General features: G+C 70.8%; 46 protein-coding genes and 1 pseudogene (1 of these 47 running past the window's edge). 42 read left to right on the plus strand and 5 right to left on the minus strand.

All coding sequences use genetic code 11. The features are described from left to right. Positions 1-118: 118 nt before the first annotated feature. The 12 genes from ACYVLP_RS18300 to ACYVLP_RS18355 all read left to right on the plus strand — a co-directional run bounded on the left by ACYVLP_RS18300 (position 119) and on the right by ACYVLP_RS18355 (position 13,954). Positions 119-1,348 carry an HAD-IIA family hydrolase gene (locus ACYVLP_RS18300; RefSeq protein ID WP_460628769.1) on the plus strand — a complete coding sequence of 410 codons (1,230 nt, stop codon included), beginning with the start codon at positions 119-121 and terminating at the stop codon, positions 1,346-1,348. A gap of 47 nt (positions 1,349-1,395) precedes the next feature. After that, positions 1,396-1,836, plus strand: coding sequence for a hypothetical protein (locus tag ACYVLP_RS18305; RefSeq protein ID WP_460628770.1), 441 nt, complete (start codon positions 1,396-1,398; stop codon positions 1,834-1,836). Then, a complete protein-coding gene (locus ACYVLP_RS18310) occupies positions 1,833-2,636 on the plus strand; it encodes a TlyA family RNA methyltransferase (RefSeq protein ID WP_460628771.1) in 804 nt (267 codons plus the stop codon). Before ACYVLP_RS18305 ends, ACYVLP_RS18310 begins: the two co-directional genes overlap by 4 nt. Continuing rightward, complete coding sequence (locus tag ACYVLP_RS18315) at positions 2,633-3,550, plus strand: NAD kinase (protein WP_460628772.1); 918 nt, start codon at positions 2,633-2,635, stop codon at positions 3,548-3,550. The genes ACYVLP_RS18310 and ACYVLP_RS18315 overlap by 4 nt, the downstream gene beginning before the upstream one ends. A gap of 9 nt (positions 3,551-3,559) precedes the next feature. Continuing rightward, positions 3,560-5,407 (plus strand): DNA repair protein RecN, encoded by a 1,848-nt coding sequence (recN, locus tag ACYVLP_RS18320; RefSeq protein WP_460628773.1) that lies wholly within the window; start codon positions 3,560-3,562, stop codon positions 5,405-5,407. Between the two features lie 82 nt (positions 5,408-5,489). Beyond that, the gene (steA, locus tag ACYVLP_RS18325) at positions 5,490-6,671 is read left to right on the plus strand and encodes a putative cytokinetic ring protein SteA (RefSeq protein ID WP_460628774.1); all 1,182 of its coding nucleotides are present in this window, start codon (positions 5,490-5,492) and stop codon (positions 6,669-6,671) included. Continuing rightward, positions 6,668-7,612 (plus strand): copper transporter, encoded by a 945-nt coding sequence (locus tag ACYVLP_RS18330; RefSeq protein ID WP_460628775.1) that lies wholly within the window; start codon positions 6,668-6,670, stop codon positions 7,610-7,612. The genes steA and ACYVLP_RS18330 overlap by 4 nt, the downstream gene beginning before the upstream one ends. Positions 7,613-7,671: 59 nt before the next feature. Continuing rightward, on the plus strand, positions 7,672-8,622 hold the full coding sequence (locus ACYVLP_RS18335) for a hypothetical protein (protein ID WP_460628776.1): 951 nt from the start codon (positions 7,672-7,674) through the stop codon (positions 8,620-8,622). Continuing rightward, the gene (murJ, locus tag ACYVLP_RS18340; protein ID WP_460628777.1) at positions 8,619-10,313 is read left to right on the plus strand and encodes a murein biosynthesis integral membrane protein MurJ; all 1,695 of its coding nucleotides are present in this window, start codon (positions 8,619-8,621) and stop codon (positions 10,311-10,313) included. Before ACYVLP_RS18335 ends, murJ begins: the two co-directional genes overlap by 4 nt. After that, complete coding sequence (locus ACYVLP_RS18345) at positions 10,310-11,491, plus strand: glycosyltransferase family 4 protein (protein ID WP_460628778.1); 1,182 nt, start codon at positions 10,310-10,312, stop codon at positions 11,489-11,491. The genes murJ and ACYVLP_RS18345 overlap by 4 nt, the downstream gene beginning before the upstream one ends. 16 nt (positions 11,492-11,507) lie before the next feature. Continuing rightward, on the plus strand, positions 11,508-13,271 hold the full coding sequence (locus ACYVLP_RS18350) for a CTP synthase (RefSeq protein WP_460628779.1): 1,764 nt from the start codon (positions 11,508-11,510) through the stop codon (positions 13,269-13,271). Positions 13,272-13,495: 224 nt separating this feature from the next. Next, complete coding sequence (locus ACYVLP_RS18355; protein WP_460629052.1) at positions 13,496-13,954, plus strand: NUDIX domain-containing protein; 459 nt, start codon at positions 13,496-13,498, stop codon at positions 13,952-13,954. Between the two features lie 26 nt (positions 13,955-13,980). Here ACYVLP_RS18355 and ACYVLP_RS18360 read toward each other — a convergent pair. Beyond that, a pseudogene (locus ACYVLP_RS18360) lies at positions 13,981-14,860 on the minus strand (EamA family transporter); the annotation flags it as partial. 73 nt (positions 14,861-14,933) lie between these two features. Here ACYVLP_RS18360 and ACYVLP_RS18365 point away from each other — a divergent pair. From ACYVLP_RS18365 to aspS, 3 genes are all read left to right on the plus strand, one after another. Continuing rightward, positions 14,934-15,842, plus strand: coding sequence for a LysR family transcriptional regulator (locus ACYVLP_RS18365; RefSeq protein WP_460628780.1), 909 nt, complete (start codon positions 14,934-14,936; stop codon positions 15,840-15,842). Positions 15,843-16,033: 191 nt separating this feature from the next. Continuing rightward, the gene (locus ACYVLP_RS18370; protein ID WP_460628781.1) at positions 16,034-18,829 is read left to right on the plus strand and encodes a PQQ-dependent sugar dehydrogenase; all 2,796 of its coding nucleotides are present in this window, start codon (positions 16,034-16,036) and stop codon (positions 18,827-18,829) included. A 202-nt stretch (positions 18,830-19,031) separates the two neighbouring features. Continuing rightward, entirely contained in the window at positions 19,032-20,867 is a 1,836-nt protein-coding gene (aspS, locus tag ACYVLP_RS18375) for an aspartate--tRNA ligase (protein ID WP_460628782.1), read from the plus strand. A 104-nt stretch (positions 20,868-20,971) separates the two neighbouring features. Here the strand turns inward: aspS and ACYVLP_RS18380 are convergent, their stop codons facing one another. Next, positions 20,972-21,655: a DUF427 domain-containing protein gene (locus ACYVLP_RS18380; protein ID WP_460628783.1), complete on the minus strand. Its 684-nt coding sequence runs from the start codon at positions 21,653-21,655 to the stop codon at positions 20,972-20,974. 78 nt (positions 21,656-21,733) lie between these two features. Here ACYVLP_RS18380 and ACYVLP_RS18385 point away from each other — a divergent pair, with 78 nt between their 5' ends. From ACYVLP_RS18385 to ACYVLP_RS18400, 4 genes are all read left to right on the plus strand, one after another. After that, positions 21,734-23,350 carry a helix-turn-helix transcriptional regulator gene (locus ACYVLP_RS18385; RefSeq protein ID WP_460628784.1) on the plus strand — a complete coding sequence of 539 codons (1,617 nt, stop codon included), beginning with the start codon at positions 21,734-21,736 and terminating at the stop codon, positions 23,348-23,350. A gap of 135 nt (positions 23,351-23,485) precedes the next feature. Continuing rightward, positions 23,486-24,631, plus strand: coding sequence for a flavin-containing monooxygenase (locus tag ACYVLP_RS18390; RefSeq protein WP_460628785.1), 1,146 nt, complete (start codon positions 23,486-23,488; stop codon positions 24,629-24,631). A 57-nt stretch (positions 24,632-24,688) separates the two neighbouring features. Then, entirely contained in the window at positions 24,689-25,168 is a 480-nt protein-coding gene (locus tag ACYVLP_RS18395) for a helix-turn-helix domain-containing protein (protein ID WP_460628786.1), read from the plus strand. A gap of 10 nt (positions 25,169-25,178) precedes the next feature. Continuing rightward, positions 25,179-25,613, plus strand: a complete 435-nt coding sequence (locus ACYVLP_RS18400) for a VOC family protein (RefSeq protein WP_460628787.1) — start codon at positions 25,179-25,181, stop codon at positions 25,611-25,613. 89 nt (positions 25,614-25,702) lie between these two features. On the opposite strand, the gene ACYVLP_RS18405 is transcribed toward ACYVLP_RS18400, so the two are convergent. After that, positions 25,703-26,560 carry a GNAT family N-acetyltransferase gene (locus tag ACYVLP_RS18405; protein WP_460628788.1) on the minus strand — a complete coding sequence of 286 codons (858 nt, stop codon included), beginning with the start codon at positions 26,558-26,560 and terminating at the stop codon, positions 25,703-25,705. Then, a complete protein-coding gene (locus ACYVLP_RS18410; protein ID WP_460628789.1) occupies positions 26,557-28,782 on the minus strand; it encodes an MMPL family transporter in 2,226 nt (741 codons plus the stop codon). The genes ACYVLP_RS18405 and ACYVLP_RS18410 overlap by 4 nt, the downstream gene beginning before the upstream one ends. A gap of 17 nt (positions 28,783-28,799) precedes the next feature. Between ACYVLP_RS18410 and ACYVLP_RS18415 the strand changes: the two genes are divergently transcribed. The 16 genes from ACYVLP_RS18415 (at position 28,800) to ACYVLP_RS18490 (ending at position 47,357) form a co-directional block, all read left to right on the plus strand. Continuing rightward, positions 28,800-30,203 (plus strand): replication-associated recombination protein A, encoded by a 1,404-nt coding sequence (locus ACYVLP_RS18415; RefSeq protein WP_460628790.1) that lies wholly within the window; start codon positions 28,800-28,802, stop codon positions 30,201-30,203. A gap of 306 nt (positions 30,204-30,509) precedes the next feature. After that, positions 30,510-31,541: an ABC transporter permease gene (locus ACYVLP_RS18420; RefSeq protein WP_452271503.1), complete on the plus strand. Its 1,032-nt coding sequence runs from the start codon at positions 30,510-30,512 to the stop codon at positions 31,539-31,541. Positions 31,542-31,612: 71 nt separating this feature from the next. Beyond that, complete coding sequence (locus tag ACYVLP_RS18425) at positions 31,613-33,388, plus strand: ABC transporter substrate-binding protein (protein WP_460628791.1); 1,776 nt, start codon at positions 31,613-31,615, stop codon at positions 33,386-33,388. A gap of 122 nt (positions 33,389-33,510) precedes the next feature. Next, complete coding sequence (locus ACYVLP_RS18430; protein ID WP_460628792.1) at positions 33,511-34,497, plus strand: ABC transporter permease; 987 nt, start codon at positions 33,511-33,513, stop codon at positions 34,495-34,497. Beyond that, positions 34,494-35,564 carry an ABC transporter ATP-binding protein gene (locus ACYVLP_RS18435; RefSeq protein ID WP_460628793.1) on the plus strand — a complete coding sequence of 357 codons (1,071 nt, stop codon included), beginning with the start codon at positions 34,494-34,496 and terminating at the stop codon, positions 35,562-35,564. The genes ACYVLP_RS18430 and ACYVLP_RS18435 overlap by 4 nt, the downstream gene beginning before the upstream one ends. Next, entirely contained in the window at positions 35,561-36,655 is a 1,095-nt protein-coding gene (locus tag ACYVLP_RS18440) for an ABC transporter ATP-binding protein (protein WP_460628794.1), read from the plus strand. Before ACYVLP_RS18435 ends, ACYVLP_RS18440 begins: the two co-directional genes overlap by 4 nt. Before the next feature lie 351 nt (positions 36,656-37,006). Continuing rightward, positions 37,007-39,679: an alanine--tRNA ligase gene (gene alaS, locus ACYVLP_RS18445; protein ID WP_460628795.1), complete on the plus strand. Its 2,673-nt coding sequence runs from the start codon at positions 37,007-37,009 to the stop codon at positions 39,677-39,679. 3 nt (positions 39,680-39,682) lie between these two features. Further along, positions 39,683-40,189: a Holliday junction resolvase RuvX gene (ruvX, locus tag ACYVLP_RS18450; RefSeq protein ID WP_460628796.1), complete on the plus strand. Its 507-nt coding sequence runs from the start codon at positions 39,683-39,685 to the stop codon at positions 40,187-40,189. Then, positions 40,186-41,376 carry an endolytic transglycosylase MltG gene (gene mltG / locus ACYVLP_RS18455; RefSeq protein ID WP_460628797.1) on the plus strand — a complete coding sequence of 397 codons (1,191 nt, stop codon included), beginning with the start codon at positions 40,186-40,188 and terminating at the stop codon, positions 41,374-41,376. The genes ruvX and mltG overlap by 4 nt, the downstream gene beginning before the upstream one ends. Next, positions 41,370-42,236, plus strand: coding sequence for a shikimate dehydrogenase (locus ACYVLP_RS18460; RefSeq protein ID WP_460628798.1), 867 nt, complete (start codon positions 41,370-41,372; stop codon positions 42,234-42,236). Before mltG ends, ACYVLP_RS18460 begins: the two co-directional genes overlap by 7 nt. Then, entirely contained in the window at positions 42,233-42,931 is a 699-nt protein-coding gene (locus ACYVLP_RS18465; protein WP_460628799.1) for a prepilin peptidase, read from the plus strand. The genes ACYVLP_RS18460 and ACYVLP_RS18465 overlap by 4 nt, the downstream gene beginning before the upstream one ends. A gap of 63 nt (positions 42,932-42,994) precedes the next feature. Next, complete coding sequence (gene aroC, locus ACYVLP_RS18470) at positions 42,995-44,215, plus strand: chorismate synthase (protein WP_460628800.1); 1,221 nt, start codon at positions 42,995-42,997, stop codon at positions 44,213-44,215. After that, the gene (locus ACYVLP_RS18475; RefSeq protein WP_460628801.1) at positions 44,209-44,739 is read left to right on the plus strand and encodes a shikimate kinase; all 531 of its coding nucleotides are present in this window, start codon (positions 44,209-44,211) and stop codon (positions 44,737-44,739) included. The genes aroC and ACYVLP_RS18475 overlap by 7 nt, the downstream gene beginning before the upstream one ends. After that, positions 44,736-45,878, plus strand: a complete 1,143-nt coding sequence (gene aroB, locus ACYVLP_RS18480) for a 3-dehydroquinate synthase (RefSeq protein WP_460628802.1) — start codon at positions 44,736-44,738, stop codon at positions 45,876-45,878. The genes ACYVLP_RS18475 and aroB overlap by 4 nt, the downstream gene beginning before the upstream one ends. Before the next feature lie 10 nt (positions 45,879-45,888). Beyond that, complete coding sequence (gene aroQ / locus ACYVLP_RS18485) at positions 45,889-46,326, plus strand: type II 3-dehydroquinate dehydratase (RefSeq protein WP_460628803.1); 438 nt, start codon at positions 45,889-45,891, stop codon at positions 46,324-46,326. Between the two features lie 137 nt (positions 46,327-46,463). Continuing rightward, positions 46,464-47,357, plus strand: coding sequence for an intradiol ring-cleavage dioxygenase (locus ACYVLP_RS18490; protein WP_460628804.1), 894 nt, complete (start codon positions 46,464-46,466; stop codon positions 47,355-47,357). On the opposite strand, the gene ACYVLP_RS18495 is transcribed toward ACYVLP_RS18490, so the two are convergent. Further along, a complete protein-coding gene (locus ACYVLP_RS18495) occupies positions 47,327-49,393 on the minus strand; it encodes a HelD family protein (RefSeq protein WP_460629053.1) in 2,067 nt (688 codons plus the stop codon). The two genes, ACYVLP_RS18490 and ACYVLP_RS18495, sit on opposite strands and share 31 nt — an antisense overlap. 222 nt (positions 49,394-49,615) lie before the next feature. On the opposite strand from ACYVLP_RS18495, the gene efp reads away from it, so the two are divergent. The 7 genes from efp to carB form a co-directional block, all read left to right on the plus strand. After that, positions 49,616-50,179 carry an elongation factor P gene (gene efp, locus ACYVLP_RS18500; protein WP_452271460.1) on the plus strand — a complete coding sequence of 188 codons (564 nt, stop codon included), beginning with the start codon at positions 49,616-49,618 and terminating at the stop codon, positions 50,177-50,179. A gap of 46 nt (positions 50,180-50,225) precedes the next feature. Further along, a complete protein-coding gene (gene nusB, locus ACYVLP_RS18505; protein ID WP_460628805.1) occupies positions 50,226-50,639 on the plus strand; it encodes a transcription antitermination factor NusB in 414 nt (137 codons plus the stop codon). 226 nt (positions 50,640-50,865) lie between these two features. After that, complete coding sequence (pyrR, locus tag ACYVLP_RS18510; RefSeq protein WP_460629054.1) at positions 50,866-51,447, plus strand: bifunctional pyr operon transcriptional regulator/uracil phosphoribosyltransferase PyrR; 582 nt, start codon at positions 50,866-50,868, stop codon at positions 51,445-51,447. Beyond that, entirely contained in the window at positions 51,444-52,448 is a 1,005-nt protein-coding gene (locus ACYVLP_RS18515) for an aspartate carbamoyltransferase catalytic subunit (protein WP_460628806.1), read from the plus strand. Before pyrR ends, ACYVLP_RS18515 begins: the two co-directional genes overlap by 4 nt. Continuing rightward, complete coding sequence (locus tag ACYVLP_RS18520; protein ID WP_460628807.1) at positions 52,445-53,791, plus strand: dihydroorotase; 1,347 nt, start codon at positions 52,445-52,447, stop codon at positions 53,789-53,791. The genes ACYVLP_RS18515 and ACYVLP_RS18520 overlap by 4 nt, the downstream gene beginning before the upstream one ends. Then, complete coding sequence (gene carA / locus ACYVLP_RS18525) at positions 53,788-54,981, plus strand: glutamine-hydrolyzing carbamoyl-phosphate synthase small subunit (protein ID WP_460628808.1); 1,194 nt, start codon at positions 53,788-53,790, stop codon at positions 54,979-54,981. Before ACYVLP_RS18520 ends, carA begins: the two co-directional genes overlap by 4 nt. Next, positions 54,981-57,671, plus strand: partial view of a carbamoyl-phosphate synthase large subunit gene (gene carB / locus ACYVLP_RS18530; protein WP_460628809.1) — the 5' portion only. 639 nt of this gene lie beyond the right edge of the window; 2,691 of the gene's 3,330 nt are visible here — the first part of the coding sequence; the start codon lies at positions 54,981-54,983; the stop codon falls past the right edge of the window. The genes carA and carB overlap by 1 nt, the downstream gene beginning before the upstream one ends.

The following is a 57,671-nucleotide window of genomic DNA, read 5'->3' on the forward strand; positions in this document are numbered from 1 at the left end:
CGACGACGACGTGGACGACGACGACGTGGACGACGACGACGTGGACGACGACGACGTGGACGACGACGACGTGGACGACGACGCGCCAGGTCCTGAGCGGTCGTGAGGTAGCAGGCCCATGGCTGCGCAGCACCCGCCGGACAACGACTCCCGGGGATCCCGCGACGCGGGACCCGGGTCGCCCGACCAGCCCGTCCTTGCGGCATACGACGGGGTGATCTGTGACCTGGACGGGGTCGTCTACCGAGGCGAGGACGCTGTGCCCGGCGCGCCAAAAGCCTTGCAGGACATGGTCACCCGCGGCACGCGAGTGGTCTATGCGACGAACAACGCGTCACGTGTCCCGAGCGAGGTGGCGGCTCACGTCGCCGAGCTGGGAGCGCCGGCGACAGAGGCGGATATCGTCACGAGCGCCCAGGCGGGTGCTGAGCTGCTGCAGTCAGATCTTCCGGCCGGTGCCGGCGTCCTCGCGCTCGGTGGGGCGGGAGTCACCGAGGCACTGAGCCGCGCCGGTCTGCGACCGCTGACCCCGGCTCAGGCGTCGGAGGCTGCGCCCGGTGAGGACCGCCAGGCAGACGGCCCACCACCCCAGCCCGGCGCACCGGACGCCCCGCGCGCCTCCGACGCCTCCGACCCCTCCGACCCGTCCGCGCGACTCCGTGTGTCGGCCGTGCTCCAGGGCCTCGGGCCTGACCTGACGGTTCGGGACTTCCAAGCGGCCACGCGACACGTCGCGGACGGGGTGCGGTGGGTCGCCACCAACACCGACTCGACCCTGCCACTCCCGTGGGGCCTGGCCCCGGGCAACGGAGCCTACGTCGACCTGCTCACCACCGCGACCGGTCGGCATCCGGAGGTTGTCGGCAAGCCCTTCGCCCCGCTCTACGAGCTCGCCATGGAACGTCTCGGCAGCGACCACGAGCGGACCCTCGCGGTCGGCGACCGCCTGGGCACCGACATCGCCGGCGCCGACGCGGCCGGAATCGACTCGGCCTGGGTGCTCACCGGAGTCGACCGCCCGAGCGACCTCCTGCGCACGACGCTGGCCCCGAGGTATGTCATCGGGACGCTGTCCGACCTCCTCGAACCGTATGCCGCGCCGGTCCGTACCGAGGACGGCTGGGTCTGTGGCGGTGTCCGGGCCCGCCTCAACGCCGACACCCTCGACGTGGCCGGACTTGACCAGCGCGACGCGCCCGGCGGGTCGGACTCAACAGCGACCGAACCTATGCACGCAGTCCGAGCCGGCCTGGCGGCGCTGCTCGAAGCGCGGGACGACGGTGAGCAGCCGGACCGGTTGGCGCAGCTCGCCCGCCCGCTGGACGAGCTGCTCGACGATGCGCGCTGACCTGCTCGGGTAGCGTGACTCAGGCACGACGAGGTCTGGAGGCAGGAATGAACGCTGGCGCGAACGAGTCGGGCGACGAGCACGTCGTCGACTCCGCCGACGACGTGCTCGACATGGATGTCGCGGATGCCGCCGACCCTGACGACCTGGGTGACCTCGACGGCCTCGACAGCTTCGACGGCCTCGACAACGTCGACAACATCGACCGCGCCGATGACCTGGTTGACGCCGGCATCGACCACGCCGTCGGGGCAGTGGACGATCCGATGGACGCCGGCGAGACAGCGGCTGAAGTGCCCTTCGAGCCCGTCGACCTCACGCCAGAGGTGCCCGTCCCGACCCCGCCGGTCACCGGCGACGCCGCCATCGACGAGGCGATGGCCGAGCTCGCCGAGGCCCAGGCGGGGTCCAACGCCGAGCGCATCGACGCCGGCGAGCGGGCGCACCGGAAGCTGCAGGGGCGGCTGGCCGACCTCGGTGGAGCGTGACCCGACGCCGGCTCGACATCGAGCTCGTGCAGCGCGGCCTCGCGAGGTCGCGCACCCAGGCGCGTGAGCTCGTCACCGCCGGCGCGGTCCTCGTCGACGGCCGCGCCGCGACCAAAGCGGCGCTTCCCGTCCGGGCTGACACGGACATCACGCTCGTCCGCGAGCCGGACCACTGGGTAGGCCGGGCGGCATACAAGCTCCTCCACGCACTCGACACGTGGCCCATCGAGGTCGCCGGTCGACGCTGCCTCGACGTGGGCGCGAGCACGGGCGGCTTCACCCAGGTCCTGCTCGAGCGTGGAGCGGGCCACGTCACCGCACTCGACGTCGGCCACGACCAGCTCGTCGAGTCCATCGCCACCGACCCGCGCGTGATGGAACGGTCCGGCACCAACATCCGGGATGTCGACCCTGAGGCGCTCGGCGGCCGGTTCGACCTCGTCGTCAGCGATCTCAGCTTCATCTCGCTCACCCTCGCGCTGCCGGCGATGCGCCCACTCGTGACCGACGACGGCGACCTGGTGGTGCTCGTCAAGCCCCAGTTCGAGGTCGGGCGCGAACGCCTCGGCCGACGTGGCGTCGTGACCTCGCCCCACGAGCACCGGCGGGTCCTGCGCGAGGTGGCGGGCGTGGCGGCCGAGCAGGGCCTGCACCTGCTGGGCGCGACGGCCAGCCCGATCACCGGGGCCGACGGCAACCGCGAGTTCCTCTTCTGGCTGACGCCGCGCCCGGTCCCTGGCGCTGGGCCGACGGCGACGAATGACATGCTGGAGGCCATCGACCTGGAGGGAGACCTGTGACGCGTCGCATCCTGCTCGTGGCCCATCCCCGGCGGGCCGAGGCGCTCACGGTCGCCAAGGGTGTCGTGGAGCGCCTGACCAGGCTCGGCATCGAGGTGTCGCTGCAGGCGGACGAGGCCAAGGCCCTCGACCTGACCGACAGCGCGCGCGTGCACATCGCGACCGCCGAGGAGCAGGTCGCCACCGGTTGCGACCTCGTGGTCGTCCTCGGCGGCGACGGCACGATCCTGCGCGGGGCGGAGTTCGCCCGGCGGGTCGACGTCCCGCTGCTCGGGGTGAACCTTGGTCACGTCGGGTTCCTCGCCGAGGCCGAGCGCGACGACCTGGACGCCACGGTCGAGCACATCGCCAGCGAGGACTACGCCGTCGAGGAGCGGATGACGCTCCATGTCGACGCGAAGCTGCACGGCGACCTCATCGCGAGCAGCTGGGCGCTCAACGAGGTCTCGGTGGAGAAGGCCTCCCGCGAGCGGATGCTCGAGATCACCCTGGAGGTCGACGGCCGCCCGTTGTCGAGCTGGGGCTGCGACGGGGTCATCGTCTCGACGCCTACGGGCTCGACGGCATACGCCTTCTCGGCGGGCGGACCGGTGATCTGGCCGCAGGTCGAGGCGATGCTGCTCGTCCCGAGCGCCGCGCACGCGCTCTTCGCACGGCCCCTGGTCCTCGGCCCGGACACTCGGGTCGCGATCGAGATCAAGGCTGCGACCGAGGGCTCGGGCGTCATGTGGTGCGACGGCCGGCGGCATGTCGCGCTGCCGCCCGGCGCACGCATCGAGGTGCGACGTGGGCTCCGGCCGATTCGACTCGCCCGCCTGTCGAGTGCGCCGTTCACCGACCGTCTCGTCGCGAAGTTCGATCTCTCCGTCGAAGGGTGGCGCGGCAACGGCAACCCTGCCGGTGGGCGGCCCTAAGGTGGTCCCGTGTTCAGCCAGATGAGGATCCGCAGTGTCGGGGTCATCGACGACGCGGTCCTCGAGCTGAGTCCCGGACTCAACGTGCTGACGGGTGAGACCGGAGCCGGCAAGACGATGGTCGTGTCGGGACTGGGGCTGCTCCTGGGCGAGCGCGCGGACAGCGCGTTGGTCCGCTCGGGCGCCGAGTCGGCCTTCGTCGAGGGCGTCGTACAGCTGCCACCCGGCCACCCGGCGTTGGAGCGCGCGAGCGACGCCGGTGCGGAGCACGACGAGGGTGAGCTAGTGATCGCCCGCACGATCGCCGCCGCCGGTCGCTCACGTGCGCACGTGGGTGGCCGCACCGCGCCGGTCGGCGTGCTCGCGGAGCTCGGCGAGCTCCTCGTGGCTGTGCATGGTCAGGCCGACCAGTGGCGGCTCAAGCAGGGCGACGCGCATCGGGCGGTCGTCGACGACTTCGGCGGATCCGCCCTCGTCGCGCTGCGCGAGAAGGTGGCTGACCTCTACGACCGCTGGCGGGCCGCCTCGCGCGAGCACGACCGGCTCGTGTCGGAGGCTCGCGAGCGCGCGCGAGACATCGACTCGCTGACCTCCTCGCTCGAGGAGATCGAGCGCGTCGACCCCCAGCCCGGCGAGGATGTCGCGCTCAGGGCGGAGGACGAGCGGCTGGCGCACGTCGACACGCTGCGCCTGGCGGCGGCGTCGGCGCTCACCGAGCTGAGCGGCGACGAGTATGCCGGCGAGCCCGTTCCGAACGTCCGGGACCTTCTCGGGTCGGCGCGGTCGGCACTCGCCCACGCCACGAGCCACGACGACGCGCTCCGCGGTCTCGACGAGCGGCTGCACGAGGTGGGCACCTTGGTCACCGACCTTGCAGCGGACCTGACGGCATACCTCGACGACATCGAGCTCGACCCGGAGCGCCTCGAGTTCGTGCAGGGCCGCCGCGCCGCGCTCGGGGCACTGACCCGCAAGTACGGCGAGACCGTCGATGAGGTGCTCGACTGGTCGCGCACGTCCGCGGTGCGGCTCAACGAGCTCGTCAGCGCCGACGACCGGCTCGAGGGGCTCGGCGCGGAGCTCAAAGACCTTCAGGAGCGGCTCGTCGAGGCGTCGGTCGAGCTCTCGGAGGCCCGCAACGGCGCAGGCGAGGAGTTCGGCAGGAGGGTCTCCGACGAGCTCGAGCATCTGGCCATGGGCAAGGCCGTCATCACGGTGGATGTGCGCCACCGCACCGACCCGGATGGCGTCGAGCTGCCGACCGGCGAGCGGGTCCGCCTCTCTCGCAACGGGATCGACGATGTCGAGATCCTGCTCGCGGCCAACCCGGGCGCGACGCCGCGGAGCGTCGCGAAGGCCGCGTCCGGTGGCGAGCTCTCGCGCGTGATGCTCGCCCTCGAGGTCGTCGGCTCACGGCACCACGCTGATGGCGCCCCGAGCGGCCCGCCCACGTTCGTCTTCGACGAGGTCGACGCCGGGGTCGGCGGTCGGGCTGCGCTCGACGTGGGTGCGAGACTCGCGGCGCTCGCCGAGCAGGCCCAGGTCATCGTCGTCACCCACCTGGCGCAGGTCGCGGCGTTCGCGGACCAGCACCTCGTGGTGCACAAGGCCGACGACGGCCGCGTCACCTCGAGCAGCGTCACCGTGGTCCAGGGAGACGCACGGCTGCGCGAGCTCTCCCGGATGATGGGCGGCGACCCGGACTCGGAGGCAGGGCTCGCCCACGCGGGTGACCTGCTCGAGCAGACCGGCTCGACGCGGCGCAGCACCCCGGGATCGGCCGGCGGCGCAGCGGGATCGGCCGGCGGTGCACAGCGGTCAGGCCGCGCCGCCAGGCGGGCGAGCGCCGCCTCCTGAGCGACCCTCGCGTCTCATACCGTGTCACGGGCTGTTGCCGGTGGCAGGCGTGCCGGCCTCGCGTGGCACGATTGAAGCCATCATGGCCATCTCCCTCCGCCGTCGCTCTCACGCTGCCGAGACCGGGCCCGGCTTGGCGGGGCCCGCGCGCGTCGACCCCCGCACGAAGGACCTCACGAAGCGCCTCCAGGCCGGCGACATCGCCGTGATCAGCCACACCGACCTGGACAAGGTCAGCGCGGACGCCCTGGTCGCCGCACGCCCCGTCGCCGTCGTCAACGCCGACCCGTCGATCTCGGGGCGCTACCCCAATCTCGGGCCGCAGATTCTCGTCGAGGCGGGGATCGTCCTACTCGACGCGGCGGGCTCCGATGTCATGGCTCTGACCGACGGCCAGCCGCTGCGCATCCAGGGTCCCGACCTCTGGTCCGGTGAGACGAAGGTCGCCAGCGGCACGCTCCTCGACGCCGACATCGTGCAGACCAAGATGCACGACGCGCGGGCGGGGCTCGCGGTGCAGATCGAGGCTTTCGCGACGAACACGATGGAGTACATCCGCAAGGAGCGCGACCTGCTCCTCGACGGGATCGGCACTCCGCCGATCCACACCGTGCTCGAGGGCCGGCACTGCCTCGTCGTGGTGCGCGGGTATCACTACCGCGAGGATCTCGAGATGCTTCGGCCATACATCCGGGAGTTCCGGCCGGTGCTCATCGGGGTCGACGGGGGAGCCGACGCCATCCTGGAGGCGGGTCATCGGCCCGACCTCATCGTCGGTGACATGGACTCCGTGTCCGACGGCGCCCTGCGCTGCGGAGCCGAGGTCGTGGTGCACGCCTACCGTGACGGACGGGCCCCTGGCCTGGCCCGGGTCGAGGCGCTGGGAGTCAAGGCGGTGGTCTTCCCCGCTGCGGGCACGAGCGAGGATGTCGCCATGCTCCTGGCCGATGACGCCGGTGCCGAGCTCATCGTCGCCGTCGGCACCCATGTAACCCTGGTGGAGTTCCTCGACAAGGGCCGCGACGGGCAGGCTTCCACGTTCCTCACGCGGCTGCGCGTCGGCAGCAAGCTCGTCGACGCCAAGGGGGTCAGCCAGCTCTACCGGGCCCGCATCCCCGGCCTGCTTCTGGTGACCATGCTCGTCGTCGGCGTGGTCGCCTTCGTCGCGGCAGTCGCCTCGACCCCAGCCGGTCAGGCCTGGATCCAGGTGCTCGCCGCGCGCTGGGACGACCTCTGGACCGCCATCGTTGGGATCTTCTCGTGATCGACTTCCGCTACCACCTCGTCTCGATCATCTCGATCTTCCTCGCGCTCGCAGTCGGGATCGTGCTCGGCGCCGGACCGCTCCAGTCATCCCTCGGGGACCAGCTGAGTGACCAGGTGGCCGCGCTGCGCACCGAGAAGCAGACCCTCAACGACCAGCTCACGTCGACCGAGAAGCTCGTCGACGCGTCCGACGACTACAGCCGCGCGGTCCAGGAGCGGGTCGTCGAGGGACGGCTCAGCGGTCACCGCGCCGTCGTGGTGGCGCTGCCCTCCTCGGACGGCTCGATCGCCAAGAGCGTCGAAGAGGTGCTCTCGCAGAGCGGCGCGAGCTATGCCGGCACCGTGACCCTCAGCTCGGACTGGTTCGACCCGTCCCAGGCCGCTGACCGCGACCGGGCGGCCCACGACGCCGCCACCGCGCTCGGCATCGAGTCCGGCGCCACGGGCGACACCCTCCTCGGGGAGGTGCTCGTGGCCCTCACCGTGACTCAGGGCAGCCCGGCCGCGTCCGCGCAGCATGCGGCCGCCCTCAAGGTCCTCGGCGACGCGGGCTTGCTCGACAGCTCGGTCCCCGAGCTCGTCCCGGGTGACCTGGCCGTAGTGATCTCGGGCGACTACGCCGGGTCGCAGGCCCAGGTCGACACTCAGTCCGACGCGATCCGGGCCCTGGTGACCGACCTGGCGCACGGGTCGCACTCCACGGCCGTCGTGGGGGGTGAGCCGGTCGCCGCAGCCGGACAGCCGGCGTCGTCCGACGCGGTCGCAGCCGTGCGCGAGAAGTCCGACACGGCTGGGCTCGTCCCGACCGTCGACCATGCCCGCTCGGGCCATGGCCCCGGAAACGTCGTCCTGGCGATCGAGGCCGCGCTCGACGAGCACGTCGGGCACTACGGCATCTCCACAGGTGCGACTGCGACGGTCCCGCGGGTCCACCCGTGAGAGGACGCGACGATCGAGGCTCACAGGCCCCGTCACTGCACGCTGCCTCCTCAAGCAGATTGAGCGCCGCGGCCTCGACCAGGCCGTCGGGTCTGGCCTCGGGTCTGGCCTCGGGTCTGGCCTCGGGTCTGGCATCGGGTCTGGCATCGGGTCTGGCATCGGGTCTGGTGTCGGGTCTGGTGTCGCGCGGCCTGCTCCGCCTCGGGCGACGGCTGCCGCCACAGGTGGCGCAGCCGTGGTCGCGGACGAACCATGCCGGCCGGACCGTGACTCTTCTCGAAGGGCCGGCCTGGGTCGCCGGCGCGGTCGCCGGCGCACTGGCCGGCGCAGCCGTGAACGGCGCGACGCCACGCACCCACGGGAGCGGCCGGGCCGCCTCGTCCGCCAACACAGCTGCGTTCGCGACGACGTTCGTCGCTGCCGCAAGCGGGAGCCTCGGCGCCCTCGACGACCTGGCCGGAGGCGCGACGAACAAGGGGCTCAAGGGTCACCTCGGCGCCCTGTCGCGCGGCGAGGTGACGACCGGGGCCGTCAAGATCGTCGGTCTCGGACTGACGGGGCTCGCCGGGGCCATGATCGTGGACCGCTCGCGCGGCACGCGTGGGGCGACCGGCCTGCTGTCGACCCTGGTCGGTGGCGCCGTGGTCGCTGCGGCGGCCAACGCGGTGAACCTCTTCGACCTGCGTCCCGGGCGCGCCCTCAAGGTGACGGTCGCCGCAGGACTGCCGCTCATGGCCAGCACCCCCGCGTCAGCTGCTGTCGGTTCGTCGCTCGGCGTCGCTCAGGACGACCTGGCGGCGACCTCGATGCTCGGCGACACCGGGGCGAACGCCGCCGGTGCCCTCGTCGGGCTCGCCATCGTCGAGCGGTTCGGCCTCGCAGGACGCACCGCGGCGCTCGTCGGCCTCAGCGCGCTGACCCTCGCCTCCGAGCGCGTCAGCTTCACCAAGGTCATCGAGGGCAACGCCGCGCTCCGGCGTATCGACGAGTGGGGTCGGGCCCGGTCATGAGCACGACCGACCCGACCACTCCGTCCCGCGAAGGATCTCGTCCCTCACCCCGGCAGGGCATGTTCGCGGCCGCCGGGACCATCGCGGTGATCACACTCGTCGCACGGACCGTCGGCTTCGCCCGCTGGTTCGTCTTCTCGCACGAGGTCGGGGCCACCTGTGTCGGGACGGTGTACCAGTCGGTCAACGCGGTGCCGAACGTCCTGTTCGAGATCGCGGCCGGAGGCGTGCTCGCCGCGGTGGTCGTGCCCCTCGTCGCTGGAGCTCTGGCCCGCGGGCGCGCCGACGAGGCCGATGCGACCGCGTCCGCGCTGCTCACCTGGACGCTCCTGCTCCTCGTGCCGCTGGGTGCGCTCGTGGCCGCCGCGGCCCGGCCCATCGCCGAGGCGCTGCTCGGCACGGGCTGCCGGGGCGAGGTGGACCTCGGCGCCGAGCTCCTGCTGGTGTTCGCGGTGCAGATCCCGCTCTACGGCGTGGCCATCGTGCTGGGCGGAGTGCTGCAGTCCCATCGGCGCTTCGTCGGGGCCGCCCTGGCGCCCCTGCTGTCGAGCCTGGTGGTCATCGGGACCTACCTGGCCTACCGCTCGCTGGTGGAGGACCCGGCAGCCGAGATCCCGGACATCCCGTCGAACGCGGTGGCCGTCCTCGGCATCGGGACCACGCTCGGGGTCCTGGCGCTGAGCCTGCCGCTGCTCGTGCCGGTCCGGCGGGCGAGGATCCGGCTGCGTCCTCGGTTGACCTTCCCGGAGCACGTCGGCGCACGGGTGCGCGCGCTCGCGACGGCGGGCCTGGTCGCCGTGGCCGGTCAGCAGGTTGCGACGCTCGTCGTGATCCGCCTCGCCAACGACCGTGGCGGCGCCGGCACCCTCAACGTCTACACCTACGCCCAGGCCGTCATGCTCCTGCCGTATGCCGTCCTCGCCGTTCCGCTCGCGACGGCGGCGTTCCCGTCGATCGCCGGAGCGCATGCCGCGGAGCCGGAGCAGGCCGATGGTGGGCGGGCGACGCAGACGCTGCGTCGCGCGTGGCTCGCGACGCTGGTCCTGGCACTCTTCGGCGCGGCTGGGCTCATCGCCGTTGCTGTTCCCGTCGGCTCGTTCTTCCTGGCGCTCGACGCCGGGGCGGCCGACACGGCGTCGTCCGAGACGCTTGCCGCGATGACCGATGCGGTCATGCTGCTCGCCCCATCGGTCGTCGCGCTCGCGGTCGTCGGCCTGCTCACCCGCGCCTCGTACGTGCGGGGCGCCGCGGTCCTCGCGGGCTGCCTCGCAGGGGTCGGTTGGCTCGCCACCACAGCTGTTCCGCTGCTCACGCTCGACCCGAGCGGCGCTGGCGGTCCCACCACCCTGCGCACGCTCAGCGCCGGCACGACGGCGGGCCTGTGTGCCGGGGCCGTGATGCTCCTCGCGCTGGTCGGTCGGACCTGGGGATGGCGTGCGCTGTCGGTTCCGGTACGACCCCTCGCGGGAGCGGCGCTCGGTGCCGTCCTTGCGGCAGTGCTCGGCCACGCCGTTGGATCGTGGGTGTCAGTGCGGTACGCCACCGCTCATTCTCTCGGCGGCAGCCTGGCCCTTGGGATCGCCGTCGGCGCGGCCGCGCTCGCCGTCATGGTCGGCGTCGCCCTCGCCGTCGACCCGACGCTCATGGGCCGGGTGCGGCGCGTGCGCCGGACCAGCGAGGCGGGCTCATGAAGGTCCTGATGCTGCTGGGACGCTCGACCGGCGGGATCGGCCAGCACGTCGGGTCTCTCGTGGCCGCCCTCCGGTCCGAGGGCCACGAGGTCACGGTGGTGACCGACGCCTCGACGGCCACGAGGTTCGGCTGGCCGGATGCGCGACTGCTGTGGCCCGTCCACCCAGGCCTGCGGGCTCCTTCGGGCCTCATCGACTGGCACCGGATCATGCAGCTCGCACGCACCGTGGACGTCGTGCACGCCCATGGCCACCAGGCGGCGCTCGTCGCGGCGGTGGCCGTCGCCCGCGCGCGACCGCGCCCGCGCCTGGTCATCACCCTGCACAACGACCTCCCCGCGCCCGGGCGGTCGCCGGATCCTCACGCTGGTTCGGGAGGCCCGACCGCCGGCAGGCAGCAAGGGCTGGCCACCCGCCGCGATGCGATGCTGGCCAAGGGCGTCGGCTGGGCCCTGCGCCGGGCCGACTTGGTGACGGTCGCGAGCCCGGATCTGGTCGACCTGGCACGCAGGCTGGGAGCCCGCTCGCCGGCCGTCGTCGACGTCGCCGCCCCGAGCGTCGCGGCGCTGCTGGCGACGGAGCCGATGCCCCAGGCAGAGCGTGCGGCCCTCCTCGCCGGGGCAGGTGTCGACCCTGGTCTGCCACTCGTGCTCGCCGTGTCCCGGATCGCGCCACAGAAGGACCTCGGCGTCCTGGTCGACGCCGCCCGCCGGTCGCGCTGCCCCGCCACGTGGGTGGTCATCGGGGACGGTGACGGCGCCCTGCGCGCCGAGCTCGAGAAGGAGGCTGACGGCATACGGTCTCGGCCCGGCGCGCCCAGCGTCAGGCTGGTCGGAGCGCGCGACGACGTCGCACTCTGGCTGCGTTCGGCCGCCGTTTTCGTGCTCACCAGCCGCTGGGAGGCCCGCGCCCTGGTCGTCCAGGAGGCCATGGCGGCCGGGCTCCCTGTCGTCGCGACCCGCGCGGGCGGCCTTTCCGGGCTCGTCCGCGACGCGGGCTGCCTTGTCTCCGTGGGGGACTCGATCGCGATAGCTGCCGAGGTGGACCGTCTGCTCGGCGACCCGGCCGAGCGGCACCGCCTCGGCCAGACCGCCCGCACGATCGCATCGAGCTGGCCGACGGCGGCAGCGGAGGCACGCCGGTGGTCCGAGCGGTACCAGGAGCTCATCGGTTCATGACGTAGACTTAAAGCCCGTGGTGGAAACGACGAAGCACATCTTTGTGACCGGGGGCGTTGCCTCCTCGCTCGGCAAGGGCCTCACGGCATCCAGTCTCGGACGCCTTCTGCGCTCCCGTGGCCTCAAGGTCACCATGCAGAAGCTCGACCCGTACATCAATGTCGACCCCGGGACGATGAACCCGTTCCAGCACGGCGAGGTCTTCGTCACCGACGACGGCGCCGAGACCGACCTGGACATCGGGCACTATGAGCGGTTCCTCGACGTCAACCTCGTCGGCTCGGCGAACGTGACGACCGGCCAGGTCTACAACAACGTCATCGCCAAGGAGCGACGCGGCGAGTACCTCGGCGACACCGTGCAGGTCATCCCGCACATCACCAACGAGATCGTCTCGCGCATGCGGGCACTGGCCACGGGCGGCAGCGACGCTCCCGACGTGATCATCACCGAGATCGGCGGCACGGTGGGTGACATCGAGTCGCTGCCCTTCCTCGAGGCAGCCAGGCAGGTCCGCCACCTCATCGGCCGCGACAACTCCTTCTTCCTGCACGTCTCGCTCGTGCCGTACCTCGCGCCGAGCGGTGAGCTCAAGACGAAGCCGACCCAGCACTCGGTCGCGGCGCTGCGCCAGGTCGGCATCCAGCCGGATGGGCTCGTGCTGCGAGCCGACCGCGAGATTCCCGAGCCGATCAAGCGCAAGATCTCGCTCATGTGCGACGTCGACGTCGCGGCCGTCGCGGCCGCGGTGGACGCCCCGAGCATCTATGACATCCCCAAGGTCCTGCACCGTGAGGGGCTCGACGCCTACGTGATCCGCCGCCTCGGCCTGAACTTCCGCGACGTCGACTGGACCGAGTGGGACCAGCTGCTCCAGCGTGTGCACGACCCAGAGCACGACGTCGAGATCGCGCTGGTCGGCAAGTACATCGACCTGCCCGATGCCTACCTGTCGGTCACCGAGGCGCTGCGCGCCGGTGGCTTCCACCATGACGCGAAGGTGCGCATCCGCTGGGTGGCCAGCGACGAGTGCCAGACCCCGGCGGGTGCCCAGAAGGCGCTCGGCGGCGTGGATGCGGTGCTCGTTCCCGGAGGATTCGGCGTGCGCGGCATCGAGGGCAAGCTCGGCGCGCTCACCTGGGCGCGCGAGAAGCAGGTGCCGACGCTCGGGATCTGCCTCGGGCTGCAGTGCATGGTCATCGAGTACGCCCGCACCGTGCTGGGCAACGGCGGGGCGTCCTCGACGGAGTTCGACGCGGACACGGATCACCCGGTGATCGCGACCATGGAGGAGCAGAAGGCCTTCGTCGAGGGGGCGGGCGACCTCGGCGGGACGATGCGCCTGGGCCTCTACCCGGCCGTCCTCAAGGAGGGCAGCGTCGTCGCCGCGACGTACGGTCACGCAGAGGTCAGTGAGCGGCACCGCCACCGGTACGAGGTGAACAACGGCTACCGGCAGCAGCTCGAGGCCGCGGGCCTCGTCGTCTCCGGCACGTCGCCCGACGGGACTCTCGTGGAGTTCGTCGAGCTGCCCCGGGAGGTGCACCCGTACTACGTGTCGACGCAGGCACACCCGGAGTTCCTCTCGCGCCCGAACCGCGCGCACCCGCTGTTCGCCGGCCTCGTCGGCGCCGCTCTCGAGCGCCAGCGGGCCGAGCGCCTCGTCGAGGTCGAGCGTCCGCGACCCGTCGACGCCGAGCCGGACGACCACGACGCCGCGGGGCAGCCGGGGGATCCGGGTCAGTTCGCCTGGGCTTCTGCCGTCCTCGACGCCGACTGACCGGGGTGAGCCTGAGTGCGCCACGAGGCCGTGGCGCCGACATCGTCGAGGAGTGGGCGAGCGAGCCGGTCCTCGAGTCGGAGCTGGTCTTCGACGGGCTGATCTTCGGCGTCCGGCGCGACCGGGTGGACCTCGGTGGGGGCGGCGTCGTCACCCGCGACTACATCGAGCACCCCGGCGCGGTCGCGGTCCTGGCCCTGCGAGAGGTGGGGGGCGTCGAGGAGGTGCTGCTCATCCGGCAGTACCGCCACGCTTCGACGGGTCATGTGTGGGAGCTGCCCGCCGGCCTTCTCGACGTGCCCGGAGAAGAGCCCTGGCTCGCAGCCGCCCGTGAGCTGGCCGAGGAGGTCGATCTCGTCGCCGACGACTGGCACGTCCTCGCGGACGACGTCACATCACCTGGCGCGTTCGCCGAGACGGTGAGAGTGTTCCTGGCCCGCGAGCTCCGAGAGGTCCCTGAGGGTGAGGCCCACACCCGCACCGCCGAGGAGCTCACGCTGCGCCCCCTGTGGGTGCCGCTCGACGACGCGGTCGATGCCGCGCTCGCCGGCCGGATCAGCAACACGGCCACCATCATCGGCCTCCTCAGCGCGCAGCTCTCGCGCCAGCGGGGCTGGGCGACCTTGCGCCCCAAGGACGCTCGCTGGCCGGCCAGGGAGGCGCAGCTCAGCCGGAGACGCTGATCCGGTCGACTTCACTCGGCGACGGATGCCGCCCCAGCGGAGCACCGCCACGGCGACCCCGGCGAGGAGGACGACGCCACCGGCGAGCTCGAGCGGCGCGGGCCGCTCGCCGAAGGCGACCGCCGCCGCGGCCATTCCGAAGACGGGCACGAGCATCGCGAACGGCGTGACCTGCGCGACGGGGTACCTGCCGATCAACGTGTTCCAGATGCCGTACCCCACGAGCGAGGAGAGGTATGCCGTGAAGGCCGTCGACGCGAGCGCCTGCCAGTGCACGTGGCTGAGTGCCTGGCCGATGGCCTGCGGGCCCTCGAACGCAAGGGACAGCAACAGCGCGGGGATCGGCACGACGAGTCCCGACCAGACGGTGAGGCTCAGCCCCGACGCGGCTGCGCCGGGCCGCTGGGCGAGGCTGCCCGCGCGCCGGGTCAGCACGTTGCCCACCGCCCAGGACAGGGCGGCGAGGACGAGCACCACGAGGGGCAGCACCGGCGCGGCGAGCCCGCGGCCGAAGGCGATCGTGACCAGGCCCGCCGCGCCGAGCGCGACGCCGACCTGCTGCGGTCGCGAAGGCGGTTCGCGCAGCCACACCGCGGCGATGACAACGGTGAGCAGCACCTGAGCCTGGAGCACGAGTGACGACAGGCCCGGCGGCATGCCGAGGTGCAGAGCGAGGTACATCAGTGCGAACTGCCCGAGGCTGATGAAGACCCCGATGAGTGCGAGGTCGCGCCAGGGCAGGTCGGGACGGCGCACGAAGAACACCGCGGGGACGCAGACGACCACGAAGCGGACCGCGAGGAAGAACAACGGCGGCACAGACTCGAGGCCCGTCTTGATGGCGACGAAGTTCGTCCCCCAGATCACGGCCACGACGATGGCGAGGGTGGTGTCCCGAAGACGCATGGGTCGATCCTGCGATGGCTGGACGATGTACGTCCATCAAACATTCGTGACCACCACCATGTAGCATCACTGAATGATCGATCCGGTAGCCCTCCGTTCCCTCGTTGCCGTCGAGCAGCACGGGTCCGTCGGCGCGGCGGCCGCATCGCTCGACTACACGCCGAGCGCGATCTCGCAGCAGATCAAGCGGCTGGAGTCGCAGACGGGCGTCCAGCTGCTCGAGCGCCAGGGTAGAGGCGTCCTTCTCACCGAGGCCGGGCGCACCCTGACCGCCTCGGCCCGTGAGCTGCTGGCCCAGATGGAGCTCCTCGAGGCCCGGATCCACGGCGCGAGCGGCGAGACAGTCGGCACGGTCCGGCTGGCGACGTTCGCGACGGCATACCGCGGCATCGTCGTGGGCGCCCTCGGCCGCCTGCGACAGCAGGCACCGGACGTGGTGCTGAGACCCGACGAGATCGACCCCTGGGAGGCGGTCGACGCCGTCGCCGCCGGGACACACGACCTTGCCCTCGTGCACAACTGGGAGCCGCTGCCGCTCGCGATCCCCGACCACCTCGAGGTGCGCGACCTCGGTCGTGACCGTGCCGACGTGCTCGTGCACGTGGACCATCGACTGGCACGCCGGGAGAGCCTCACCGTCCACGACGTCGTGGACGAGAGCTGGGCCAGCGTTGCGCCGGGCTCGATCTGCCATCAGTGGCTGCAGAAGATGTACTTCGACATCGGCCGGGCACCACGGATCGCGCACATCGCACTCGAGTTCGCCACACACATCGCACTCGTCCAGCGCGGCGAGGCCATCGCACTGGTGCCTCGGCTCGGCCGCGGCCCCCTCCCGGACTCGGTCGTCGCCGTGCCCATCGTCGAGCCGGTGTCTGAGCGCACCGTGAGTCTGGTTTGGCGTCGCACGATGACTGAGCGCCCGGCGCTGGCCGTCGTCATCGAAGCGCTCGCCGCTGAAGGGTCGCACGACCTCGCCTGAGCGGCGGTCACGGAAACCCTTGCGCTGCCGACAATTCGGGCATCGGCTGTGAGCGCCCCCATCCCTCGCTAACGTGAGGACGCGCCGCCGAAGCGGAGGATCGTCGTGGCAATGGGGGTCTGGTGGGGATGCGTCATTTTCTGGCTTCGGGAGACGGGCGACGAAGCGCGCGCACGACGGTGGTCGGCATCGTGCCCACCGTCATCGCGTCGGTGCTGCTGCTAGCGGGGCCGGCAGCCACCGCGACTGCGGCGACGGTCCTGCCGACGGGCTTCCTGCTGCAGGACATCGACACGGGCATGGTGCCGCCGTCGACGAGCGGGCCCGGCGACCTGCTCACCGACTTCGCGTACCTGCCCGACGAGAGCTTCATCGCCACAGGCAAGTACGGCCGTGTGCAGTGGGTGCCCCGGGTCGGCGCACCTCGCCGGATCGCGGACCTCCAGGTGAACTCGACCGGCGACCTCGGCCTGATCAGCGTCGCGGTCGCGCCTGACTACGGGACGAACCACACGGTCTACACCGCGCGCACCGTGCCCAGCACGGCACCCGGGTCCGGGGCGAACGGCATCCTGCGGCTCAGCGGATGGACGGTCGACGTCGACGTCGCGGGCGACCCCACGGGGCTCAGCGACGAGACCACGGTGCTCGAGGCGTCGGCCGACTCGTCGATCCACTCCTTCGGGTCCGTCCTTGCTGACCGCGACGGCACGCTGTGGCTCACCATCGGCGACAGCGCGACGAACCGCATCGACACCATGGCCCTGCGGGCACTGAACCTCGACGACGTGCACGGAAAGCTGCTGCACATCCACCCCGACGGCTCTGGGGTGTCCGACAACCCCTTCTACGACCCGGCGAACGCCAGCGCCGCGAGGAGCCTGGTCTTCGCCAGCGGGTTCCGAAGCCCGTTCCGCTTCAGCCTGGACCCGGGCACGGGACTGCCCATCCTCGGCGACGTCGGAAAGAACACGACGGAGGAGGTCGACCTCGTCCGGCCCGGCTACTCCTTCGGCTGGCCATGCTGGGAGGGCTCCGCCCCGACCGTCGGCTACACCGACCTCGCCGAGTGCAACGGGGTCACCACCACCAAGCCGCTGTGGGAGTACCCGCACAACGGCAGCGGCGCAGCGGTGGTGGGCGGTGTCGTCTACACGGGCACGGCATACCCGGCGGCATACCGGGGACGGCTCTTCTTCGGCGACTACGTCGACCAGCTGCTGTGGACGCTGGGCTTCGCGCCGACGGGTGAGCTGACGCAGGCACCCGAGCCGGCAGGCTTCGGCACCGCCGTCGGCCGGCCGTCGCGGTTCGCCACGGCACCAGGAGGCGACATCGTGTTCGCCGACATCGGGTCGGCCCGGGTGCGCCGGCTCGTGTACGCGCCGGGCAACGCGGCGCCGGTCGCAGCATTCTCGAGTACGGCAGACCCCGCGACGCTGCAGGTCGCGTTCGACGCCGGCGCGTCGAGCGACCCCAACGGTGACCTGCTGTCCTACTCCTGGGACTTCGGCGACGGCTCGACCGCCACGGGTGCCACCGCGACCCACACCTACGCCGCCGACCCTGACCACTACGACGTGACGCTGACCGTTGCCGACCCGCTCGGGGCAAAGGGAACGAAGACGACGACCGTCTATCCCGGCAACCATGCGCCCAGCCTCGATGTGACGTGGCCCGACCCGAGCCTGACGTATGCCGTCGGCGACGTCGTGCACGCCAGCGCCACTGCGACCGACCCCGAGGACGGGCCTGTCACGGTCGCGTGGAGCTCGCGGCTCGAGCACTGCTACAGCGCAACGGACTGCCACCAGCACTACGGCGCTACCAGCACCGGGCCGACCCTCGACCTCGTCATGGAGGGGCACGAGGGCGACACCACGCTGTGGGTCACGGCCTCGGCCACCGACAGCCGTGGCGCCTCGGTGAGCGAGGAGTTCAAGGTGCTGCCTCGCCAGCACCGCGTCTCGATCGAGAGCACGTGGCCCGCCGCGTTCACGATCGGCGACGAGCACGTCTCGAGCGGCCTGTTCACCGAGGGCCTCGCGCTGCTCCTCGTCGCACCGGAGCGAGGCTATGACGGCCTGTCGGAGTTCCATGCCTGGGGCGATGGGGAGACCAGCCGTTCGCGGCAGGTCACCGTCGGCACGAGCGACCTGACCGTGGACGTCGTCTACCGCACGCCGATCGACACCCGGCTCGCGACCGACGCCGCCTTCAACACACGGATGGGAGCTCCGGTCGGCGTCGAGCAGGGTGACCTCTCGCTCCGGTCGCGCGCGTTCGCCGGCGGGGTGGCGCACTGGTCGCCGACGACGGGCGTGCACTTCGTGGCTGGTGCCATCGGTGGGAGGTATGCCGGTCTGGGCGGTCCCGCCTGGTGCGGCCCGCCCACAACGGACGAGGCCCGCACCGTCGGGCTGGACGGCTACTACAACCACTTCTCCAAGGGTTGCTCCATCTTCTGGAGCAAGGCCGGCACACACTGGGTCAACGGCCGCATCCGGGACCTGTGGGCCAGCCTCGGCTGGGAGCGGTCGCTGCTGCGCTATCCCGCCGCAGACATCGCGAAGACACCCAGCGGCAACGGCTGGCTGACCAGGTTCCAGGGCGGCACCGTCTACTACGGCTCGGCCGCCACCGGGGCGCGCTACGTGACGGGCGCGACACTGACCAAGTACACCGCGATGAAGGCCGAGGCGTCCGTCCTCAAGTACCCGACGACCCACACCAACGCGACCGGGCGCAAGGACGGCACGTACCAGCACTTCCAGGGTGGCTCGATCTTCTGGAGCGCCAGCACGGGAGCGCATCCGGTCACCGGGGCGATCCGGTCGAAGTATGCCGCGCTGAGCTGGGAGCGCTCCTTCCTCGGCTACCCGAAGAGCGACCCGTTCGCAGTCAGTGGCGGCGTCCGCCAGAACTTCCAGGGCGGCTACCTCGTCTGGGCCCGGGCAACGGGGGTGGTGACCGCCTACCGGTCGTGAGGCCGGCAGCGTGACCGAGGTCACGGAGGTCACGACAGGGGCGAGATCACGCGGCACCCTCGGGGCGGTGAGGTCAGCCGCGCCGCGGGGCGGGCTCGCGTCCGGGTCTAGGATTGGTCCTCGGCCTCCGGGCGGCGCCGCCCGTGCGGCCCACTCGCGACGTCCAGCGACAAGACCCGTTCGTCCCCGGAAGGATCCCTCCGTGCTCCGCACTCACGAGGCCGGCACCCTACGTGCCGACCACGCAGGCCAGACCGTCACCCTCACCGGCTGGGTCGCGCGGCGTCGAGACCACGGCGGGGTCGCCTTCCTGGACCTGCGCGACGCGTCCGGGGTGGCCCAGGTGGTCGCGCGCGACGAGGTGCTGGCCCAGGGCGGTGCCCACGACCTGCGCAACGAGTACTGCATCAAGGTCGTCGGCGAGGTGCGCACCCGGCCCGAGGGCAACGCCAACCCCGACCTGCCGACCGGCGACATCGAGGTCCTCGTCAGCGAGCTCGAGGTGCTCAACCCGTCGGCGCCGCTGCCGTTCCAGATCGACGAGCGGGTGACTGTCGGCGAGGAGGCCCGGCTCAAGCACCGCTACCTCGACCTTCGGCGCCCCGGCGCGAGCTCGGCCGGCGCTGCGATCCGGCTCCGCTCCAGGGTCAACGCGGCGGCTCGGAGAGTCCTGGGCGAGCGCGACTTCGTCGAGATCGAGACGCCCACCCTGACCCGGTCCACCCCGGAAGGTGCCCGCGACTTCCTCGTGCCCGCCCGGTTGGCGCCCGGATCGTGGTACGCCCTGCCGCAGAGCCCCCAGCTGTTCAAGCAGCTGCTCATGGTGTCCGGCATGGAGCGGTACTACCAGATCGCCCGGTGCTACCGGGACGAGGACTTCCGCGCCGACCGGCAGCCGGAGTTCACCCAGCTCGACATCGAGATGTCCTTCGTCGACCAGGACGACATCATCGAGCTCGGCGAGGCGATCGTCCGTGAGATCTGGCAGCTCATCGGCGTCGACCTCGACACGCCCTTCCTGCAGATGACCTACGCCGACGCGATGGCTCGCTTCGGCTCAGACAAGCCCGACCTGCGGTTCGGCCAGGAGCTCGTCGAGTGCACGGACTACTTCGCACAGACCCCGTTCCGGGTCTTCCAGGCGGAGTACGTCGGTGCGGTCGTCATGCCCGGAGGCGCCGGCCAGCCGCGCAAGCAGCTCGACGCCTGGCAGGAGTGGGCCAAGCAGCGCGGTGCTCGCGGTCTCGCCTACGTGCTCGTCCAGGAGGACGGCGAGCTCGGAGGTCCGGTCGCGAAGAACCTCAGCGACGAGGAGCGCGCGGGCCTCGCCCAGCACGTTGGCGCCCGGCCCGGCGACTGCGTCTTCTTCGCAGCCGGCGCGACGAAGGCCTCGCGCGCGCTGCTCGGAGCAGCCCGCCTCGAGATCGGCCGTCGCTGCGAGCTCATCGACGAGGACGCCTGGAGCTTCCTCTGGGTGCTCGACGCGCCGCTCTTCGAGCCGGCCGCCGACGCGACCGCGTCGGGTGACGTCGCTCTGGGCTACAGCGCCTGGACGGCCGTGCACCACGCGTTCACCTCGCCGAAGAGGGAGTTCGAAGACACCTTCGACGAGCGCCCGGGAGAGGCTCTGGCCTACGCCTACGACATGGTCTGCAATGGCAACGAGATCGGCGGCGGGTCGATCCGTATCCACCGGCGCGACGTGCAGGAGCGGGTCTTCAAGGTCATGGGCATCTCGAACGAGGAGGCCCAGGAGAAGTTCGGGTTCCTGCTCGAGGCGTTCCAGTTCGGCGCTCCGCCACACGGCGGCATCGCGTTCGGCTGGGACCGCATCGTGTCGCTCCTGGCCCGCACGGAGTCGATCCGCGACGTCATCGCCTTCCCGAAGTCGGGCGGTGGCTACGACCCGCTCACCTCCGCGCCGGCGCCGATCACGCCAGAGCAGCGCAAGGAGGCGGGTGTCGACGCCAAGCCGGCCGGCCAGGACGGCCGCCCCGCATCGGTGAGCAGCGCGTCGAGCGCCGCCGCAACCACCTGACCTACCCTCCCGGACGCCGCGTTCGGCCTCGAACTCAGTGTTGTACCAAGGAGCTCGAGGCCGAACGCGGCGTGCGGCCAATGGGGGCGGAGGTAGCGGACGCCTCAGTGCTCCGGCATGCCGCCGACGAAGCCGGGGTCCTTGACGCCGTCGACGAGGGTCTCGGTGCGCTCGGCGTAGAAGGAGAGCTGGTCTCGGACCGCCTCGGCCTCGCGCAGCGGTTGCCGGTAGACCCACGCGATGTCGACGCCGGCGCCCCCCGGAGCGCTGTAGTACGACGCGTGACCCTTGTACGCGCAGGTGGTCCGCGTGTCGGTGGGGGTCAGGACCTCGGTGTTCACGTCGTTCATCGGGATGTACCACCGCGGCGGAAGGTGGGTCTCGAAGAGCGCCGTCGGGTGATGCGTGTCGGCGAGCACCAGCCCGTCGAGCTCGACCCGCACATGCCGTGCGCTGCGCAGGATGTCGATCCGGGCGAAGGGGTCGTGTGGGTGCCCGATGACCGGCTCGTCCTCCTCGAGCCAGTCGAAGTCGCCGAACGGGAGAAGCAGGTGGTCCGGGAGGCCGTAGGCCTCCAGGCCTCGCGCGGGCCCGGGGACGTCAGCTACGAAGGAAGCCCGCGGGACGGCATACTCCGGCACGACGCGACGCGGGAGCCACACGATGACGGCGTCAGCCGTGTCGCACACGAGGTTGCCCTCATGGCTCGCCCGGAGCCGCTTGCGGGTTGGGGTGAAGCGCGCGTCGGCGAGCTGGGAGCGCCACTGGTGGGTCAGGTCGATGGCCATGTCCCCAAGCATCGTCTCGGCCCGGACACGTCGACAAGAGGACCCGGCCCGCCCGGAGGTGCGACCTAGACTGGCGGGGTGCCCGACTGGCCAGCCGAGTATGCCGCTCTGGCCGCCGCCGACCGCGACGGCTCGCTCTCGGCGCCTGAGCTGGAGCACCTCGCCGTCGCGGCCACCCTGCTCGGCCACGACGACGAGGTCGTGGCGCTGCGCGAGCGTGCGATGGAGCTCTATCTCGCGGCGGGGGAGACTCACGCAGCGGTCCTGTGCGCTTTCTGGCTCGGCTTCCACCTGCAGACCACCGGCGCATCGGCGCGGGCGGCCGGGTGGTTGGAGCGCCTGAGCGTGCTGGCAGCCGAGAGCGACGACCCATGGCTGCAGGGGATGCTCGACCAGCCTCGCGCCGCGGGGCTGATGTACTCCGGCGATCCAGCAGGGGCGCTGGGGCTGTTCGAGCGCGCTGCCCGGTCCGCACGCGCAGAGGGCTCGGTCGACCAGTACGTGCTTGCGCGGCTCGGGCAGGGCCGCTGCCTGCAGATGCTCAGCCGGGACGTCGAGGCTCGCACCGTCCTGGACGAGGTGATGGTCTACGTCACTGCTCGCCGGATGCAGCCTCAGGTCGTCGGTCTCGCGTACTGCTCGATGATCGAGCTCTGCCGGAGCTGGTACGACGTCCGTCGCGCGCAGGAGTGGACCGAGGCGCTGACCGGCTGGGTCGCGGAGCAGGAGGGCATGTTGCCCTATCGGGGCACCTGCCTGGTGCACCGCGCCGAGCTCCTCCAGCTGCACGGCGCCTGGGCCGAGGCCCTGGCGCAGGCCGACGAGGCCTGCGCCCAGCTGCGCGCGGCGAGCGAGCGGGCGGCGGGCCCTGCGCACTACCGCATCGGCGAGCTCGCCCGCCTCCGCGGCGACCTCGACGCGGCCGAGCGCGCCTTCGAGCGGGCGGCCGCCGTCGGGCAGGAGGTCCAGCCGGGGCTCGCGCGGCTGCGCCTGGCGCAACGCCGGCCGGACGCCGCCCTGGCCGGGCTCGACCGTGCCCTGGGCGAGCGACGCGACGTCCGGGCGGTCCCCGAGCTGCTGTGCGCTCGCGTCGAGGCATGCCTCGCGACTGGCGACCTCGCCGATGGTCGCGCCACGCTCGACCGGCTCACCCCGCTTGTGGCAGAAGGCTCCCCGCCGTTCCTCAGGGCGATGGCGGCTTACGCGGAGGGGATCGTCCGGTGCGCCGGCGGCGACTGGGCCGGGGCACTTCCTCGGCTGCGGGAGGCCTTCTCGACGTGGACCGACCTCGACGCCTGCTACGAGGCGGCGACGGCGCAGCTGACCCTCGGGCGGACCTGCGCCCGGCTCGGGGACTCCGACGCGGCCGCGATGGAGGAGGCCGCGGCGCTCAGCGCACTGGAGGCGCTCGGCGCGACCGTCCCCGAGTGGCTGGTCGACGGACCGCTGGTGACGGGCGGTGGCGGCGACGGCGTCGCCCCGGGAGGCCCGAGCGGTGACGACTGCCCGCTGTCGCCGCGGGAGCTCGAAGTGCTGCAGATCCTCGCGACCGGCGCCACCAACCGCGCCATCGCGGCCCAGCTCGTCCTCTCGGAGAAGACGGTCGCGCGGCACCTGAGCAACATCTTCGCCAAGCTCGGGGTCACGAGCCGATCCGCCGCGACCGCACGCGCCTTCGAACACCACTGGGCCTGAAGGAGGCTCGCCCCGCGGGCTACGGCAATGGGTCGTTCTACCCAACGAGGACGACAGCGCAGTTGGGTCATTCGGCCGACGCGGCCGCCCGCCCGCTCTCCCTAGCCTCGATGCCAGAGGACAAGGAGGCTCGAGATGAGCGGACAGGACACCAACGGCGTCACGACCGAGCGGTTCGCGACCGTCGTCATCGGCGGGGGACAGGCAGGGCTGGTCATGGGCTACCACCTGCAACGGGCTGGGGTCCGTTTCGTGATCCTCGACGCGGGCCGACGGGTGGGAGACAGCTGGCGCGAGCGGTACGACTCGCTCCGCCTCTTCAGCATGCCGACCTATGCCAGCCTCCCGGGCTGGCGGATGCCTCAGCGCACGTTCCCGACACGGGACCAGATGGCCGACTACCTGGAGCAGTATGCCGCTCGCTTCGAGCTGCCCGTCCGGAACGAAGTCAGCGTGCTGCAGGTGACCCGCGACGGGGACGGGTTCCTCGTCGACACCAGCAGTGGCCTCATCCACGCCGACACGGTGGTGGTGGCGGCCGGGGCACACCGGGTGCCCGTGGTGCCGAGGATCGAGGGCCGGCTGCGACCCTCGATCCGGCAGGTCCACTCGCTCGAGTACCGCAACGAGGAGCAGCTCGCCCCGGGCGGCGTGCTGGTCGTCGGTGCGGCGAACTCGGGCACGGACATCGCCCTGGAGTCAGCGGCCGCCGGCCACCCGACCTGGCTGAGCGGACGCCACCCGGGCCAGGTGCCGATCGACATCGACAGCGGGATCGGGATCGCCATGACACCGATCATCATGTTCGTCTTCCGGCACGTCCTGACCCTGCGAACTCCCATGGGCCGCAAGGCTGCTCGTCAGGCGGAGGATCACGGTGTGAATCTCGTCCGCAACAAGGTGGCCGACCTGGACGCCGCGGGCGTCGTGCGCGTCGGGCGGGTCGTCGGCATCACCGACGGGTGCCCGGTGACCGAGGAGGACGGCATACTCAGCGACATCTCGACGGTCGTCTGGGCGACCGGATCGCGCCCCGACCACTCGTTCCTGCACGGGCTGACCGATGACTCCGGCCGGCCGCCGCAGGACCGCGGTGTCTCGGACGTCTCCGGTCTCTACTTCCTGGGGCTCGAGTTCCAGTTCGCCCAGGCATCGGGCACGATCCAGGGGCTCGACCGCGACGCCCGCTACCTGGTGCGCCGGATGCGGCCGGTGTGGGCGCGAACGGCGGGCCGAGCTGAGGCCGGGGCGGCCGCGGCGCACGAGCGAGCCACGGCGTGAGCGGAGCCCGCAGTCGGGAGGCGGTCGGGACGTCGGTGGCGTGCGCGACAATCGGGTGTGTCCACCACGGTCCCCCGCGCTCCTGACGACGTCCTCGCGCATCTGCGCCGAGCGCGTGACCTCATCGACCGCAGCTACGCCGACCCGCTCGACCTCGACCGGATCGCGGCGGTGGCGGGTCTGTCGAAGTACCACTTCCTGCGGCTGTTCCGGTCCACGTACGGCACCACACCCGCGGACTACCTGTCCCGCCGCCGCATCGAGCGCGCCCAGGACCTGCTCCGGTCCACGAACCTCACCGTGACGGAGGTGTGCGTCGCTGTCGGGTACTCCAGCCTGGGCTCATTCAGCAGCCGCTTCCGGGCCGTGGTCGGTGAGACGCCCAGCGCCTTCCAGGCCCGGTATGCCGCTGAGGGTGCTCCCCACATCCCCGGCTGTTACGTGTTCATGTGGGGTCTCGCGGAGCGCCGGAACCCCGGGCCGGGCACGGACGGCTCCGCAACCAAGGAGAAGCCGGAAGACGCGCCTGCCTCATAGCGTTGGGGACATGATCACCAACATCTCCATCATCAGCGTCTTCGTGCAGGACGTCGACGAGTCCAGGAAGTTCTACACCGATGTCCTCGGCTTCGAAGAGAAGGACGACATCACGCTCGGCGACGGGTTCCGCTGGTGCACGGTCGTGCACCCGAGCCAGCCCGAGCTCACCGTGCACCTCGCGCTGCCGGGGCCCCCGCTCATGCCGGAGATGGTCGAGGCCGTCAAGCGAGCACAGGAGGCAGGCACGATGAACGGGATCGGCCTGAACGTCGACGACTGCCAGCGCACCTACGAGGAGCTGTCGGACAAGGGCGTCGAGTTCATCCAGCCGCCGTCGCGCAGGCCCTACGGGACCGAGGCCGTGTGCCGCGACAACTCCGGCAACTGGCTAGTGCTCGTGGAGCCGTCCCTGTCGCCCGTCAGCGCAGCCGACTTCGACTGACCCCGAACCCACCCGGAAACCGCCTCCTCGTCACGGTTGCAACCGCGACGAGGAGGCGGTTACCGGGTGTGTTGCCGGTGTGCGGGGCGTCAGCAGGGAGCGGGCAGGGTGTCAGCGGGGAACCGGGCAGGGGCGTCAGCGGGGAGCGAGCAGGGGGTGACGGCCCGGCTCGCCCAGGCGCAGACCATCCGGTAGCCGAGGGACTCGTAGAGGCGCCGTGCCACGTCGTTGTGGGAGTACATCCCCAGCGTGCAGAGTCCCGTCTCGAGCACCGCACGCCTGGTCACCGCGCTGACGATCGCCCGCCCGAGGCCCTGGCCGCGGCGGCTCGTGTCGACGGCCACCGAGGACAGATGGGGGGCGCCCGCTCGGGTGTGCCCCCACGCACCCACGGCGGCCAGGCGGCCGTCGTCCTCCAGAGCGAACCAGCGTTCGCCGAGACCAGGCGCCGTGTCCGCCGTCGGCGAATGCTCTGCGAGGAATGCCGCCACCTCGTCCGCGCGCGCGACGTCGTCGATCGGTTGCACCAGCCTGTCCGTCTGAAGCGCGTCGGGCAGCGTTGTCGTGTGGAACCACTCCCAGTCGCCACCCTGGATGACTCGGAACCGTTGGTGCAGTAGAGGTTCCAGGTGCTGCGGCACGCTCACGCCGAAGACGGAGTGAGCCGTCCGGTGAGGCTCGACGGCGTCCGCGACGGTCGGCAGGTGGTCCACCAGCCTGGCGACGCCCGTGTCGCTGCCCAGGAGGTTGAAGGTGGAGCGGCCGTTGGGGCGAATCCGGCGGAAGCCCACGGCGCCCTCCGCCTGCCACCACGTGGTCGCCAGCTCTTCGGTCACCTCCCAGCGCACGAACGGGTTGTCGTCGGTGGCCGCAAGCAGGGCCGCGATCCCGTGGCGGACGTCCAGCCCAGGGTCGAGCACGGCCTGGTGAGGGCCTGCGGATGTCACTCGGTGATCCCGAACCGTGCGTGGAGCCGCTTGAGGGGCGCTGGCGCCCACCAGTTCCAGCGCCCGAGCAGCGTCATCGTGGCGGGCACGAGCAGCATGCGCACGAGCGTGGCGTCGATGACGACCGCGGCGACGAGCGCCAGTCCCATCTCCTTGATGATGAGGATGTCACCGGCGATGAACCCGGCGAACACGATGACGATGAGCAGCGCAGCGCTGGTGATGATGCGACCCGTGCGCTGAAGCCCGAGCGAGACCGCACGGTCGTTCTCGTAGCCGGCTCTGTGGAACTCGGTGATCCGCGAGAGCAGGAAGACCTCGTAGTCCATCGACAGCCCGAAGCCGAACGCCAGGACGAGGAAGGGCACCATCGACTCGACCGCGCCGACCGAGGAGAAGTTGAGCAGGCCCTCGAGGTGGCCCTGTTCGAAGACCCAGGCGACGACGCCGAGCGCGGCGCCCAGAGAGACGATGTTGAGCAGCAGCGCCTTGACGGGGATGACGACCGAGCCGGTCATGAGGAACAGCAGCACGAAAGTGCCGAGCACGACGAGCCCGACGGCATACAGAGCGCGATGAGCCATGGATTCGAGGAAGTCGATCTGCGAGGCCGCCTGGCCGGTCACCCAGGTCTGGAAGGCCGGCCGGTTGTCGCGCACCTGGTGGACGAGGTTCTGGGCCTCGTCGGAGGTGGGCTTGCCGGCCACCCTGACGCTGACCAGCTGGTGCTCGTCGCCGAGTGGCCGGACCGTGACGGCGGTGACTCCGGGCTCGGACTTGAGACCTTGCGCCCACGAGGTCACCTGCGTCGTGTCGGTCGACTTCGCGACCACCGACACCTCTGGTGCGGCGAGCGCTGGGAAGTCACGGCGAAGGTCGTCGAAGAACACCCTCTCCTGGGCGGTCTTGGGCAGCAGCTCGGTGCCTGACGAGGTCAGCTTGAGGCCGAAGGTCGGCAGGGCGAGCGTCACGAGCGCGACGAGCGTGGCGACGATGACGACGACCGGCCGCCGCTGGACGACATGGGCGAGCCGGGAGAAGACGCCGACGTCCGACACCTGTTCTTTTGCCTTGCGGGCCAAGCGTTTCGCACCGATGACACAGAGCGCGGGGACGAGTGTGATCGCGACGATCATGGCGACGAGCACGACGCTCACCCCGGCGAGGCCGATCGCCTTGAGGATGTCGGCCTCGAAAACGAGCAGACCGGACAGCGCGATCGCCACGGTGAGCCCCGAGAAGAAGACGGTGCGCCCGGCTGTCGCGACCGTGCGCTCGGTCGCGACCCGGATCTCCTCCTTCGTCGGCGGCCCGGTCGAGGCGCGATGGGCGAGCTCCTCGCGGAACCGGCTCACCGTGAGCAGGCCGTAGTCGATCGACAGGCCGAGGCCGAGCAGGGTGACGATGTTGACGACGGTCGCGTCGAGCTCGAGGGCATGCGAGAACACGAACAGTGTCATCAGTGCGCCGGCGATCGAGACGAGAGCGCCGACGATGGGCATGCCTGCGGCCAGGAGGCCGCCGAAGACCAGGATCATGACGAGGAAGGTCAGCGGCAGGGCGATGCCCTCGCCGCGCACCAGGTCGCGCTCGATCGTCCTGGTGATCGCATGGAGCACCTTGGAAGGCCCACCGACGGCGCCCTGGGCGTGCATGGCGTCGGCCACGCCGTGCAGGGCGGTCTCGACGTCCGACTCGGCCCGGTCCTGGGCGGCCTTGTCCAGGTCGGGGTCGAACTCGACCACGGTGACGAACCGGCCCGACTGTGGTCCACCGACCCCGACGAGAGTGGCGACCTTGGGGTCCGCCGGCCCCTGGGGCGCCAGCAGGGGCGACTGCACCCGTGCCACCCCGGGGATCGAGGAGATCGCCTGTGTCTTCTCGGTACCCGCGCGCACCGACGCGGGGTCACCGAGATCGGCCCCGGAGACCTGAAGTGTGAGGTTGGACAGGGCCGGCTCCGCGGCCTCGACGATGTTGCGGGCTTCGCGAGACTCGGCCTGGACCGTGGGCTCGCCGGAGTGCAGGCGCTGGAAGAGGGACTCGCCCGCAACGCCGCCGACCGCAACCGCGTAGCACGCGATCGCGGCGACGAGCCAGCCGACGACCCACCAGCGGGGGTGCCGCGCGATGACGCCACCAAGGCGGGTCATGACGGTGCGGTGACCGCCTCGTCTCGGCGCGGCGCTCGCCACCGGGGCGGCGGGTGTGGGAGTCGACACGCGGATAGCCTTCCACAGTGACCTCAGACAGCCCGAGCGACCTGTTCGGCGCCGCGTCCGCGGCGGCCCGCGACGACCAGCCGCCCACGGCCGGCGGCGCCCCGCTCGCTGCCAGGATGCGGCCCCGCACCCTCGACGAGGTGCGTGGGCAGGCGGCCGTCCTGCGCCCCGGGAGCCCGCTCCGGCGTCTCATCGAGGGCTCGGGCGGTGCCGCCGGGCCGCTCTCGGCGATCATCTGGGGACCGCCCGGCACCGGCAAGACCACACTCGCGCACCTGGTCGCAACCGCGGCCGACCGCCGGTTCGTCGAGCTGTCTGCCGTCACCGCCGGCGTGCGGGATGTCCGGGCCGTCATGGACGGCGCCGTCCGCGAGCGGGATCTCTACGACCGGCAGACCGTGCTCTTCCTCGACGAGATCCACCGCTTCACCAAGGCGCAGCAGGACGCGCTGCTGCCCGGTGTCGAGAACAGGACCGTCATCCTCGTCGCGGCTACCACCGAGAACCCCTCCTTCAGCGTCATCGCACCGCTGCTCTCTCGATCGGTGCTCGTGACGCTGGAGTCGCTGTCCGACGAGGACATCGCGGACCTGGTCACCGCGGCACTCACCGACGAGCGCGGCTTCGACGGCGCCCACACCCTCGACGACGAGGCCCTCGCGCACATCGTCCGGATCGCCGGGGGAGACGCTCGCCGCGCGCTCACCTCGCTCGAGGCCGCCGCCGGCGTCGCGCTGGACGCCGAGCCGCCCGGTCGATCCACGGATGAGCCGGTCGCGATCACCCTCGCGCACGTGGTGCAGGCGGTGGCTCACGCCGCGGTTCGTTACGACCGGGCGGGCGACCAGCACTACGACGTCGCGAGCGCGCTCATCAAGTCGATGCGCGGCAGTGACGTCGACGCGGCGCTGCACTACCTGGCGCGGATGCTGGAGGCGGGGGAGGACCCCCGCTTCATCGCCCGCCGCATCGTCATCTCGGCGAGCGAGGACGTCGGGATGGCCGACCCCACGGCCCTGCAGACCGCGGTGGCCGCGATGCACGCCGTGGCGCAGATCGGTATGCCGGAGGCGCGGATCATCCTGGCCCAGGCGGTCGTGCACAACGCCCTCGCACCCAAGTCAAATGCGGCATACCTCGGCATCAACGAGGCCATCGCCGACATCCGCGCGGGGCGCGGGGGGCCGGTCCCGGCCCATCTGCGGGGGAGCGGGTATGCCGGGGCGGAGCGTCTCGGACACGGTGCGGGCTACGTGTACGCCCACGACGAGCCCGATGCCGTGGCGCGGCAGCAGTACCTGCCCGACGACCTGCACGACCAGGTCGGCTACTACCGCCCGACGGGGCGGGGCTTCGAGGAGCGCCTCCAGGCCCGATGGGAGTGGCTGGCGGGACGGCTGGGGCGCACGCGCGGCGAGTGACCCGTGTTACCAGCCGGATCCGTGGGGCCCTGATCCAGCGTTTCGAGCCCCGCTCGTCGATTGTTTCGGGGCTATAGCACTTCGACGTACATTGTGTGGCGCGGATGGGTTCAGGGTAACGATTTGTCATCCATGGTCGTCTCGACCTTTGGACGGGCCCACACTGTATGGCAGGGTGACTCCGTCCCGGGCGAGGGTGGCACGCGAGACGGAGAGAGTCCGACGCGTCCGCTGCCAGGGAGGGCGAGCGATACGTCGCCCGTCGAGATGTGATCCCACAAGGATGGAGACAACGCGTTGAACGCAATGCCGGGGCCTGCGGCCGGAACGCTGACCGAGGCATCCGAGGAGACCGCTTCGACCACGTCACCTCAGCACAAGGATGTACGCACCGGCCGGTCACCCGGCCAGGTCGCATGGGACCGCCTCAAGAAGGACAAGGTCGCGATCGTCTGCGCCGTCATCATCCTGCTCTTCATCCTCGTCGCGATCTTCGCGCCGTTCCTGACCTCGCTGCAGGCCGCGGACCCGACGACGGGGCTCAAGGCCAGCCCGGACGCGGTCAACACCAAGATCATCGACTTCAACGGCCTCCCGACCGTCGGCCCGAGCACGGCCCACTGGCTCGGCGTGGAGCCCCGCCTCGGCCGTGACCTGTTCGCCCGCTGGGCCTACGGTGCCCGTCCTTCGCTCATCATCGGGTTCGTCGCGGCCGCGGCCTCGACCCTCATCGGCGTCACGCTCGGCCTCATGGCCGGATACCTCGGTGGCGCCTCCGACCGAGTCATCTCGTGGATCATCGACTTCTTCCTCAGCCTGCCGCTGCTGCTGCTCGTGCTCGCCATCGTGCCGATCATGCAGAAGAGCCTGGCGGCGAACAGCGACCTCACCGCTGACCAGACCTCGCAGATCCGGTTCTGGGTGCTCATCGTGATCCTCTTCGTCTTCGGCTGGATGGGCTTGGCCCGACTCGTCCGAGGTGAGGTCAAGAGCCTCCGCGAGCGGGAGTTCGTCCAAGCCGCCCGGGCCATCGGCGTGCCGACCCGGCAGATCCTCTTCAAGGAGGTTCTGCCCAACCTCGTCGGCCCGATCATCGTCTCGGCCTCGATCGCCGTCCCGCTGTACATCACCCTCGAGGCCACCCTGAGCTACCTCGGTGCGGGCCTCGTCGAGCCCACCGCGTCCTGGGGCCGCACCATCTCGGACGCACAGAACCTCTTCGCCACGTACCCACTGTGGCTCTGGCCCTCGGTCATCGGCCTGTCACTGCTCGTCCTCGCCTTGAGCCTGCTCGGCGACTCGATCCGCGACGCCTTCGACCCCACCAGTCGCCGATAACCCACCCGGTTCGCGGCCAACAGATGTTCCCGGCAAAACGTCGGGACAAGCACAAAAGGGAGCAAACAACAATGCGCTGGACCAAAGTCCTGACCGTGGGAGCCGTCGCTTCCCTCGGCCTTGTCGCGGCCTGCGGCGCCCCGTCCGCCAACAACGGTGGCGCGGGCGGCACGAACGGCGGCAACAAGCCGGTCGATACGGCGGGCGCCGCCCTCGACCCCAACGCCAAGGGCCCGGCCCCGGCTGTCCCGGGCGCCAAGAAGGGTGGCATCCTCACGGTTGCCTACTCCTCGGTTCCGGCCAACATGGACCCGAGCGACCAGTTCTACCAGGACACGGCCGTCATCTTCTCGCTGACGCACCGCGCCCTGACGACCTTCACGATGCGTGACGGCAAGATGGTGCTCGTTCCGGACCTCGCCACCGACCTCGGCAAGGCGTCGGAGGACGGCCTCACCTGGACGTTCACCCTCAAGGACGGCATGAAGTACGAGGACGGCTCGCCGGTCAAGGCTGCGGACATCGTCTTCGCCGCCAAGCGCTCGTTCGACCCCGACCTGGCCGCCAACGGCCCGACCTACCAGCGCGAGTTCTTCAAGAACGGCGCCGACTACCAGGGCCCCTACAAGGGCGACAAGAACTGGAACAGCGTCGAGGCTCCCGACGACAAGACCGTCGTCTTCCACCTCGAGAAGCGTTTCGAGACGCTGCCGTACTTCGTGTCCTTCAACCAGTTCACGCCGATCCCCGAGGCGAAGGACAAGAAGGCCGACTACCAGCTGCACCCGCTCGCCACCGGTCCGTACAAGTTCGACAAGTACACCCCGGGCACCGAGCTCACCCTCGTGCGCAACGACCAGTGGGACCCGAACTCCGACCCGGCGCGCAACAACTACCCCGACGGCTTCCACTTCAAGTGGGGCGTTGACGACCTCAAGACGCAGACCGCCATCCTCGCCTCGAACGGTGAGGACGCCACGTCGCTCAACTGGTCGCCGATCGACTCCTCGCTGATCCCCCAGATCGAGGGCGACAAGAAGGCGCAGTTCGTCGAGGGTCCGTCCTCCTGCGTGATCATGGTCAACATGGACGCCCGCAAGATCCCGATCGCGGTCCGCAAGGCGATCGCCGTGGCGTACCCGTTCGACTCGATGCACAAGGCGCTCGGCGAGACCTCGCACTCGTTCACGCCGGCCAGCACGATGGTCCCGCCGCAGATCCCGGGCCACCTGCCCTACGTGGCCGAGGCCGCTCCGGGCTTCAAGATGAACGGCCAGGGCGACGGCGACCCGGCCAAGGCCAAGGAGATGCTGGCTGCGGCCGGCTACGGCGCCGACAAGCCGTTCGAGCTCACGTACTACTACACGAACGACGACGACTCGGCGCAGAAGGCCAACCAGGTCCGCAAGCAGGCCTTCCAGGCCGCCGGCTTCAAGGTCACCGACATCGGTGTCCCGAACGCCGAGCGTCGCAAGCTCATCGGTGACCCCAAGGGCAAGCACAACATGCTCCAGTCGCCGCGTGGCTGGTGCTTCGACTGGCCGTCGGCCGACTCGATCATCCCGCCCACCGTCGGCACCATCGCCCTCTCGCAGGGTGGCACGACGTTCGGTAACTTCTCCGACGCCAAGATCGACTCCGAGATCAAGCGCATCCAGCAGCTCTCGATCACGGAGCAGGGCCCGGAGTGGGGCAAGATGGACAAGTGGCTCACGGAGAACTACCTCCTGGCCATCCCGGACTACTACGACAAGGGCAACTCGGTCTTCGGGACCAAGGTCCACAACGTCATGAACAACCCCAACAAGGGCATGCCGGAGATCACCCAGATCTGGCTGGACCAGTAAGACGGCAGTGACAGCCCTCCTTCGGGAGAGCAAGATCTGAACCGATAGCCGCGGTGGGGGTCCGGGTATCCCGGGCCCCCACTATCGGCGCCCACCCTCGTTCCGGGAAGGTAAACCACCCCGTGCTCACCTACATCCTCAGGCGTCTGGCTCTCGCTCTGAGCGTCATCCTGGCAACGCTGGTGTCAGCGTTCCTGCTGTTCTTCGCCGCGCCGTCAGACCCGGCGCTCGCGATGTGTCCCGAGACGAAATGCAACCCACAGCGTCTCCAGCAGATCTCGCAGAGCCTCGGCCTCGACAAACCACTGGCCGTGCAGTTCATGGACTACTTCAAGGGCCTGTTCGTCGGTCGCGACTTCGTCTATGCCGGTGACACCGTCCACTGCGGCGCTCCCTGCCTGGGGTTCTCCTTCGTGACCCGGCGCTCGGTCAACGAGGAGCTGTTCACGCGGTTCCCCAACACCTTCGTGCTCGCGATCATGGCCGCCATCGTCTTCGTGACGGTCGGCGTCGCGCTCGGCATCTTCGCGGCGGTGCGCCGCGGCTCCGGCACGGACCGGAGCGTCGTCGGCGCCTCCCAGGTGCTCGGCTCGATCCCGTACTACGTGCTCGCCCTGCTCGTCGCGCTCTACCCGGTCGTGCTCTGGAACATCCTGCCGCAGTACTCGCCGATGTCATCAGGACCTGGACCATACTTCGCCGGAATGCTCGCGCCGGCGCTCATCCTCGGTTTCGTCACCTCGGCCTCATATGTCAGGTACACGCGTAACTCGATGATCGAGACGCTCTCCACCGACTACATCCGAACGGCGCGGTCCAAGGGCATCGGTGAACGGCGGGTGCTGTTCAAGCACGGCTTCCGCGCTGCCATGAGCCCGATCGCCACCATCCTCGGACTCGACCTCGCGGCGCTGCTCACCGGCACGCTCATCACCGAGCAGATCTTCGGCGTCGACGGCATCGGAAAGCGAGGTCTGCAGGCACTGCGCGCGCAGGACCTTCCCGTCATCATGGGCACCGTGCTCATCGGTGCGACCGTGGTCGTGATCATGAACCTCCTCGTCGACATCGCGTACTCCTTCATCGACCCGCGAGTGAGGCTCTCGTGACCGCAACCGCCAACGTCATCCCGACCCAGACGTCCGAGGCGCACCAGGCCGGTGACGTCGTCCTCGACGTCTCTGACCTGTCGGTCGCCTTCCCCACCGAGGAGGGACTGGTCCGGGCCGTCTCGAACCTGTCGTACCAGGCTCGTCTCGGCCGCACCCTCGCCATCGTGGGGGAGTCCGGCTCGGGCAAGTCCGTGTCGAGCATGGCGGTCCTGGGCCTGCACAACCCGAAGCGGACGCAGATCACGGGCAGCATCAAGCTCGACGGCCTGGAGCTCGTCGGGGCACCGCAGTCGACCTTCCAGAAGATCCGCAGCACGAAGGCGGCGATGGTCTTCCAGGACCCGCAGAGCTCGCTGCACCCGTTCCACAAGGTCGGCAAGCAGATCGCCGAGGCCTACCAGGCGCACAACAAGGTGAGCAGGGCCATCGCGGACAAGCGCGCAGTCGAGATGCTCGACCTCGTCGGCATCCCGAACCCGCAGCGACGCGCCAAGCAGTACCCCCATGAGTTCTCGGGCGGCATGCGGCAGCGCGCGATGATCGCGCTGGGTCTGGTGAACAACCCGAAGCTGCTCATCGCCGACGAGCCGACGACCGCCCTCGACGTGACCGTCCAGGCGCAGATCCTCGACCTCGTCAACGAGCTCCAGAAGGAGTTCGGCAGCGCGGTCATCCTCATCACCCACGACCTCGCGGTCGTCGCGGAGACCGCCGACGACATCCTCGTGATGTATGCCGGTCGTGGCGTGGAGAAGGGCAGTGCCAAGGAGGTGCTCGCGCAGCCGTCGATGCCGTACACCTACGGCCTGCTCCAGTCGCTGCCGTCGCACTCGGAGGACCTCGACGAGCTCAAGGCGATCCCGGGCGCGCCGCCCAGCCTGCTCAACCTTCCCAAGGGCTGCTCCTTCCACCCGCGCTGCGCCTTCAAGGACCAGGTCGAGGGTGACGCATGCTTCACCGTCCTGCCGGAGTGGCGCCCGACCCCGGGCCTGACCAACCGAGAGATCCGCTGTCACCTGGCCGACCCCGTGGCCACGCTGCAGCACGACGAGGGAGTCCGATGACCACCCAGGAGACTGTTCCGGCCCCGGCGCCGTCCGACGCCTCGCGTGCCCCACTGCTCAAGGTCACGGACCTCCAGCGCTACTTCCCGTTCCGTGAGGTGCAGGGCCTGAAGATGGTGCGCGCGACGGTCAAGGCCGTCGACGGCATCAGCTTCACCGTCAAGGAGGGGCAGACCCTCGGCCTGGTGGGCGAGTCCGGTTGTGGCAAGTCGACGACCTCGCGCCTCGTCACCCGTCTCGACGAGCCGACCGCCGGCACCGTCGAGTTCGAGGGCCGCGACATCACGCACCTGAAGGAGAAGGACCTGCGGAGCATCCGGCGCGATGTCCAGATGATCTTCCAGGACCCGTACTCCTCGCTGAACCCCCGCCACACGGTCGGCTCGATCCTGACCACCCCGCTGAACGTGCACGGCCTGCACAAGGGCAAGGAGAAGGCCCGGGTCCAGGAGCTGCTCGAGCTGGTGGGCCTCAACCCGGAGCACATCAACCGCTACCCGTCGGAGTTCTCGGGCGGTCAGCGGCAGCGCATCGGCATCGCCCGCGCCCTGGCGGTGGAGCCGAAGCTGATCATCGCCGACGAGCCGGTCTCGGCCCTTGACGTCTCGATCCAGGCGCAGGTGATGAACCTGCTCGCCAAGCTTCGCGACGAGCTCGACCTGGCCTTCATCTTCGTCGCCCACGACCTCGGCGTGGTGCGCCACTTCTGCGACCAGGTCGCAGTCATGTACCTCGGCAAGATCGTCGAGTACGGCGACAAGAAGAAGATCTACGAGTCGCCCGAACACCCGTACACCCAGGCCCTGCTGTCCGCGGCTCCCGACATCAACGTCGCCCGCGGCATCGCGCCCAAGGAGCGGATCCGCCTCGTCGGTGACGTCCCGAGCCCGATCGACCCGCCGAGCGGCTGCCGCTTCCGCACCCGGTGCTGGAAGGCCCAGGAGATCTGCGCCCAGCAGGAGCCTCCGCTGCTGGCCTCCGAGGCCGAGCTGTCGACCCGTGGCCGGCGCGAAGGCGGCCTGCACACCCAGGCCTGCCACTTCCCCGAGGTCAAGACCGACCTCGTCGCGGAGGTCGAGCACAGCGCCTGACCTCGTGCCGGTCACCGCATCACGCAGCTGTGCCGCTGGGTCGGCTTCCACCTGGGAGCCGGCCCAGCGGCATACCGGGTCGGTTCGGCGTGGCTCGATGCGCCTGCGGACGGCTCCGATGCGCTCACAACGCGCTGGGAATGGCCCGTCCGGGTCCGTTAGGGTTGAATGCAGCGGCGCGGACGACCGGGCCGGCGAGTCGAAGGACGGACACGTGGTGGACCTGCTCCAAGTGGTGAGCGCGAGCCGGTGGAGGCGAGCTCCCCGGGGGTCAGTCGCGCCCGAGTGAGGCGCTCCGGACTGACCCCGCCCCGACCCACCTGCACCCCCGATCCACCCAAGGACTCAACCATGGAAACCGCTGAGATCAGGCGTCGCTGGCTCTCGTTCTTCGGCAGCCGCGGCCACACCGTCGTGTCGAGCGCGCCGCTCGTTCACGAGGACCCCAACCTGCTGTTCGTCAATGCCGGCATGGTCCCGTTCAAGCCGTACTTCCTCGGCCAGGAGACGCCGCAGTTCAGCCGGGCCACCAGCGTCCAGAAGTGCGTGCGCACCCTCGACATCGAGGAGGTCGGCAAGACCACCCGCCACGGCACGTTCTTCCAGATGAACGGCAACTTCTCCTTCGGCGACTACTTCAAGGAAGGCGCGATCGAGCTCGCCTGGGAGCTGGTCACGCGCAGCCAGCGCGAGGGCGGGTACGGCTTCGAGGAGAAGGACCTCTACGCCTCCGTCTACCACGAGGACGACGAGGCGATCCAGCTCTGGAAGCGGGTCGCGGGGCTGCCCGACGACCGCATCGTCCGGCTCGGCAAGAAGGACAACTACTGGAACATGGGCGTGCCCGGCCCGGGCGGCCCCTGCTCGGAGATCCTCATCGACCGGGGCCCGGAGTTCGGCGCCGACCGCGACTGGGAGGCGGGTGACCGGTACCTCGAGTTCTGGAACCTCGTCTTCATGCAGGACGACCTGTCCGCCGTGCGGTCGAAGGAAGACTTCGACATCGCCGGGCCACTGCCCAAGCGCAACATCGACACCGGCATGGGCCTGGAGCGGGTCGCGTACCTGCTCCAGGGCGTCGACAACATCTACGAGATCGACGAGATCTTCCCGGTCATCTCGGCGGCCGAGGACCTGACGGGCCGCCGCTATGGCGCGAACCACGAGGACGACGTCCGCTTCCGCGTGGTCGCGGACCACGTGCGGTCCGCGCTCATGCTGATCGGCGACGGCGTCACCCCGGGCAACGAGGGCCGTGGCTATGTCCTACGTCGGCTGCTGCGCCGGGCCGTGCGCTCGATGCGGCTCCTCGGCGTCGACGCGCCCACGCTCGAGCACCTGCTCCCAGTCAGCGTCGAGCGCATGAAGGCGTCCTACCCCGAGCTGGAGACCGACTTCCGCCGGATCGGCGAGGTCGCGTACACCGAGGAGGAGGCGTTCCGACGCACCCTGTCGGCCGGCACGACGATCCTCGACTCGGCGGTCGCGCGGGCGAGGTCCGCGGGCTCGACGACCCTCGGCGGTGCGGAGGCCTTCGCTCTGCACGACACCTACGGGTTCCCCATCGACCTCACGCTGGAGATGGCGCAGGAGCAAGGGCTTCAGGTCGACGAGCCGGGCTTCCGCCGGCTCATGGCCGAGCAGCGCGACCGCGCCAAGGCGGACGCGAAGGCCAAGAAGAGCGCGCACGGTGACACGACGGTCTACCGTCAGGTCGCCGACGCGCTGGGTCGCGACGTCGAGTTCACGGGGTACGACCAGACCGTGACCGACGCACGAGTACGCGGGCTGATCCGGGACGGCGTCGTCGTGGACCGCGTCGTGGCGGGCGACGACATCGAGATCGTCCTGGACCGCACGCCCCTCTACGCCGAGTCCGGTGGCCAGCAGGCCGACCACGGCCGCATCCGCCTCGGCAACGGAGCGTTGATCGAGGTCAAGGACGTCCAGCGTCCGATCACGGGCCTGGTCGTCCACCGTGCGACGGTGCTCGAGGGCGAGGGTGCGGTCGGTGAGGACGCGGAGGCCGAGGTCGACGTCGTGCGGCGCCGGTCGGTCTCGCGTGCGCACACCGCGACGCACATGGTCCACCAGGCGCTGCGCGACGAGCTCGGCCCGACCGCGACGCAGGCCGGGTCGGAGAACTCCCCGGGGCGGCTGCGCTTCGACTTCCGATCCCTGCAGGCGGTGCCGGACGCGGCGATGGGGCAGATCGAGGCGCAGATCAACTCGATCCTGCTCGACGACCTGCCGGTGACCGCGGACGTCATGGCGCTCGACAGCGCGAAGCAGCTGGGCGCGATGGCGCTGTTCGGCGAGAAGTACGGCGAGCGGGTGCGCGTCGTATCCATCGGTGACTGGTCGCGGGAGCTGTGCGTCGGCACGCACACCCCGCGGGTCGGCCAGATCGGGGTCGTCAAGCTGCTCGGCGAGTCGTCGATCGGCTCTGGTGTTCGTCGAGTCGAGGCTCTCGTGGGCGCGGACGCCTACACCCATCTGGCCCGGGAGGCGGCGATCGTCAGCCAGCTCACCGACTCGCTCGGCGTGCGCCGGGACGAGCTGCCGGACCGCATCGCGGGCATCCTGACCCGACTGCGCGACGCGGAGAAGGAGATCGCCTCCATCCGGCAGGCCCAGGTCCTCGGCGCCGCTGCGGGCCTGGTGGCCAGCGCGCGCGACATCACCGGTGTGAGGTTCGTGAGCCACGACGCGGGGGAGGGCGTGTCCGGCGACGAGCTTCGCGCGCTGGTCATCGACGTGCGCGCCCGGCTCGGCAACGAGCGTCCCGCGCTCGTGTCGATGGCTGCCGTCGCAAACGGACGCCCGATCGTCATCGTGGCCACGAACGACCTCGCCCGCCAGGCCGGGCTCAAGGCGGGCACCTTCGTCAAGATCGCCGCCCAGACCCTGGGTGGCGGTGGCGGCGGCAAGGACGACCTCGCCCAGGGAGGTGGCACCGACGCCACCAAGGTGTCGATGGCGCTCGGAGCCGTCGAGGACGCGCTGCGGAGCCGAGGCGCCTGACCGGTGTCCTCCCATCGCACCCGTCCGGGGGCACGCATCGGCGTCGACGTGGGCAACGCCCGCGTCGGCGTCGCCGCGTCTGACCCGACTGCGACCTTCGCCCACCCGGTGCGGACCGTCCCCCGCGACGTCGCGGGTGCGTCCGACCTTGCGGCAATCGTGTCGCTCGTGGAGGAGCTGGGTGCCGTGGAGGTGGTCGTCGGACTGCCGCGGCTGTTGTCCGGCCAGGAGGGCGCGTCCGCCCAGGAGGCTCGGCTCTTCGCCGTTCAGCTGGCAGCCACGCTGGGTAATGTGTCGGTGCGGCTTGTCGACGAGCGCTTGACCACTGTCGACGCGCACCGCAGACTACGCGACAGCGGAGTGCCCGGTCGCGGCCAGCGGGCTGTGGTCGACCAAGCGGCCGCGGTGCTCATCCTGCAGGGCGCCCTCGACACTGAGGCGCACACCGGCAGGCCCCCAGGGGAGACCGTCACCCCCGGCGGGAAAAGGAAGAAGGAACGTCGTCGATGAAGGACCATCTCGAATCGTCCATCTTTGGCGACCAGGAGGACACTCTCGAGCACGTCGAGCCTGCGGCCCCGGCGCCGATGACGCGGCGTGAGGCACGTGAGGCCGAGCTGGCTGCACGCAAGCAGACCAAGCGGCCCAAGGGCAAGCCGTCGGTCCTTCGGCGGATCCTCGTCATCGTGCTCGCACTCGCCCTGATCGGCGGCGGTGTCGCCGTGGCATACAAGGCACTGCGCCCGGTGGTCGAGAGCTTCCTGGAGGCCAACGACTACCCCGGCCCCGGGGACGGCGACGTCAAGGTGACCGTCGAGCAGGGCGCCGGCGGCACCGCGATCGCCAAGGCCCTCGTCGACGCCGGCGTCGTCAAGTCGACCAAGGCCTTCATCGAAGCCGCCAACGCCGAGCCCAAGAGTGCCGGGATCCAGCCCGGCGTGTACGACATGAAGAAGCAGATGAAGTCGTCCGACGCGCTCGCGATCCTCATCGACCCCAAGAACCGCATCGTCACCCGGGTGACCATCCCGGAGGGCCTCTGGGCCAGCGAGATCTTCGCTCGCCTGTCCAAGGCGTCGGGCATCCCGGTCGCCCAGTACGCAGCGGCGGCCAAGCAGGTGAAGCAGATCGGACTGCCGGCCGCAGCAAAGGGCAACATCGAGGGCTACCTGTTCCCCGCGAGCTACGAGTTCGGGCCTTCGTCCTCAGCTGTCGACCAGCTCAAGCAGATGATCGCGGAGTCGACCAAGCGCCTCGATGCCCTTGGCATCACGGCGGACCAGATGGAGCGCACGGTCACCGTGGCGAGCCTCGTCGAGGGCGAGGCCCGCACCGAGGCGGACCAGGCAAAGGTGGCTCGGGTCATCGAGAACCGCCTCGCCCAGAAGATGTCGCTCGGCCTCGACTCGACCGTCAACTACATCTTCAAGAAGCGCGGCGTGCCTACCCAGGACATGCTCGACAGCAGCAACCCCTACAACACCCGTCGGTTCACGGGGTTGCCGCCCGGCCCGATCGGCAACCCCGGTGAGAGCGCGCTGACCGCCGCCGCGAGTCCGCCGGCGGGCCCCTGGCTGTACTTCGTCACCGTCAACCTCGACACGGGCGAGACGAAGTTCGCCACGACGTACCAGGAGCACCAGCAGTTCGTCCAGGAGTTCCAGGACTGGTGCGCCGCCAACAAGGGCAAGTGCTGACCGGCCGCGCGGCCTCGCGCTGCGCCGTCTGGGGGAGGCCTGTCGAGCACTCGCTGTCCCCGGTCCTGCACCGGGCGGCATACGACGCGCTCGGACTCGACGACTGGTCGTACGACCGGCGAGAGGTCGACGAGGCAGGCTTCGCCGACGCCCTCGCGGGCCTGGACGGGACCTGGCGCGGGTTGTCCCTGACGATGCCGCTGAAGGTGGCGGCCCTCGCTGCTGCGGCTCACGCGTCCTCGACGGCGCGCGCCGCCGGTGGGGCGAACACGCTGGTGCGTGTGGAGTCTGGCTGGTCCGCGCACAACACCGACGTCGAAGGCATCCAGGCGGCCCTGGGCGAGCACGGTGTCACCCACGTGGACCACGCCGTGGTCGTCGGCTCCGGCGCCACGGCGCGATCGGCCGTGCTCGCGCTCGCCGCTGCGGGACTGGGCCGTGTGACCTTCATGGTGCGGGCCGCGGTCCGTCCCGAGACCGTCGACCTGACCGAAGCGCTGGGGCTGGAGGTCGACGCGGTCGAGATCGGCGACTGGCCGACCGATGCTGACGTCATCGTCTCGACGGTGCCGCCGGCCGGCCTGGCCGCGGCGGCACCACCTCCAGTCGTGCAGCGACGGCTGCAGCGTCCCCGAGTGCTCCTCGATGTCGTCTACGGTGCCGGCACGACGCCGGTCCAGCTGGCCGCGGCCGAGCGCGGCTGGACCCTGGTGCCCGGTACCGACATGCTGCTGCACCAGGCGGCCGCCCAGGTCCGGCTCATGACGGGCCGCGAGGCCCCGCTCGGCGCCATGCGCGACGCGCTGCACGAGGCGCTCGCCCGGCGCGGCTCGAGCCCGGCCCCACCGCCGCGAGCATGACCTGGGTCGAGTCGCCGGCGACACCCTGGTGGTTCGTCGTGGCGGTGACCCTGGCCGGGCTCGCGATGGGGGAGGTGCTGCGTCGCCGCCTCGCATCCGGTGGCTACCGGCTCGACGACGAGACCGGCCGCGGGCCGCGCGTCTCCACGTATGCCGTCACGGTCGGGCTCGGCCTGCTGTGGGGCCTGCTGGCGTGGCGCTTCGGTCCCGAGTCGCAGTGGGCGCTCTCGCCGGCATACCTCGGCTTCGCTTTCGTCGCGGTCGCCCTGGCGTGGATCGACGCCGACGTGCACCGGCTCCCCCGAGGGCTGACCTACCCGGCGTACCCGATGCTCGTGGGCCAGCTCGCCCTCGCGTCGCTGGCGTCGGGAGACTGGGGGGCGCTGCGCCGAGCGGCCATCGCCGGCGCCGTGCTGTGGCTCGTCTACTTCCTGCTCGCCCTCGCCGCCGCCCTGCTGGGCAGCGGGTTCGGCTTCGGCGACGTCACGCTCGCCGGCCTCGTCGGTCTCTCGACCGGTTATCTCAGCGTGACCACGACGCTCGTGGCCTCGTGGACTGCGTTCATCCTGGCCGGCCTCTACGGCCTCTCCCGGCTGCTGTTGCGCAGGGGCACCAGGAAGGACGACATCGCCTTCGGCCCGTGGATGCTCGTCGGACTCCTCCTGTCGTTGTTCGCCGAGGTCCACCTCGTCTGACGCGCGCCGTCCGCGTCGCGGGCGGCCCGGCTGGGCCCGGAACCAGCGTGGGAGGATCGAGACATGTTGCGTTGGTTGACGGCCGGTGAGTCGCACGGCCCCGCGCTGGTCGCGGTCCTCGAGGGGCTGCCTGCGGGGGTCGAGGTGGGCGCCAAGGACCTGCAGGCCGCCCTTTCGCGCCGCCGGCTCGGTTACGGCCGCGGAGCCCGGATGAAGTTCGAGCAGGACGAGGTCGAGTTCCTCGGCGGGCTCAGGCACGGGGTCACGATCGGCTCGCCCATCGCGGTCCGCATCGGCAACAGCGAGTGGCCGAAGTGGACGACCGTCATGAGCCCCGAGGCCGTCTCGGAAGAGGCGTATGCCGCCGCCGACGATGTCAACGCGGAGAAGGAGATCGCCCGCAACAGGGCGCTGACCCGCCCCCGCCCTGGGCACGCGGACCTCGTCGGCATGCAGAAGTACGGTCACACCGACGCCCGTCCGGTGCTCGAGCGTGCGTCCGCGCGCGAGACTGCCGCGCGCGTCGCGCTCGGGGAGGTTGCCGCCCGCTTCCTGGAGCAGGCCTACGGCATCCGGCTCGTGTCGCACACGGTGTCCATCGGTCGCGCAGAGGTCGCTTCCGGGGCCCTGGTGCCTACCCCCGACGACGTCGAGCGACTCGACGCCGACCCGGTGCGTGCGTTCGACACCGACGGGTCGGCCGCGATGGTGGCCGAGGTGGACGCGGCGCGCAAGGACGGCGACACCCTCGGCGGCGTCGTCGAGGTCCTCGCCTACGGCCTGCCGCCGGGCCTGGGCTCGCACGTCCACTGGGACCGCCGTCTCGACGGCCGGCTGGCGCAGGCGCTCATGAGCATCCAGGCGATCAAGGGTGTCGAGGTCGGCGACGGCTTCGAGACCGCACGCCGCAGGGGGTCGGAGGCGCACGACGAGATGGACCTCGTCGAGGGTGCGATCGTCCGGCGCACCGGCCGCGCCGGGGGCACCGAAGGTGGGATGTCGACGGGGCAGCCGCTCCGGGTGCGCGCCGCGATGAAGCCGATCAGCACCGTTCCGAGGGCGCTCGCGACCGTCGACGTCGCCACCGGCGAGGCGGCCACGGCCATCCACCAGCGCTCGGACGTCTGCGCCGTCCCTGCGGCGGGCGTCGTCGCCGAGGCCATGGTGGCGCTGGTCCTCGCGCAGGCCTGCCTCGAGAAGTTCGGCGGCGACTCGGTCGCCGAGACCTCGCGCAACCATGCGGCATACCTCGCCGCCGTCCCGGAGGGGCTGCGCACGTGGTGACGCCAGCGTCCGCCCGGCCCGTCGCGGTCGTGGTCGGCCCGCCGGGTGCCGGCAAGACGACGGTGGGTCGTGCGCTCGCCGACCGGCTCGGCGTCGAGTTCCACGATGTCGACGCCGCCATCGAGGCGGCGCAGGGCCGCTCCATCTCCGACATCTTCGTCGACGACGGTGAGCCGTTCTTCCGCGACCTCGAGCGCGCCGAGGTGGCGCGCTCGCTCGAGCAGGAGCGGGGCGTCGTCGCGCTCGGCGGCGGTGCCGTCATGGACCCGCTGACCGAGGAGGCGCTGGCGGGCCACGTGGTGGTCTTCCTCGAGGTGGCGATCGCCGATGCGAGCAAGCGCATCGGGTTCGACCGCTCGCGACCGCTGCTCTCGGTCAACCCGCGCGCGTCCTGGGTCGCGATGATGAACCACCGCCGCCCGACCTACCACCGCGTCGCGACACTGACGGTGGACACGGCCGGCCGGACACCCGAGGAGGTCGTCGACCTCATCGTGCCGGCGCTCGAAGGGGCGTCGGCGTGACGCTGGCCGAGCCGACGACCATCTCGGTCGGCGGGGACTACGACGTCGTCATCGGCTCGGGAGTGACCGACCGGGTCGGCGGCCTCCTCGGCGTCGGGGTCGACCGGGTGCTCGTCGTGCACCCCCCGACTCTCCCCAAGCTCACGGACCGGGTTGCCGTCGCGCTGCGGCGCCAGGGGTATGCCGTCACCACCGCCGAGGTGCCCGACGCGGAGCCCGCCAAGACAGCAGCCGTCGCCGCTGACCTCTGGGGAACGCTGGGCCGCGAGGGCTTCACCCGTTCTGACGCCGTCGTCGGTGTCGGCGGCGGCACGGTGACCGACGTCGCCGGCTTCGTCGCCGCCACCTGGCTGCGCGGGGTCAAGGTCGTCCAGGTCCCGACGACCCTGCTCGGCATGGTCGACGCCGCGGTCGGGGGCAAGACCGGCATCAACACCGCCGAGGGCAAGAACCTCGTCGGCGCCTTCCACCCGCCCGCTGGGGTGCTGTGCGACGTCGACGCGCTCGCAACCCTCCCGGCTGCCGACCTTGTCGCCGGCCTCGCTGAGGTCGTGAAGTGTGGCTTCATCGCCGACCCGGTGATCCTCGACCTCGTCGAGGCCGACCCGGTGGCGGCACGGCGCGCCGACAACCCGCACCTCACCGAGCTCATCGAGCGGGCCGTGCGGGTCAAGGCCGACGTCGTCGCCGCCGACCTGCGCGAGAGCTCGCTGCGCGAGATCCTCAACTACGGCCACACCTTCGGCCACGCCATCGAGCAGGTCGAGGGGTACCGGTGGCGGCACGGCGAGGCGATCGCGGTCGGGATGGTCTACGTCGCCGAGCTCGCGCGCCTGGCCGGGCATCTCGCCGGGCCGCAAGGCGATGCCCTCGTCGCGCGCCACCGGTCGGTGCTCGCGTCGCTCGGCCTGCCGACCGGCTACCGCGACGACCGCTGGGCGGAGCTGCACCAGGCGATGCGGCGAGACAAGAAGTCCCGCGGGTCGACGCTGCGTTTCGTCGTGCTCGACTCCTTGGCCCACCCCGACCGGCTGGTCGGTCCGAGTGACGACCTGCTGCGAGCGGCATACGACCTCGTCGCCCACCACGCCCCCGACACCGACCAGCAGACCCCGACTCGCGGGCACAGCGCTCACTAGACTTCGCCGCATGACGGCACCGCGGGTCTTCGTCCTGTCCGGCCCCAACCTCAACCGGCTCGGCACGCGCGAGCCGGAGGTGTACGGCTCCGACACGCTCGAGGACATCCACGAGGCGGTCGAGCGCGAAGCGCGCGATCTCGGGCTCGTCGCGGACTGCCGCCAGACCAACCACGAGGGTGTCCTCGTCGACTGGCTCCACGAGGCCGTCGACGCCGGTGCCGACGTCGTGCTGAACCCCGGCGCGTTCACGCACTACTCGTATGCCGTCCGCGACGCCTGCGCGATCGTGACCACGAGCGGCCGCAGCCTCGTCGAGGTGCACCTGTCCAACCCGGCCGCTCGTGAGGAGTTCCGTCACACGTCGGTCGTCGCAGGCGTCGCAACCGGCACGATCGCCGGCTTCGGTCTCCAGTCGTACCTGCTCGCGTTGCGCGCCCTCGTGTAGGGCGCCGGCCGGACTCGGGTCACCGCCACCACCCTGGCCACAGTCACCTCACAGCCGCCGGACAGAGGCACCCTCGGCGGGGCCTCCAGGATCGAGCCAGGCAGGCCCGCCCGGGTCGCACGAGGGAAGGATTCTCCATGGCACCGCACGAGCGCCCGGCATCCGACTGGCTCGACGACGACGGCATCGAGATCGAGGACCACGACCGCGGTCTGCGGTTCGACCTGCAGACGCTCCTCGACCGCCGCCGAGCCCTCAGCCTGATCGGCGGGCTCGGGCTGGCGGGAGCGATCGCGGCCTGCAGCACTCCCACGGGCGTCGCGACGTCCAGTGGGGTGGGGTCATCGGGCTCTGCCGGGTCAGCCGTCGGGGGTGCGTCGGCAAGCGCCTCGGCGGCGGGCGGCGCGCTCGTCGAGGCGCCTGACGAGACCGGCGGACCCTTCCCGGGGGACGGCTCCAACGGACCGAACGTCCTCGACGACTCCGGGATCATCCGTTCCGACATCCGCCGGAGCTACGGCGGCTCGACCACGACCGCGGAAGGCGTCCCGCTCACCGTCCGGCTCACGGTCAAGGACCTCGCGTCGAGCACCGCGATGGTCGGGGCGGCCGTCTACCTGTGGCACTGCAACCGCGACGGGCAGTACTCGCTCTACTCCAGCGGGGTGGAGGGCGAGAACTACCTTCGCGGCGTGCAGGCCACCGACGACACCGGCACAGCGACGTTCACCTCGGTCTATCCGGCCTGCTACGACGGACGCTGGCCGCACATCCACTTCGAGGTCTACGCGAGCGTCGCGGACGCGACCACGAGCGGCCCGATCGTCAAGACCTCCCAGATCGCACTGCCGCAGTCGACGTGCGAGACCGTCTACGCGACGGCGGGCTACGAGCAGAGCGTCCAGAACCTCTCGCGGGTCAGCCTCGCGACCGACATGGTCTTCCGAGACGACGGCGGGATCCACCAGCTCGCCACGATGTCGGGCGACCCGGCCACGGGCTATATCGCTGCCCTGACCATCGCCGTGTGACGAGGGGGCGGCGCGAGGTCGGCGGGCAGCGGCTCGGCGTGGACGATCGTCAGCTCTGACACGGCTCTGGTGAGCACGACATACAGCCGCCGCAGCCCCGTGCGCTCGTCGGGCTCGGCCGCGGCGATGGCGGCCGGCTCAACGACGACGACGCGGTCGAACTCGAGACCCTTGGCGACGCTGGCAGGCACGACCTCCACCTGCCGGTCCTCGTCGTCGCCGTGCTCGTCGTCGAGCCTGCCGTGCCGGATGCCGTGGTCGGTGAGCGCCCCGGACAGCGCCTCGATCGTGCCGTCCGCGGCAATGACGCCGACCGACCCGGGCTGCCTGGCCGCGGCAGCCACCAGGGCGGCAACCTCGTCGAGCAGAGCGCCGGGAGCGGCGACTGCTCGGATGGCGAGGCGGCCGGGGTTGTCGCGGACCGACACCGGCGCACCGAGCCCGGGCGCCATCGCGGGCAGGAGCCGTGCGGCGTACTCGATGACCGCAGCGGGCACTCGGAAACCGCGGTCGAGCACGACGAGATCGTGGTCGGCCTTGCCGAGATGGGCCATCGCCTCGGGCCAGGACGACGTCGCCCAGGGCGTCGTGCCCTGGGCGATGTCACCGAGCACGGTCGCCGACCCTGTGGAACAGCGCCGCCCGACTGCGCGCAGCTGCATGGGCGACAGGTCCTGTGCCTCGTCGAGGACGACGTGCCCGAGGCTCGGCTCACGCCGAAGCAGGTCGGTGACCTCGTCGAGCAGGGCCATGTCGGCCCGGCTCCAGCGAGCGCTGCCCTTGGTGCGTGGCGGCCGGGGCCAGAGCAGCGTGGCCTGCTCCTGCTCGGTGAGGGCGTCGCCTGCGGCCGCCGCCAGAAAGTCCGCGTCGGACCAGAGGCGGTGCAGCACGGCGGCGGCGTCCAGCGCGGGCCACACCGACGCCACAAAGCGCCTCACCGCGGGCGACTTCGCCACAGCGTCCTGGACGCGGTCGTCAGGCGCCTCTCCGTCACGCTCCATCTCGAGCAGCACGTGGTGAGCCAGGCGCTGCGGGAGCAGGTCGCGGGCCGCGGAGTAGCGGACGCCCCGCTCGGCAAGCTCGTCGAGCACGTCGGCGACGACGTATGCCGGAACGCGCCACTTGCGCGCCCCGCGCGGGACCACGAGGGGCTCGGTCGGGCGCACGAGCTGTGACCAGACCGCGCGGTGCAGCACACCTGCCATGCGGGCGTCACCTTTGAGGCGTGCGACGTCGGCGGCCTCCGTCGCGCGCACCGTGCCGTGCTGGAGCAGCGACTCGATCGTGGCATGGCGGACGCGGACCTCGCCGAGCGAGGGCAGCACGGCGCCGATGTGGTCGAGGAAAGCCCTGTTGGGTCCGACGACGAGCACCCCGGAGCGGTCGAGCCGGTCCCTGAAGGAGTAGAGCAGCCAGGCGGCGCGGTGCAGGCCGACGGCGGTCTTTCCGGTCCCCGGCGCGCCCTGGACGCAGACGGTGACGCCGACGTCGCTGCGCACGATCTCGTCCTGCTCGGGCTGGATCGTGGCGACGATGTCGCGCATCGGGCCGGTGCGGGGTCGCTCGATCTCGGCGGCGAGCAGGGTGCCGCGGCCGTCGTGGCCCGGATCCCGCAGGTGCTCGTCCTCCAAGGCTGTGAGCCGGCCATGGTCGACGCCGAACCGTCGCCGCAGCACGACGCCCATCGGGTCGCTCTGCGACGCGCGGTAGAAGGCCGTGGACACGGGCGCCCGCCAGTCGACGACGACCGGGTCGCCGGACTCGTCGGAGACGTGGCGCCGACCGATGTGGAACTGCTCGGCCGGGCCTCCCGGCGGGTCGAGGTCGATGCGACCGAAGAAGAGCGTCGTGCGCGGGTCGTCCTGCAGCGATGCAATCCGTCTCGCGAGCACACGTGAGAGGACCTCCCCCGAGACGGCGTCGCTCGCTCGTGATGCATCGAGGCTGAGGGCGGCTTCCCGCATCCGTGCCAGCTCGGCCCGGGCGAGCTCGAGGTAGCGCTGCTCGTCAGCGAGTGCGCCGGATCCGTCGTGCATCGTCACCACCCCCACCACCCTGTTCACGCTCACGCCCCGTGCGCTCGGCGAAAGGGCACGAGCCTACACCGCCGGAGGGAGCCGCCTCCTGCCGATTCTTCGATCAGGGATCCGCGCGGCTAGACTTGCGCGGCAACTTCCCAAGTCAAGAACGTCCGGGGCTCCGGCGTGCCCGTTGGCGCGCGTCCCAGCCGGCCGGCATACGAAAGTGGTTTGACAACGATGGCTTCGACCAACGACCTGAAGAACGGCATGGTGCTCAACCTCGAGGGACAGCTCTGGTCCGTCGTCGAGTTCCAGCACGTCAAGCCGGGCAAGGGCCCCGCGTTCGTGCGCACCAAGCTCAAGAACGTCCTGTCCGGCAAGGTCGTCGACAAGACGTTCAACGCGGGCATCAAGGTCGAGACGAGCAACGTCGACAAGCGCACGATGCAGTACCTCTACAAGGACGGCTCCGACTTCGTCTTCATGGACACCGACACCTACGACCAGCTCCATGTGTCGGAGACCACGGTGGGCGGCTCGGCCGACTACCTGCTCGAGAACCAGAACGCCATCGTCGCGACCCATGACGGCGCCCCCCTCTACATCGAGCTGCCCGCGTCCGTGGTCCTCGAGATCACCCACACCGAGCCGGGCCTCCAGGGCGACCGCTCCACAGGCGGCACCAAGCCGGCCACCCTCGAGACAGGCGCGCAGATCCAGGTCCCGCTGTTCCTCGAGACCGGCACCCGGGTCAAGGTCGACACCCGCGACGGGTCGTACCTCGGCCGCGTCAACGACTGACCACAACGAGACCCGACGAGACACACGGAACAGGACCGGCCCCCACGTGGCTGCACGCACCAAGGCTCGCTCGCGAGCCCTCGACATCCTCTTCGAGGCCGACCAGCGAGGCATGAACGCCCAGACGCTGCTCGAGCAGCGGCTCACTGACTCCGAGTCCCGCGTGGGCAACAACCCGTACTCCGCGGAGATCGTGCGCGGAGTCGTGGCGAAGTGGACTGACATCAACACGGCCCTGACCGACTACAGCCAGGGCTGGACCATCGAGCGGATGCCTGCGGTCGACCGGGCGATCCTGCGGATGGGTGCGTGGGAGGTCCTCTACAACGACGAGATCCCTGATGCCGTGGCGATCTCCGAGGCGGTCGCACTCGCGACCGACCTGTCCACCGACGAGTCGCCGAGCTTCGTCAACGGGCTGCTGGGCCGGCTCGCCGAGGTCAAGGCCACGATCGTCTGATCGGCGGTCCGAGCCTGCTTGGCGGCACCGCGCCGCGCCCGCCGCACGAAGCCACCCGCCCGCGGGTGGCTTCGTGCTTCTCCCCGGGCTCGCGTCGTCGGACCGCGGGCCGGATTCGGAGCAGCGGCGTCCGGCGGCTAGACTCGGCGCCGAACGACGTCCTTTAACCACCGTCCTGTGAGGCGGGGAAGGAGGTCCAGCGGCTGTGACCTGCCCTGACCTGAGTGTGCCTGCCCAGCCATCGAGCGACCGCTCCAGCACCCCTCCCGACGCACGCGACGTCATGAGCGAGGGGGACATCTCCCGGGCGCTGCGGCGCATCGGTCACGAGATCCTCGAGCGCAACAAGGGCAGCGAAGGCCTGGTCCTGCTCGGCATCCCCTCGCGCGGGGTCCCGCTCGCGACCCGCCTCGCAGGCTGCATCGCCGACGTCGAGGGGACCCCGATCCCCGTCGGCGAGCTCGACATCACGCTGCACCGTGACGATCTGCGCCGGCAGCCGGTCCGGGCCGCCCACCGGTCACGGATCCCGGCGACCGGCATCGACGACCGGGTCGTCGTCCTCGTCGACGACGTGCTCTACTCCGGCCGGACCATCCGCGCTGCGCTCGACGCACTGTCGGAGCTGGGCCGCCCGCGGGCGGTGCGCCTGGCAGTCCTCGTCGACCGCGGCCACCGCGAGCTGCCGATCCGGGCCGACCATGTCGGCAAGAACCTCCCGACCTCCCGCGACGAGCGAGTCCATGTCCGGGTGGCCGAGATCGACGGCATCGACGTCGTCCGGATCAGCGGGGGAGAGGCCCGATGACCAAGCACCTCATCTCGTCGGCCGACCTGACCCGTCGCGAGGTCGAGGACATCCTCGAGACCGCCGGCTCGATGCACGACCTGCAGCGGCGCGAGGTCAAGAAGGTTCCGACGCTGCGCGGCCGCACCGTGATCAACTTCTTCTTCGAGGACTCGACGCGCACCCGCTCGTCCTTCGAGATCGCCGGCAAGTGGATGTCGGCCGACACGATCAACCTCTCGGCCAAGGGCTCCTCGACGAGCAAGGGCGAGAGCCTGCGCGACACGGCCATGACCGTCGATGCGATGGCGGTCGACGCCCTGGTCATCCGGCACCACGCGAGCGGGGCGTGCCACCAGGTCGCACAGTGGGTGCGGTGCAGCGTCATCAACGCCGGTGACGGGACGCACGAGCACCCCACCCAGGCGCTTCTCGACGCCTACACGCTCCGCACCCGGATGGGCGACCTCGATGGCCGGCACGTGGCCATCGTCGGCGACCTGACGCACTCGCGGGTCTTCCGCAGCAATGTCATCACCTTGAAGACCCTTGGCGCCAAGGTGACCGTCGTGGCGCCACCGACCCTCATGCCCAGCGGCATCGGGGCCTGGAGCGCGGCCGACGGCTTCGCGACGAGCTGGGACCTCGACGAGGTCCTGGAAGGACGCGGCGAGCATGGCGACGTCGACGCCGTGATGATGCTCCGGGTGCAGCGCGAGCGGATGAGCGGTGGGTTCTTCCCGACGGCGCGCGAGTACACCGTCGGCTACGGCCTGACCCGCGACCGCCTCGACACGCTCGTGACCCGCAACCCCGACGTGCTCGTCCTTCATCCCGGGCCGATGAACCGCGGGCTCGAGATCGCGCCCGAGGCTGCCGACTCGCCACAGTCCGTCGTTCTCGACCAGGTGTCGGCCGGCGTCGCGGTGCGGATGGCCGTGCTCTACCACCTGCTCGCCGGAGACGACGGGCCACCAGCCGTCCCGACGAGTGCCGCGCCCTCGGAAGGAGCGACCCGATGACCCGACTGCTCATCAGAGGAGCCCGACTGCTCGGGGCCGACGCAGCAGACCTGCTCGTCGTCGACGGCGTCATCCGTGAGGTCGGGTCGCTCGGTCCGGTCGCGTCGGCTCCGGACACCGAGGTCCTGGACGCTGACGGGCTCGTCGCGCTGCCCGGACTGGTCGACCTCCACGTCCACCTGCGGGAGCCGGGCCGTGAGGACGCCGAGACGATCGCCACCGGCTCGGCGGCAGCGGCGGCGGGGGGCTACACCGCGGTCTACGCCATGGCCAACACCAGCCCGGTCACCGACACCGCAGAGGCCGCCGAGCGGGTGCTCGACCTCGGACGTGCCTGCGGCCTGACCGAGGTCGTGCCCGTGGGCGCCGTCACCAAGGGCCTTGAGGGCGCCGAGCTCGCTGAGCTCGGCCTCATGGCGCGGTCCCGGGCGCAGGTGCGGGTGTTCTCCGACGACGGACACTGCGTCCACGACGCCCGCATCATGCGCCGAGCCCTGGAGTACCTCAAGCCGTTCGGCGGCGTGGTGTCCCAGCATGCCCAGGAGCCGCGGCTCGCCGGGCCTGACGCCTGCTGCCACGAGGGCGAGATCTCCGGGCGGCTCGGCCTGCCCGGCTGGCCCGGGGTCGCCGAGGAGTCGATCGTCGCCCGCGACGTCATGCTGGCTCGCCACACCGGCTCTCGCGTGCACATCGCCCACGTGTCCACTGCCGGCACGGTCGAGGTGATCCGGTGGGCCAAGGCGCAGGGCATCTCCGTCACGGCGGAGGTCACGCCGCACCACCTGGCCCTCACGACCGACCTGCTGACCGGCTACGACCCCGTCTACAAGGTCAACCCGCCGCTGCGCCCGACGGAGGACGTCGCGGCGCTGCGAGAGGCCCTCGCCGACGGCACGATCGACGCCGTCGCCACCGACCACGCACCACACGCGCGGCACGACAAGGAGCACGCCTTCGTCGACGCGGCGTTCGGCATGATCGGCCTGGAGACGGCGCTCTCGGTCGTCAGCGAGGTGCTGGTGCGGCCAGGCCTGATTGACTGGGCCGACGTGGCGCGAGTCATGTCCGTCGCCCCTGCCGGCATCGGCGGCCTTGCGCACCAAGGCCGCCCGCTCGAGGCGGGGAGCCCGGCCCACATCACGCTCGTCGACCCCGACCGCGAGGTCACGGTCGACGCGACCGCGAGCCGCAGCCGGTCCCGCAACAACCCGTGGCACGGACGGACGTTCCGCGGCGCCGTGACGACCACGGTCTTCGGAGGTCGGGTGACCTTCGTCGCGGACCCGGAGTCCCACACCGAACGAGTACTGACGAACGCGAACGCATCGGGGGCTGACGAGTGACCACCCAGACACCCATCCACGTGCCGGGTCGCAACGGCCGCACCAGCCGGCTTCGAGAGGCCGCCGTCCTCGTGCTCGAGGACGGTCGCACCTTCCGCGGGGCCTCCTACGGCGCCCGCGGCGAGACTGTCGGCGAGGCGGTGTTCTCGACGGGGATGACCGGATATCAGGAGACCCTCACGGACCCGAGCTACCACCGCCAGGTCATCGTCATGACGGCTCCTCACGTGGGAAACACCGGCGTCAACACCGAGGATGACGAGAGCACTCGCATCTGGGTCGCGGGCTACGTCGTGCGCGACCCGGCCCTCAGGTCGTCCAGCTGGCGCGCGACGCGTGACCTCGAGGACGAGCTGCGCGACCAGAGAGTGGTCGGGATCTGCGAGGTCGACACCCGGGCGCTGACCCGCCACCTGCGCGAGCGCGGCGCGATGCGGGTCGGGATCTTCAGCGGCGTCGCCGCAGAGCGGCCCGAGGCGGACCTGCTGGAGGCAGTGCGCCGGAGCCCGCAGATGGCCGGCGCAGCGCTCGCCGAGGAGGTGACGACGACCGAGCCGTATGCCGTCCCTGCCGTCGGCGAGAAGCGCTTCACCGTCGCTGCGGTCGACCTGGGGATCAAGGCGATGACGCCCCAGCTCATGGCGCAGCGCGGCATCGAGGTCCATGTGCTGCCCGCCACTGCGTCCTTCGAGGACATCATGGCCGTCGGTGACGGCGGCCCGGACGGTGTCTTCTTCTCCAACGGGCCGGGCGACCCGGCGACGGCCGAGCGCGAGGTGGCGCTGCTGCGGCAGGTGCTCGATGCCGGCGTCCCGTTCTTCGGGATCTGTTTCGGCAACCAGCTGCTCGGGCGGGCTCTCGGGTTCGGCACGTACAAGCTGAAGTACGGCCACCGGGGCATCAACCAGCCGGTCATGGACCGGTCCACGAGGAAGGTCGAGGTCACCGCGCACAACCACGGCTTCGCCGTGGATGCCCCGCTCGACCGCGACAGCGACACGGCATACGGCCGGGCACGCGTGTCGCACGTCTGCCTCAACGATGACGTCGTCGAGGGTCTCGAGTGCCTCGACGTGCCGGCCTACTCGGTGCAGTACCACCCAGAGGCGGCAGCGGGACCCCACGACGCCGCATACCTCTTCGACCGCTTCGTGGAGCTCATGACCAACGCGAGCGGAGCGAGCAAGTAATGCCTCAGCGTGACGACATCAAGAGCGTCCTGGTCATCGGCTCGGGGCCGATCGTCATCGGCCAGGCGTGCGAGTTCGACTACTCCGGCACCCAGGCGTGCCGGGTGCTGCGCGAGGAGGGCATCCGGGTCGTCCTCGTCAACAGCAACCCGGCCACGATCATGACGGACCCGGAGTTCGCCGACGCGACGTACGTCGAGCCGATCACGCCGGAGGTCGTCGAGGCGATCATCGCCAAGGAACGGCCCGATGCGGTCCTCGCCACGCTCGGTGGCCAGACTGCCCTGAACTGCGCGATCGCCCTGCACGAGAACGGCGTCCTCGAGAAGTACGGGTGCCCGCTCATCGGCGCCAACGTCGAGGCGATCCAGCTCGGTGAGGACCGCGAGGCCTTCAAGGGCGTCGTCGAGCGCTGCGGCGCGGAGTCGGCCCGCAGCATCATCTGCCACACGATGGACGAGTGCCTGGCCGCCGCCGGGGAGCTGAGCTACCCGGTTGTCGTCCGCCCGTCGTTCACCATGGGCGGCCTGGGCTCCGGGTTCGCCTACGACGAGGCGGACCTGCGCCGCATCGCCGGGCAGGGCCTGCAGTACAGCCCGACCACGGAGGTCCTGCTCGAGGAGTCCATCCTCGGCTGGAAGGAGTACGAGCTCGAGGTCATGCGCGACCACGCCGACAACGTCGTGGTGGTCTGCTCGATCGAGAACCTCGACCCGATGGGCGTGCACACCGGCGACTCGATCACGGTGGCGCCGGCGCTGACACTGACCGACCGCGAGTACCAGCGGCTGCGGGACATCGGCATCGCGGTCATCCGCGAGGTGGGCGTCGACACGGGTGGCTGCAACATCCAGTTCGCGGTCAACCCGCGCGACGGCAGGGTCATCGTCATCGAGATGAACCCCCGCGTGTCCCGGTCCAGCGCTCTCGCGTCGAAGGCGACCGGGTTCCCGATCGCCAAGATCGCGGCGAAGATGGCGATCGGCTACACGCTGGACGAGGTGCCCAACGACATCACCCGGGAGACGCCGGCGAGCTTCGAGCCGACGCTCGACTACGTCGTCGTCAAGGTGCCGCGATTTGCGTTCGAGAAGTTCCCTGCGGCCGACCCCACCCTGACGACGACCATGAAGTCGGTCGGCGAGGCGATGTCGATCGGGCGGAACTTCACCGAGGCCCTCCAGAAGGCGCTGCGCTCACTGGAGAAGAAGGGCGCGACGTTCCACTGGGATGGCGAGATCGGCAAGGCTGCCGCGGAGCGGGCCCTCGAGGAGGCCCGGGTCCCGACCGATGGGCGCATCGTGCTGGTGCAGCAGGCCCTTCGGGGTGGGTGCTCGGTCGAGGAGGTCCACGCCGCGACCGGCATCGACCCGTGGTTCCTCGACCAGATCGCGCTCGTCAACGACGTTGCCGCCATGCTCGCGGATGCCCCGGAGCTGACACCCGACCTGCTCCGCCTGGTCAAGCGACACGGCTTCAGTGACGCACAGGTCGCGGGCATCCGCCGTATGCCGGAGGCCGTGGTCCGCGGGGTTCGCCACGCCCTCGGGGTGCGCCCGGTGTACAAGACGGTCGACACGTGTGCGGCCGAGTTCGCGGCGCGCACGCCTTACCACTACTCGTCGTACGACGAGGAGACCGAGGTCGAGCCCCGCGAGCGGCCGGCCGTCATCATCCTGGGCTCCGGACCGAACCGCATCGGCCAGGGGGTCGAGTTCGACTACTCCTGCGTGCACGCGTCGTTCTCCTTGCGGGACAAGGGTTTCGACACCGTCATGGTCAACTGCAACCCGGAGACCGTGTCGACCGACTACGACACCAGCAGCCGCCTCTACTTCGAGCCGCTGACCCTGGAGGACGTCCTCGAGGTCATCCACGCCGAGTCGCTGGCCGGGCCGATCGCGGGAGTGATCGTCCAGCTGGGCGGGCAGACGCCGCTGGGTCTGGCCAGGGCCCTCGCCGCGGAGGGCGTCCCGATCGTCGGCACGTCACCCGAGGCGATCCACCTCGCCGAGGACCGCGGGGCTTTCGGACAGGTCCTCGCGCGCGCCGGGCTGGTGGCACCCAAGCACGGGACGGCATACGGCCCCGACGAAGCCCTCGCGGTGGCACGCGAGATCGGGTACCCGGTCCTGGTCCGCCCGTCCTACGTCCTCGGTGGCCGCGGCATGGTGATCGTCTACGACGACGACTCGCTCGTGACGTACGTCGAGAAGGCCACCGAGGCCTCTCCCGACCACCCGATCCTCATCGACCGGTTCCTCGACGACGCCATCGAGATCGACGTCGACGCGCTGTTCGACGGCGAGGATATGTACCTCGGCGGCATCATGGAGCACGTCGAGGAGGCCGGCATCCACTCGGGTGACAGCTCGTGCACCCTGCCGCCCGCCACGCTCGGGGACGGTGAGCTCGGGCGGGTCCGCGAGGCCACCCGCAAGCTGGCCGAGGGCATCGGCGTCCGCGGCCTGATGAACGTCCAGTTCGCCCTGGCGCAGGACATCCTCTATGTCATCGAGGCCAACCCGAGGGCATCGCGCACCGTGCCGTTCGTCGCCAAGGCCACGGGCGTGCCCCTCGCGAGCGCGGCCGCTCGGGTCATGCTCGGAGCGAGCATCAAGGAGCTCCGCGAGGAGGGCCTGCTGCCGGCGGTCGGCGACGGTGGGGCGATGCCGGCACACGCGCCCGTG

This window comes from Intrasporangium mesophilum (assembly GCF_054783095.1).

What these genes read in the sequence shown, in the direction of transcription:
- ACYVLP_RS18490 (WP_460628804.1), top strand. Translation starts at nt 46,464, where the DNA reads ATGGCACCGCACGAGCGCCCGGCATCCGACTGGCTCGACGACGACGGC.
- ACYVLP_RS18400 (WP_460628787.1), top strand. Translation starts at nt 25,179, where the DNA reads ATGATCACCAACATCTCCATCATCAGCGTCTTCGTGCAGGACGTCGAC.
- ACYVLP_RS18390 (WP_460628785.1), top strand. Translation starts at nt 23,486, where the DNA reads ATGAGCGGACAGGACACCAACGGCGTCACGACCGAGCGGTTCGCGACC.
- ACYVLP_RS18515 (WP_460628806.1), top strand. Translation starts at nt 51,444, where the DNA reads ATGACCAAGCACCTCATCTCGTCGGCCGACCTGACCCGTCGCGAGGTC.
- alaS (WP_460628795.1), top strand. Translation starts at nt 37,007, where the DNA reads ATGGAAACCGCTGAGATCAGGCGTCGCTGGCTCTCGTTCTTCGGCAGC.
- ACYVLP_RS18520 (WP_460628807.1), top strand. Translation starts at nt 52,445, where the DNA reads ATGACCCGACTGCTCATCAGAGGAGCCCGACTGCTCGGGGCCGACGCA.
- ACYVLP_RS18380 (WP_460628783.1), bottom strand. Translation starts at nt 21,655, where the DNA reads ATGGCCATCGACCTGACCCACCAGTGGCGCTCCCAGCTCGCCGACGCG.
- ACYVLP_RS18495 (WP_460629053.1), bottom strand. Translation starts at nt 49,393, where the DNA reads ATGCACGACGGATCCGGCGCACTCGCTGACGAGCAGCGCTACCTCGAG.
- murJ (WP_460628777.1), top strand. Translation starts at nt 8,619, where the DNA reads ATGAGCACGACCGACCCGACCACTCCGTCCCGCGAAGGATCTCGTCCC.
- ACYVLP_RS18465 (WP_460628799.1), top strand. Translation starts at nt 42,233, where the DNA reads ATGACCTGGGTCGAGTCGCCGGCGACACCCTGGTGGTTCGTCGTGGCG.
- aroQ (WP_460628803.1), top strand. Translation starts at nt 45,889, where the DNA reads ATGACGGCACCGCGGGTCTTCGTCCTGTCCGGCCCCAACCTCAACCGG.
- mltG (WP_460628797.1), top strand. Translation starts at nt 40,186, where the DNA reads ATGAAGGACCATCTCGAATCGTCCATCTTTGGCGACCAGGAGGACACT.
- ACYVLP_RS18440 (WP_460628794.1), top strand. Translation starts at nt 35,561, where the DNA reads ATGACCACCCAGGAGACTGTTCCGGCCCCGGCGCCGTCCGACGCCTCG.
- ACYVLP_RS18365 (WP_460628780.1), top strand. Translation starts at nt 14,934, where the DNA reads ATGATCGATCCGGTAGCCCTCCGTTCCCTCGTTGCCGTCGAGCAGCAC.
- ACYVLP_RS18300 (WP_460628769.1), top strand. Translation starts at nt 119, where the DNA reads ATGGCTGCGCAGCACCCGCCGGACAACGACTCCCGGGGATCCCGCGAC.
- ACYVLP_RS18305 (WP_460628770.1), top strand. Translation starts at nt 1,396, where the DNA reads ATGAACGCTGGCGCGAACGAGTCGGGCGACGAGCACGTCGTCGACTCC.
- ACYVLP_RS18420 (WP_452271503.1), top strand. Translation starts at nt 30,510, where the DNA reads ATGCCGGGGCCTGCGGCCGGAACGCTGACCGAGGCATCCGAGGAGACC.
- steA (WP_460628774.1), top strand. Translation starts at nt 5,490, where the DNA reads ATGGCCATCTCCCTCCGCCGTCGCTCTCACGCTGCCGAGACCGGGCCC.
- ACYVLP_RS18425 (WP_460628791.1), top strand. Translation starts at nt 31,613, where the DNA reads ATGCGCTGGACCAAAGTCCTGACCGTGGGAGCCGTCGCTTCCCTCGGC.
- efp (WP_452271460.1), top strand. Translation starts at nt 49,616, where the DNA reads ATGGCTTCGACCAACGACCTGAAGAACGGCATGGTGCTCAACCTCGAG.
- aroC (WP_460628800.1), top strand. Translation starts at nt 42,995, where the DNA reads ATGTTGCGTTGGTTGACGGCCGGTGAGTCGCACGGCCCCGCGCTGGTC.
- ACYVLP_RS18345 (WP_460628778.1), top strand. Translation starts at nt 10,310, where the DNA reads ATGAAGGTCCTGATGCTGCTGGGACGCTCGACCGGCGGGATCGGCCAG.